Source organism: Paraburkholderia bryophila (assembly GCF_003269035.1).
GTDB lineage: Bacteria > Pseudomonadota > Gammaproteobacteria > Burkholderiales > Burkholderiaceae > Paraburkholderia > Paraburkholderia bryophila.
This window is the reverse complement of sequence record NZ_QLTK01000004.1, coordinates 282,065-339,735: the sequence shown is the minus strand read 5'-3', so window position 1 is coordinate 339,735 and position 57,671 is coordinate 282,065. Positions and strand designations below refer to the sequence as shown.

Annotated in this window: 50 protein-coding genes and 1 tRNA gene (2 of these 51 running past the window's edge); 32 read left to right on the top strand and 19 right to left on the bottom strand. The window is 62.7% G+C overall.

All coding sequences use genetic code 11. The annotated features are described in order from the left end of the window. Window positions 1-164, top strand: the final stretch of a protein-coding gene (locus BX591_RS10250; RefSeq protein WP_111930810.1) for an arginine/lysine/ornithine decarboxylase. 2,122 nt of this gene lie to the left of the window's left edge; only the last 164 of its 2,286 coding nucleotides appear in the window; its start codon lies beyond the left edge, outside the window; the stop codon is at window positions 162-164. A gap of 104 nt (window positions 165-268) precedes the next feature. After that, the gene (locus BX591_RS10245) at window positions 269-985 is read left to right on the top strand and encodes a lysozyme inhibitor LprI family protein (RefSeq protein ID WP_111930927.1); all 717 of its coding nucleotides are present in this window, start codon (window positions 269-271) and stop codon (window positions 983-985) included. Window positions 986-1,057: 72 nt separating this feature from the next. Here the strand turns inward: BX591_RS10245 and BX591_RS10240 are convergent, their stop codons facing one another. Continuing rightward, complete coding sequence (locus tag BX591_RS10240; RefSeq protein WP_111930808.1) at window positions 1,058-1,984, bottom strand: bestrophin family protein; 927 nt, start codon at window positions 1,982-1,984, stop codon at window positions 1,058-1,060. A gap of 853 nt (window positions 1,985-2,837) precedes the next feature. On the opposite strand from BX591_RS10240, the gene BX591_RS10235 reads away from it, so the two are divergent. After that, complete coding sequence (locus tag BX591_RS10235; protein WP_111930806.1) at window positions 2,838-3,290, top strand: hypothetical protein; 453 nt, start codon at window positions 2,838-2,840, stop codon at window positions 3,288-3,290. Between the two features lie 862 nt (window positions 3,291-4,152). On the opposite strand, the gene BX591_RS10230 is transcribed toward BX591_RS10235, so the two are convergent. From BX591_RS10230 to zwf, 3 genes are read right to left on the bottom strand one after another with little or no spacing between them, the layout of a single operon-like run. Beyond that, on the bottom strand, window positions 4,153-6,069 hold the full coding sequence (locus BX591_RS10230; RefSeq protein ID WP_111930804.1) for a bifunctional transcriptional regulator/glucokinase: 1,917 nt from the start codon (window positions 6,067-6,069) through the stop codon (window positions 4,153-4,155). Continuing rightward, window positions 6,047-6,754 (bottom strand): 6-phosphogluconolactonase, encoded by a 708-nt coding sequence (gene pgl / locus BX591_RS10225; protein WP_111930802.1) that lies wholly within the window; start codon window positions 6,752-6,754, stop codon window positions 6,047-6,049. The genes BX591_RS10230 and pgl overlap by 23 nt, the downstream gene beginning before the upstream one ends. Before the next feature lie 54 nt (window positions 6,755-6,808). Further along, a complete protein-coding gene (gene zwf, locus BX591_RS10220; protein WP_111930800.1) occupies window positions 6,809-8,272 on the bottom strand; it encodes a glucose-6-phosphate dehydrogenase in 1,464 nt (487 codons plus the stop codon). A gap of 542 nt (window positions 8,273-8,814) precedes the next feature. Here zwf and BX591_RS10215 point away from each other — a divergent pair. From BX591_RS10215 to BX591_RS10200, 4 genes are all read left to right on the top strand, one after another. Then, window positions 8,815-10,062, top strand: coding sequence for an ABC transporter substrate-binding protein (locus BX591_RS10215; RefSeq protein ID WP_105507539.1), 1,248 nt, complete (start codon window positions 8,815-8,817; stop codon window positions 10,060-10,062). Window positions 10,063-10,257: 195 nt separating this feature from the next. Beyond that, window positions 10,258-11,196, top strand: coding sequence for a carbohydrate ABC transporter permease (locus BX591_RS10210; protein ID WP_111930798.1), 939 nt, complete (start codon window positions 10,258-10,260; stop codon window positions 11,194-11,196). Next, window positions 11,186-12,043: a carbohydrate ABC transporter permease gene (locus BX591_RS10205; protein WP_111930796.1), complete on the top strand. Its 858-nt coding sequence runs from the start codon at window positions 11,186-11,188 to the stop codon at window positions 12,041-12,043. The genes BX591_RS10210 and BX591_RS10205 overlap by 11 nt, the downstream gene beginning before the upstream one ends. Window positions 12,044-12,148: 105 nt before the next feature. Next, window positions 12,149-13,264: an ABC transporter ATP-binding protein gene (locus tag BX591_RS10200; RefSeq protein WP_111930794.1), complete on the top strand. Its 1,116-nt coding sequence runs from the start codon at window positions 12,149-12,151 to the stop codon at window positions 13,262-13,264. 135 nt (window positions 13,265-13,399) lie between these two features. Here BX591_RS10200 and BX591_RS10195 read toward each other — a convergent pair whose 3' ends face one another. Both BX591_RS10195 and BX591_RS10190 read right to left on the bottom strand, forming a co-directional pair. Beyond that, window positions 13,400-14,317 carry a LysR family transcriptional regulator gene (locus tag BX591_RS10195; RefSeq protein WP_111930792.1) on the bottom strand — a complete coding sequence of 306 codons (918 nt, stop codon included), beginning with the start codon at window positions 14,315-14,317 and terminating at the stop codon, window positions 13,400-13,402. 169 nt (window positions 14,318-14,486) lie between these two features. After that, complete coding sequence (locus BX591_RS10190; RefSeq protein ID WP_111930790.1) at window positions 14,487-15,146, bottom strand: glutathione S-transferase family protein; 660 nt, start codon at window positions 15,144-15,146, stop codon at window positions 14,487-14,489. Between the two features lie 331 nt (window positions 15,147-15,477). Here BX591_RS10190 and BX591_RS10185 point away from each other — a divergent pair, with 331 nt between their 5' ends. From BX591_RS10185 to fliD, 4 genes are all read left to right on the top strand, one after another. Beyond that, window positions 15,478-15,720: a hypothetical protein gene (locus tag BX591_RS10185; RefSeq protein WP_111930788.1), complete on the top strand. Its 243-nt coding sequence runs from the start codon at window positions 15,478-15,480 to the stop codon at window positions 15,718-15,720. A gap of 85 nt (window positions 15,721-15,805) precedes the next feature. After that, a complete protein-coding gene (locus BX591_RS10180; RefSeq protein WP_111930786.1) occupies window positions 15,806-17,311 on the top strand; it encodes a flagellar hook protein FlgE in 1,506 nt (501 codons plus the stop codon). Between the two features lie 346 nt (window positions 17,312-17,657). Beyond that, complete coding sequence (locus BX591_RS10175; RefSeq protein ID WP_111930784.1) at window positions 17,658-18,806, top strand: flagellin; 1,149 nt, start codon at window positions 17,658-17,660, stop codon at window positions 18,804-18,806. 353 nt (window positions 18,807-19,159) lie between these two features. Beyond that, window positions 19,160-20,671 carry a flagellar filament capping protein FliD gene (fliD, locus tag BX591_RS10170; protein WP_111930782.1) on the top strand — a complete coding sequence of 504 codons (1,512 nt, stop codon included), beginning with the start codon at window positions 19,160-19,162 and terminating at the stop codon, window positions 20,669-20,671. 81 nt (window positions 20,672-20,752) lie between these two features. Here fliD and BX591_RS10165 read toward each other — a convergent pair whose 3' ends face one another. From BX591_RS10165 to trxB, 3 genes are all read right to left on the bottom strand, one after another. Continuing rightward, window positions 20,753-21,373, bottom strand: coding sequence for a trimeric intracellular cation channel family protein (locus BX591_RS10165; RefSeq protein WP_111930925.1), 621 nt, complete (start codon window positions 21,371-21,373; stop codon window positions 20,753-20,755). Window positions 21,374-21,386: 13 nt separating this feature from the next. After that, window positions 21,387-22,145, bottom strand: coding sequence for a Smr/MutS family protein (locus BX591_RS10160; protein WP_111930781.1), 759 nt, complete (start codon window positions 22,143-22,145; stop codon window positions 21,387-21,389). A 209-nt stretch (window positions 22,146-22,354) separates the two neighbouring features. Next, window positions 22,355-23,356 (bottom strand): thioredoxin-disulfide reductase, encoded by a 1,002-nt coding sequence (trxB, locus tag BX591_RS10155; protein ID WP_111930780.1) that lies wholly within the window; start codon window positions 23,354-23,356, stop codon window positions 22,355-22,357. A 345-nt stretch (window positions 23,357-23,701) separates the two neighbouring features. Between trxB and BX591_RS10150 the strand changes: the two genes are divergently transcribed. From BX591_RS10150 to BX591_RS10140, 3 genes are all read left to right on the top strand, one after another. Next, on the top strand, window positions 23,702-26,017 hold the full coding sequence (locus BX591_RS10150; RefSeq protein WP_111930778.1) for a DNA translocase FtsK: 2,316 nt from the start codon (window positions 23,702-23,704) through the stop codon (window positions 26,015-26,017). Between the two features lie 244 nt (window positions 26,018-26,261). Further along, a complete protein-coding gene (gene lolA, locus BX591_RS10145) occupies window positions 26,262-26,999 on the top strand; it encodes an outer membrane lipoprotein chaperone LolA (RefSeq protein ID WP_111930776.1) in 738 nt (245 codons plus the stop codon). 232 nt (window positions 27,000-27,231) lie between these two features. Continuing rightward, window positions 27,232-28,404, top strand: coding sequence for a Fic family protein (locus BX591_RS10140; RefSeq protein WP_111930774.1), 1,173 nt, complete (start codon window positions 27,232-27,234; stop codon window positions 28,402-28,404). 43 nt (window positions 28,405-28,447) lie between these two features. On the opposite strand, the gene BX591_RS10135 is transcribed toward BX591_RS10140, so the two are convergent. After that, window positions 28,448-29,368: a LysR family transcriptional regulator gene (locus BX591_RS10135; RefSeq protein WP_111930772.1), complete on the bottom strand. Its 921-nt coding sequence runs from the start codon at window positions 29,366-29,368 to the stop codon at window positions 28,448-28,450. A gap of 182 nt (window positions 29,369-29,550) precedes the next feature. Between BX591_RS10135 and speB the strand changes: the two genes are divergently transcribed. After that, complete coding sequence (gene speB / locus BX591_RS10130) at window positions 29,551-30,540, top strand: agmatinase (protein WP_035552395.1); 990 nt, start codon at window positions 29,551-29,553, stop codon at window positions 30,538-30,540. Between the two features lie 98 nt (window positions 30,541-30,638). Here the strand turns inward: speB and cytX are convergent, their stop codons facing one another. Beyond that, window positions 30,639-31,955, bottom strand: a complete 1,317-nt coding sequence (gene cytX / locus BX591_RS10125) for a putative hydroxymethylpyrimidine transporter CytX (RefSeq protein ID WP_111930770.1) — start codon at window positions 31,953-31,955, stop codon at window positions 30,639-30,641. A gap of 465 nt (window positions 31,956-32,420) precedes the next feature. On the opposite strand from cytX, the gene BX591_RS10120 reads away from it, so the two are divergent. The 3 genes from BX591_RS10120 (at window position 32,421) to BX591_RS10110 (ending at window position 35,426) form a co-directional block, all read left to right on the top strand. Continuing rightward, window positions 32,421-33,734, top strand: coding sequence for a replication-associated recombination protein A (locus BX591_RS10120; protein WP_111930768.1), 1,314 nt, complete (start codon window positions 32,421-32,423; stop codon window positions 33,732-33,734). A gap of 111 nt (window positions 33,735-33,845) precedes the next feature. Next, window positions 33,846-35,141, top strand: a complete 1,296-nt coding sequence (gene serS / locus BX591_RS10115; RefSeq protein WP_111930762.1) for a serine--tRNA ligase — start codon at window positions 33,846-33,848, stop codon at window positions 35,139-35,141. Between the two features lie 195 nt (window positions 35,142-35,336). Further along, a tRNA-Ser gene (locus BX591_RS10110) sits at window positions 35,337-35,426 on the top strand. A 108-nt stretch (window positions 35,427-35,534) separates the two neighbouring features. Here the strand turns inward: BX591_RS10110 and BX591_RS10105 are convergent. From BX591_RS10105 to BX591_RS10090, 4 genes are all read right to left on the bottom strand, one after another. Further along, entirely contained in the window at window positions 35,535-36,122 is a 588-nt protein-coding gene (locus BX591_RS10105; protein WP_111930760.1) for a thiamine phosphate synthase, read from the bottom strand. A 19-nt stretch (window positions 36,123-36,141) separates the two neighbouring features. Further along, window positions 36,142-37,470 carry an MFS transporter gene (locus BX591_RS10100; RefSeq protein WP_111930758.1) on the bottom strand — a complete coding sequence of 443 codons (1,329 nt, stop codon included), beginning with the start codon at window positions 37,468-37,470 and terminating at the stop codon, window positions 36,142-36,144. Then, complete coding sequence (locus BX591_RS10095; RefSeq protein ID WP_111930756.1) at window positions 37,431-38,126, bottom strand: helix-turn-helix transcriptional regulator; 696 nt, start codon at window positions 38,124-38,126, stop codon at window positions 37,431-37,433. Before BX591_RS10095 ends, BX591_RS10100 begins: the two co-directional genes overlap by 40 nt. A gap of 146 nt (window positions 38,127-38,272) precedes the next feature. Continuing rightward, window positions 38,273-38,857, bottom strand: a complete 585-nt coding sequence (locus BX591_RS10090; RefSeq protein WP_111930754.1) for a hypothetical protein — start codon at window positions 38,855-38,857, stop codon at window positions 38,273-38,275. 450 nt (window positions 38,858-39,307) lie between these two features. Here BX591_RS10090 and BX591_RS10085 point away from each other — a divergent pair, with 450 nt between their 5' ends. The 7 genes from BX591_RS10085 to BX591_RS10055 all read left to right on the top strand — a co-directional run bounded on the left by BX591_RS10085 (window position 39,308) and on the right by BX591_RS10055 (window position 47,051). Next, the gene (locus BX591_RS10085; RefSeq protein WP_111930923.1) at window positions 39,308-40,561 is read left to right on the top strand and encodes an NAD(P)/FAD-dependent oxidoreductase; all 1,254 of its coding nucleotides are present in this window, start codon (window positions 39,308-39,310) and stop codon (window positions 40,559-40,561) included. Window positions 40,562-40,922: 361 nt separating this feature from the next. Beyond that, a complete protein-coding gene (locus BX591_RS10080; RefSeq protein WP_176343051.1) occupies window positions 40,923-41,681 on the top strand; it encodes a hypothetical protein in 759 nt (252 codons plus the stop codon). Between the two features lie 45 nt (window positions 41,682-41,726). Then, complete coding sequence (locus BX591_RS10075) at window positions 41,727-42,914, top strand: transporter substrate-binding and LysM peptidoglycan-binding domain-containing protein (RefSeq protein ID WP_111930752.1); 1,188 nt, start codon at window positions 41,727-41,729, stop codon at window positions 42,912-42,914. Between the two features lie 246 nt (window positions 42,915-43,160). Next, on the top strand, window positions 43,161-44,462 hold the full coding sequence (locus BX591_RS10070) for an NAD(P)/FAD-dependent oxidoreductase (protein ID WP_111930750.1): 1,302 nt from the start codon (window positions 43,161-43,163) through the stop codon (window positions 44,460-44,462). Then, on the top strand, window positions 44,459-45,304 hold the full coding sequence (locus BX591_RS10065; protein WP_111930921.1) for a DUF1365 domain-containing protein: 846 nt from the start codon (window positions 44,459-44,461) through the stop codon (window positions 45,302-45,304). Before BX591_RS10070 ends, BX591_RS10065 begins: the two co-directional genes overlap by 4 nt. Window positions 45,305-45,316: 12 nt before the next feature. Next, on the top strand, window positions 45,317-46,528 hold the full coding sequence (locus BX591_RS10060; protein WP_111930748.1) for an SAM-dependent methyltransferase: 1,212 nt from the start codon (window positions 45,317-45,319) through the stop codon (window positions 46,526-46,528). 1 nt (window position 46,529) lies between these two features. Beyond that, the gene (locus BX591_RS10055; protein ID WP_111930746.1) at window positions 46,530-47,051 is read left to right on the top strand and encodes a chalcone isomerase family protein; all 522 of its coding nucleotides are present in this window, start codon (window positions 46,530-46,532) and stop codon (window positions 47,049-47,051) included. A 5-nt stretch (window positions 47,052-47,056) separates the two neighbouring features. Here the strand turns inward: BX591_RS10055 and BX591_RS10050 are convergent, their stop codons facing one another. The 3 genes from BX591_RS10050 to BX591_RS10040 all read right to left on the bottom strand — a co-directional run bounded on the left by BX591_RS10050 (window position 47,057) and on the right by BX591_RS10040 (window position 50,654). Then, the gene (locus BX591_RS10050; protein ID WP_111930744.1) at window positions 47,057-48,154 is read right to left on the bottom strand and encodes an alpha/beta hydrolase; all 1,098 of its coding nucleotides are present in this window, start codon (window positions 48,152-48,154) and stop codon (window positions 47,057-47,059) included. A 102-nt stretch (window positions 48,155-48,256) separates the two neighbouring features. Continuing rightward, window positions 48,257-49,564, bottom strand: a complete 1,308-nt coding sequence (locus BX591_RS10045) for an Nramp family divalent metal transporter (protein ID WP_111930742.1) — start codon at window positions 49,562-49,564, stop codon at window positions 48,257-48,259. 112 nt (window positions 49,565-49,676) lie between these two features. Further along, window positions 49,677-50,654 (bottom strand): ferritin-like domain-containing protein, encoded by a 978-nt coding sequence (locus BX591_RS10040; RefSeq protein WP_111930740.1) that lies wholly within the window; start codon window positions 50,652-50,654, stop codon window positions 49,677-49,679. A gap of 489 nt (window positions 50,655-51,143) precedes the next feature. Between BX591_RS10040 and map the strand changes: the two genes are divergently transcribed. The 6 genes from map (at window position 51,144) to BX591_RS10010 (ending at window position 55,526) form a co-directional block, all read left to right on the top strand. Further along, a complete protein-coding gene (map, locus tag BX591_RS10035) occupies window positions 51,144-51,929 on the top strand; it encodes a type I methionyl aminopeptidase (protein WP_111930738.1) in 786 nt (261 codons plus the stop codon). Between the two features lie 196 nt (window positions 51,930-52,125). Beyond that, entirely contained in the window at window positions 52,126-52,659 is a 534-nt protein-coding gene (locus tag BX591_RS10030; protein WP_111930736.1) for a GNAT family N-acetyltransferase, read from the top strand. A gap of 166 nt (window positions 52,660-52,825) precedes the next feature. Beyond that, the gene (gene minC / locus BX591_RS10025) at window positions 52,826-53,674 is read left to right on the top strand and encodes a septum site-determining protein MinC (protein WP_111930734.1); all 849 of its coding nucleotides are present in this window, start codon (window positions 52,826-52,828) and stop codon (window positions 53,672-53,674) included. A gap of 116 nt (window positions 53,675-53,790) precedes the next feature. Further along, window positions 53,791-54,606: a septum site-determining protein MinD gene (minD, locus tag BX591_RS10020; protein WP_035552341.1), complete on the top strand. Its 816-nt coding sequence runs from the start codon at window positions 53,791-53,793 to the stop codon at window positions 54,604-54,606. A gap of 14 nt (window positions 54,607-54,620) precedes the next feature. After that, a complete protein-coding gene (gene minE, locus BX591_RS10015) occupies window positions 54,621-54,890 on the top strand; it encodes a cell division topological specificity factor MinE (protein ID WP_035552338.1) in 270 nt (89 codons plus the stop codon). Between the two features lie 324 nt (window positions 54,891-55,214). Beyond that, window positions 55,215-55,526: a YXWGXW repeat-containing protein gene (locus BX591_RS10010; protein ID WP_111930732.1), complete on the top strand. Its 312-nt coding sequence runs from the start codon at window positions 55,215-55,217 to the stop codon at window positions 55,524-55,526. A 275-nt stretch (window positions 55,527-55,801) separates the two neighbouring features. Here the strand turns inward: BX591_RS10010 and BX591_RS10005 are convergent, their stop codons facing one another. Beyond that, a complete protein-coding gene (locus tag BX591_RS10005) occupies window positions 55,802-57,292 on the bottom strand; it encodes a chloride channel protein (RefSeq protein WP_244146931.1) in 1,491 nt (496 codons plus the stop codon). A gap of 225 nt (window positions 57,293-57,517) precedes the next feature. On the opposite strand from BX591_RS10005, the gene waaC reads away from it, so the two are divergent. Next, a protein-coding gene (gene waaC, locus BX591_RS10000; protein ID WP_111930919.1) for a lipopolysaccharide heptosyltransferase I crosses the window boundary here: on the top strand, window positions 57,518-57,671 show its start. The gene runs 851 nt beyond the window's last position; 154 of the gene's 1,005 nt are visible here — the first part of the coding sequence; the start codon lies at window positions 57,518-57,520; the stop codon falls past the right edge of the window.

Below are 57,671 nucleotides of genomic sequence, written 5' to 3'. Positions count from 1 at the left end.
TGCTGATTCCGGGCGAGCGCTTCAACAAGACCATCGTCAACTATCTGCGCTTCGCGCGTGAGTTCAACGAGCGCTTCCCGGGGTTCCATACGGATATCCATGGGTTGGTGGGCGAAACGATCAACGGGCGCATCGAATACTTCGTCGATTGCGTGCGCGGTTGACGATGCGCAAGACGGTGGTCGGCAAGGGCGCCGCGAGCGGGTTGCTGCGTGGTGCGTGGCAGCGTGCGGTGGCAGCGCTGTCGACGCCTTTGTCGATTGCGTCGATGGCGTCGACTCCGGCGTTGACGTCGCAGTCGACGCTCACCCTTGCTGCGGCCACGTTGTTCGTCGCGTTGCTGGGCGTTGCGCCTTCGCCGGCGCATGCCGAAGTGGCCGCCGCCGATCCGATCGATGCGTCGATGCGTGCCTGTCTGGCGCGCAGCGACATGTCGTCGACGACCGGGCAGGTGCAGTGCATGGACAATGCGCGGATCGGCTGGAAAAGCGCGCTCGACAGCGCGTGGCAGCAGCTTCAGCCGAAGTTGCCCGCCGCGCGTCGCAAGCAGTGGGAAAAGAGCCAGGCAAGCTGGCTGGCTTCACGCGACGCCGAGAAGCAACTGCTGGCCGCTGTTTTCGCGACGACACACGGCTCGATGTACGTGCTGGCCGAAGCCGATATGCAGTTGCAGCCGGTGCGCGATCGCGCGCAGGCGCTACGCAGCGCGGTGGCCAATGCCGGCAGCGCACCGCCGGGCCGTTTGCGGGCGTGCCGCTCGGACGCGCAATGCGAACACGCGACGTTCGATCTGAACCGCTATTACCGTCGTTTGCAGATGAAAATGCCCGCGCGTTCACGGCCGACGCTGGTGCGCGCGCAACGCGCATGGAATGCGTATCTCGATGCCACCACGCCGTTGCTCGATGAGCGTGGGCGGATCGATATCATCGGGGCGCGGGTGGCGACGCTCAAGCGGTTGTCGGAGACGGTGGGGAATAGTTGATCGTGAGTTGAGCACGATTCGGGCGCGATTCGGGCGCGTCACGCGACGCGCACCGTGCTCCGTGCAGTTCGATCAATCGAGTGCGTAGTCTTCGGGTTGCGGCTTGGGCACCGGCAGAGACGCTTCGCCGAGCAGATCGCGCGTGGCGTCTTCGATCGTCGCGGACATCGTGTTGAGTGCGAGGTCGTTGTCGTCGGTGCCGAAGGGTTCTTCGATTTGCGATGCGATGGCTTCATGCGCCATGAAGGTGTACGCGACGAACACCGCAAACACCGGCGTGAAAATGCCGATGCTGTCCACCAGACCGAACGGCAGCGACGCGCAGAAGAAATAGACCGTGCGGTGAATCATCACCGAGTAAGCGAACGGCAGCGGCGTCGAGGCGATGCGCTCGCATCCGCCGATTACATCAGAGAGTCCATTCAGATTTCGATCGAAGGCGATCACGGCCATCGGGTCGATGGCGCCTGCGCGCGCCTGGCGTTGGACCCATTCGCCGAGATACAGCATCAGGGTGGCGGGTTTGTAGCGCGACACCATGACGCGGTTAAGGAGCGCTTGCGGTAGGCGTGCGGCCAGGTCTTCGCTCGGATCGCTCTTGCGGAGCTGGTGGCGCAGGGCGTGCGGTAGGGCACTCAGGGCGGCGAAAAATTCCTGCGCGTCTTCTTTGGGGAGTGGCCGGGTCGGTAGTGTGATGACCTCGCGGGTTAGCGAGCGCGACTCGTTCAGCAGTTGGCCCCAGAGCTTGCGCGCCTCCCACCAGCGGTCGTAGCTGGCGTTGTTGCGGAAGCCGAGGAATACCGCGAGAGCTATGCCTATTAGCGAGAAGGGGGCGGTGGTGTTCAGGTTCAACGACACCGGGATCAGGTGGTCGTGCGCCGCGACCGCGATGATCGAAATGCAGAAGATCAGGAATAAGCGCGGGAGCAGGCGCGGGAGGACCGAGCCTCGCCAGGCTAGCAGCATGCGGAACCAGTGGAGGTGCGGGCGGATGATCATCAGGGGCTCGGGGTTGCCTTCGGCGATGGGGGATTTTATCGCTTTTGGGGTGGGGGGCTGAGGGCTGTGCTCTTATTGGGGGTTGGCCTTTCCTTGCATTCTTAGTGGTCTATTAGCGTTGCCCCTGTGCGGGGCGGCACTAACTTCTCTTTGCCGCGGCAAAGAGAAGTCAGCAAGAGAAAGCCGCTCACACCGCTAATTCTTAAGTGGGGCCCTCGCGCAGTTGCGGTGGTGGTGCATCTGGAATCTGTGCTCTTGCACACTCCGCGTTCGTGACACAGCAGTCATTCTTCCGGCGACGCTTCGCGCGCCGTGGCGGTCGCTCACACACGGCCGCTGCTAAGCGGGTGCCTCGCGCTGCGCGCTCGCCGGACTCGTGCCAGCCCCCGAACGACGAAGATCAACTCGATATCAACGAGTCGCGCCGCCATGGACGAAGCGTATCTCGGCGCGGCATCAAGTAGCCGATGCAGCATGGACAGCAGCAAATCTGCTCCGCATCACTAACTACTTGTGTTTCTGACACACTCGTTGGGAAATTTCAGAAGAGGGGCATTCGCGCGCTATTTAGCCTGCGCGAGTGATCACATGCCGCGCCGCTGGTTCTACACTCGTTTTGTCGTGCACGTCACGACAAACGGGTGTCGCAGCCCGTAAAGCGCGAGCCACCGCACGCACCAGTGTGGTTGCTTGTGAACGTCCATTTTTCTATGGGCGGGCCTTGGCGGGGGAGCCTCACGGCTCTCCGGTTCTTGGTATCGCGCACCGGTCTGCGAACCCCGGCAATGTGCCCGCTCACCCTGCTATTTCAAACGCGTGTCGGGCGATCCGAGTCAGCATCTGGAGATCGCATATGAGTAAATCCCCCAAAAATTCTCGACGCATCGCGCGCCCTTCTGTTGATGCCATTCAGTACGAGAAACTTGCACTTTCCACGTTCGGTCTCATTGAGCGGTACACAGCGCAGTTGGACAAACTGCTGACGCTTGCGACGTCGATTTACCAGAACCCCGCGATAACGCTTGATGAAAGAACGCGTCAGCGAACACTCTTGGGGCTGTGGGTTGAAACCGGCGAAGACTACCGGCTGGAGGCAGAGGCCGACCGGGAGTTGTACGGCATCATTGCGCTGGATGCGAAGGGCGTTCCTCAGTTGCAGCTCACGGCACGTCACGCAGCGGAGCTTTTGACAAAGAAAGCGGAGGAAGCGTCGGAGAACGACGAAACCGGTCGTGCGATCGGGTCGGTGCCGACCAAGCGAGCTCGCTCCAAATCATCCTCACGGCGGCCGGCGGTAACGCACTAACACAAACTCACGGTCGCTTTGCCGCGACGGTCGAGGCGCAATCATGAACCGCACACGAAAGCACGAACGGGCTCCCCTTTGGATGCCCGGTCGCCGGAAGTGTCTTGACTATTTCCGATTGACGTCACGCTCTCCCAACAGCGCCAATTCGTAACCCGCGAACAAATGCGTTTGAAAGCGCGAGGCGGGAGGCATGACCGCTGGGCTACAGGCGCGGAGTGTACGAGAGCCCGATCCCAGATGCGCCACTAGCGCAACTGCGCGATGAACCCGCTTAGCAGGGGGCAGCGCGTGAACGACCGCTGCGGCGCGCGCAGCGCCGCCGGAAGAATGGCTGCTGTGTCACGAACGCGGAGTGTGCGAGAGCACGGATTCCAGATGAGCCAATACCGTGGCTGCGCGAGGAACCGGCTTAGCAGAGGGAGGCATGAACAACCCCCACGGCGCGCGAAGCGCCGCCGGAAGAATGACTGCTGTGCCACAAGCGCGGGATGTGCGAGAGCACGGATTCCAGATGGACCACTACCGTGGCTGCGCGAGGACCCCGCTTAGCAGGGGCGGTGCATGAACAACCGCCACGGCGCGCGCAGCGCCGCCGGAAGAATGACTGCTGTGCCACAAACGCGGAATGTGCGAGAGCACGGATTCCAGATGCACCACTACCAGAACTGCGCGAGGGCCCCGCTTAAAAATTAGCGGTGTGAGCGGCTTTCTCTTGCTGACTTCTCTTTGCCGCGGCAAAGAGAAGTCAGTGCCGCCCCGCACAGGGGCAACGCTAATAGACCACTAACAACGCAAGGAAAGGCCAACACCAAAGGCACCCCACACCCAAAGCCGAAGGCCCAACCCCCAACTCCCACCCTCAATCCCGAGCCGAAGAAGCCGCCCCATGACTCAACCAGTCGAGCACAGCGGAAGCATCATCATCCGCCCCTTGCCGGGCCTTGGCGACAGTCTCAGCCACATCGGCAGAAGGCACAGCCCGCCGAATAGCCACCCCAACGGCAAGAATATCAATCATGACCAGATGCAAAATCCGCGAAATCATCGACAACTGCGACTCACGGATCTCAATATGATCGGTCTCCAAAGCAACCGTAGCCCGCTTAGCCAAAGGCGTATTACTGGAGGTAATGGCAATCACCTTAGCCCCAGCCTGCATCGCAACATCGAGCACGCGCAGCAACTCCGGCGCCCGCCCCGACTTGGACACGGCAACGATCACATCGCCCTTGCCGAGTAAAGCAGCCGAAGCCGCCTGCATATACAGATCGCCATAGGCAATAGTAGGAATGCCAAACCGGAAGAACTTGTAGTGCGCATCCTGCGCGACGATATTCGAATTCCCGAGCCCATAAAACTCGATCCGCCGCGCGCCATTCAACAGATCGATCGCGCGCTCGACATGCTCGAAATTCAAATGCTCGCGCAACTGCAAAATCGCCGACACGGTGTTATCCAGCACTTTCGCGCCGAAGTCCGTCGCCGTATCGCCGAGATGCACCTGGCTATGACTCACCGGAATCGTTCCGGTCAACCCCGTCGCCAGTTTCAGCTTGAAATCCGACAAACCCTGGCACCCCAGCGACCGGCAAAACCGGATCACCGTCGGCTGACTCACATCCGCTTTACGCGCGATATCCACGATCGGATCGTTGATGATCGAGCGCGGATGATTCAACGCCAGATCCGCCACGCGCCGCTCGGCGGGCGTCAGCGCATCGCGCATCTGCCGGATCCGCTCGAACACCGCCGATGAACTCCCGCCCGCGCGATTCGACAACTGCTCGGCCAGAATCGCCGACACGCCGAGAAACGCCGGATACTCCGCGGTAATCACATAGGTCGGCACGTTCTGCAAATACGCCTCGAAGCGACCCTTCGCCTCGAACCGCTTGCGAAACGACGACTTCGCGAAAAACTCGCCCAGCCGCGGCACGACCCCGCCGCCAATGTAAATGCCGCCCAGCGCACCGAGCGTCACTGCGATATTCCCGGCGAACGTGCCGAGAATCCCGCAGAACACGTCGACCGATTCCGCCGCGAGCGGCTCGCCTTCCAGCGCACGCTTGACGATCTCGACCGTGTCGACGTTTGCCGCCACGCGCTTCTTGTCGCGGCCCGCGAGCGCGCGATAGATGACTTCGATGCCGGGACCCGCAGCGACCCGTTCGAACGACACGTGCGGCCATTTCTTGCGCGCGTACTGCAACACGATGTCTTCGCGTTCGTCGGCCGGCGCGAAGGTGGCGTGACCGCCTTCGCTGCCGAGCGCGATCCAGCGGTCGTCGGCGGGAATCAGGCCGGACACGCCCATGCCGGTGCCCGGACCCAGCAAACCGATCACGCTGTTCGGCCGGCGCGCGCCGCCACCCACCTGCACGCGTTGCACGTCGGTGAGGCCAGGCAGGGCCATCGCCAGCGCGGTGAAGTCGTTCACCACCAGCAGCGTGTCGAAGCCGAGCGCGCGGCGCGTGGCTTCGATCGAAAAGCTCCAGTCGTGATTGGTCATGCTCACCTGATCGCCGTCGACCGGGTTCGCAATCGCGATCGCCGCGTGATTCACGCGGCCGATCTTGACGTCCTTCAGATACTTCTTGATGACTTCGGCAACGCCCGGATAGTTCGCACACGGATACACCTGCACCGAGCCGATCTCGCCCGGCGCGATTTCCAGCGCGAAGCGCGCATTGGTGCCGCCGATGTCGGCCAGCAGCCTCGGTCCATCGGCGTGCTGGCCCGCGCCCGGAACAGCCTTAGTTTGCACACCAGTAGACATCGAGTCTCACTCCCTTGTCGTTTGCCAACTGCGAGATGGCATTTTTTTGTAGCGAAGCGGACGCGGCGTTCAGCACGTCCATCTTGCGCGGTCCTGCGATCAGCAAAAACAGATGCTTCACTTCCTTCAAGGCGGACAGCGACCAGCTCACGCGCGCATGCGGCGCGCTGCCGGGATGCACGGCGACGAAGCGTTCGGTGGTGGTGATCGCGTGATCCCATTCGGGCGAGTCGGCGAAGATCGACGCCGTATGGCCGTCTTCACCCATGCCGAGAATCGCGACGTCCGGCACCACGCTGAAGCGCGGGTCGGCGTTCAGCGCGGCCACGTGCGCGTCCAGCGCTTGCGTGGTGTCGACCAGCGGCCAGAACGCGGCGTGTTTCGCGGCGTTCTGCAACAGCGTGTCGTGCGCCAGTTGCGAGTTGCTCGCGCTGTCCGTCTCGGGCACCCAGCGGTCGTCGACCAGCGTCACGGCAATGCGCGCCCAGTCGAAAGATTGCGTGGACAAAGTTTGCAGGAACGGACGCGGACTGCTGCCGCCGGACACTGCAAGCATGGCCGGGCGCACACCGCTTTGGGATGTGGCCGCCTGAGCGGCGAGCGACGCCTGTAATGCGTCGCCGACCGCTTTCGCCAACGCGTCGGATTGGGCGCGTTGATCGTCGAAAGCGTGAAGCTGGATCACTTCTCCTCCGTGCTGCTTTTTTGTTGGATCTGCGGGAACGTCCCGCGTGTCAGTTCAATTCTCTTCTTCGAGCCAGCAGGTGCCGTGCTGCGCGAGCATCGCGCTCGAGGCGGCCGGTCCCCACGTACCCGATGCATATGGTTTGGGCGGCTTGATCGATGCCTTCCATTCGTTCAGGATCGGTTCGACCCAGCGCCATGCGGCTTCCTGTTCGTCGCGCCGCACAAACAACGCGAGGCGGCCGTTGATCACGTCGAGCAACAGGCGCTGATACGCCTCCATTTGCCCTTCGCGGAAGAACTGGTCGAACGCGAGGTCGAGGTGCACGCTGGCGAGGTTCATGCCTTCGCCGGGCTGCTTCGCAAGACAGTAGAGGCGGATGGTTTCGTTCGGCTGCAGGCGGATCACCAGACGGTTCGCGCCGGCGCGCAACGCCGAGGCGCCGAGCGCCGAATGCGGCACCGCACGAAAATTCACCACGATCTCGGCGACGCGATCGGCCAGCCGTTTGCCGGTGCGCAGGAAAAACGGCACGCCGGCCCAACGCCAGTTCTCGATCTCGACCTTCAACGCGACGAAGGTTTCGGTGCTGCTGTCCGGCTTCACGCCGGGTTCGGTGGCGTAGGCCGGCACCGCATTGCCGCGGATCACGCCCGAATGATACTGGCCGCGCACGGCAACCTTGCCGATATCGCGCGGATCGATCGGTTTCAGAGCCCGCAGCACGCGCAGCTTTTCGTCGCGCACCGAGTCCGAATCCATGGAATGCGGCGGTTCCATCGCGACGATGGAAAGCAGTTGCAGCAAGTGGTTCTGCACCATGTCGCGCAACGCGCCGGTGTTGTCGTAGAAGTCGCCGCGCGCTTCCACGCCGAGTTCCTCGGCAATCGTGATCTGGATGCTCTCGACCCACTCGCGGCGCCACAGCGGCTCGAACAGCGCATTGCCGAAGCGCAGCGCCAGCAGATTCTGGACGGGTTCCTTGCCGAGGTAGTGGTCGATCCGGTAGATCTGTTCTTCGTTGAAGATTTCGCCGACCGCATCGTTAATCGCATTCGACGACTTCAGGTCGTAGCCGAGCGGCTTTTCCAGCACGATGCGCGCATTGTCGTTCAGCCCCACCGACGCGAGCGCGCGGCAGATCGGTACGAACAGCGACGGACCCGTTGCCAGATAGAACACGCGGATGCCGGGCAAACCCTCGATCACCTCGCGCAACTGCACGAAGTCTTCGGCTTTGCTGAGGTCGATGTTGATGAACTCGATGCGCGCGAGAAAGCTCGCCCACGCCGTTTCATCCACCCCGTTTTTCGACACATGCGATTTGACGTGTTCGTTCACCCACTGGATGTACTCCGCACGATCCGAAGCATGCCGCGCCACCGCGACGATCTTGCCGCTGTCCGCGAGCATGCCGCCTGCACGGTGTGCTTCAAACAGTGCCGGCAGGATCTTGCGCATCGACAGATCGCCGGTTCCGCCGAAGAGAACGAAGGTGAAGCTTGAGTCGGTTTGCATGAGTCTCCGTCGATGTCCTGGGGCCGCCGGGATGACCGGAAAGGGCGACCGTAGTCCGATAAAATATTTTTTGACACTGAATTGTAGTTTAACTACAATCCAAATCAAGAGGTAGCGCTAATTCGATGAAAAAAGCGTGCGCTGGCAGGCAAGATGCGCGTTTTCCCGAATCGTCAGGCGACCCCTGCATGTTAACGGACAATGCCTTTCGGCACGTGCCAGCGCGGCTCGGCGAGCCCTACGGAAAGCCGGGAAGTAGACCGGCCGGCAAGGCGGTTGCCCAAGTTGACGTGCAAGGTACCTCGAGTCTGCCGCGCTCGACGCGGGCAGGCAAAAATCAAAAGAGGAGACAGTCAGTTGCATCCCGAACCACTCATCTGTTGAGCTTCCAGCGGCCGGACATCGGTCCGCCGGCACATGCCTCGCGCATGCGCCCGACCGTGCTCGATCGCCCAGTGTTTTGCCTGTTTGAACCAACCACAGCACCCTGGCGACATCAGGGGCCATTTGTTTTTTGTTCAGGTGTCTGGAGGAGATAAGCAATGAAATTTCGCGCGATCATGGGCGCTTTGTGCGCCGCGGGTCTGATGTGTGGCGTCTCGGCCGTGCAGGCTGCCGAGTCGATCGAAGTGTTGCACTGGTGGACTTCGGGCGGCGAATCGAAAGCCGTCGGCGTCCTCAAGGACGACATGACGAAGCAGGGTTACACGTGGAAGGACTTCGCGGTTGCGGGTGGCGCGGGCGCGGCTGCCATGACGGCACTGAAGACGCAGGTGATCTCGGGCAACGCACCGAGCGCTGCGCAGATCAAGGGCCCGCTGATTCAGGACTGGGCGTCGCAAGGCGTGCTGGTGCCGATCGACGCAGCCGCCGGCGACTGGAAGAAGAATCTGCCGCCGGAAATCGACAAGATCATGCACGCCGACGGTCACTATGTCGCCGCGCCGTTCTCGGTGCACCGCGTGAACTGGCTGTACATCAACAAGGCAGCGCTGGACAAGGCAGGCGGCAAGGTGCCGACCACGTGGCCTGAGTTCTTCGCGCTGGCCGACAAGATGAAGGCCGACGGCATCCAGCCGATCGCGATGGGCGGTCAGCCGTGGCAAGACCTGACGCTGTGGGAAGACGTCGTGCTGTCGCAAGGCGCGGGCTTCTACAAGAAGGCGCTGGTGGATCTGGACGAGAAGACGCTGACCTCGGATCAGATGGTTCAGGTGTTCGATACGGTCCGCAAGATCCAGGGCTACTTCGACGCGGGCCGTACGGGCCGCGACTGGAACCTGGCCACGGCGATGGTCATCAACGGCAAGGCCGGCATGCAGTTCATGGGCGACTGGGCGAAGGGCGAATTTGCCAACGCCGGCAAGAAGTCGGGCACGGACTACGTCTGCGCCGCGGTGCCGGGCACGGAAAAGGCTTACACGTTCAACGTCGATTCGTTCGTGTTCTTCCAGCAGAAGGGCCAGAAGACCGCAACGCCGGGTCAACTGGCACTGGCCAAGACGATCATGTCGCCGGACTTCCAGGAACAGTTCAGCCTGAACAAGGGTTCGATCCCGGTGCGTCTGGGCGTGTCGATGGCCAAGTTCGACGACTGCGCGAAGAAGTCGTACGCGGATGAACAGGTCGCGATCAAGTCGGGCGGCTATGTGCCGTCGCTGGCTCACGGCATGGCGCAACCGGATGCAGCAGCCGGCGCGATCTCGGACGTGGTCACGAAGTTCATGAACTCGCAGCAGGATTCGAAGAGCGCGGTTGCAGCGCTCGCGAAGGCAGCGAAGACCAAGTAAGTGAAGTAAGCGAAGCGGCGCGCCCGGCGTGACTCCACGCACACCGGGCGCGCCCTTCAGACCGCCGGTTACGCCGACTGGTTTGTCGGCGGGCGGTTTCACCTCTGGATTCATCGAGTCACACCCAGGCCGTTGCCGCCTTGCGTCTGTCGGGCGCGAGTACCGCGGCGGTTCAGTTTCAGCAGGAGTCGAGTAGTGACTGCTTCTATCAGCGGAAACGGGAAAACGGCCACCGCCGCCCGCCGCGCGTCGCCGATGGCGGCGCTTGCCGATCGCTGGATTCCGAAGCTGGTGCTCGCACCCAGCGTCGTGATCAGCCTGATCTTCGTGTATGGCTTTATCGCAATTACCGGCTATCTGTCGCTGTCCAATTCGCGGCTGATGCCTCGCTATGAGTTCGTCGGTCTCGACCGTTATCGCGAGCTCTTCGATAACGACGTGTTCTGGACCTCGGCGGCCAACCTCGGCTGGTTCGGGATTCCGTTCATCGGTATCTGTATCGGTCTCGGTCTGTTCCTCGCGATCCTGCTCGATCAGCAGATCCGCAACGAAGGCGCGCTGCGCGCCGTGTTCCTGTACCCGATGGCGTTGTCGTTCATCGTGACGGGTACGGCGTGGCAATGGATCATGACGCCGAGCGTCGGCCTCGAAAAGGTATTCCATGACTGGGGTTGGACCAGCTTCTCGTTCAGCTGGCTGGGCGACCCGGACAAGGCCATCTTCTGCGTCGTGATCGCGGCCGTCTGGCAATCCACCGGCTTCGTGATGGCGCTGTTCCTCGCGGGTCTGCGCGGTGTCGACGGCGAGATCTTCAAGGCGGCGCAGATGGACGGCGCAGGGCTGCCCACCATCTACCGCAAGATCGTGATTCCGAGCATGCGTCCGGTGTTTTTCTCCGTGCTGCTGATTCTCTGCCACATCACGATCAAGACCTTCGACCTGGTCGTCGCGCTGACCGCGGGCGGTCCGGGCACGTCCTCATCGCTGCCGGCTATTTTCATGTACACGTTTTCGTTCAATCGCGGGCAACTGGGCGTCGGCGCGGCTTCGTCGATGATGATGCTCGCCACCGTCGTCGCCGTGCTCGTGCCGCTGATGTATCTGGAATCGAGGAGCACCCGCAATGCAGCCTAAGATGACGATCAGCCGCGCCGTCATTTATGCGGCCTTGATTCTGTTCGCCCTGTACTTCCTGTTCCCGCTGTACGTGATGCTGTCCACGTCGTTCAAGGACATCGATCAGTTGCGTACCGGCAATCTGTTGACGCCGCCCACGCACTGGACCATCGATCCGTGGATCAAGGCATGGAGCGGCGCCTGTACGGGGGTGCGCTGCGACGGTATGCAGCCGTTCTTCATGAACTCGGTGCGGATGGTGATTCCCGCCGTGCTGATCTCGTCGATCATCGGCGCGTTCAACGGCTATGTGCTGACACACTGGCGTTTCCGCGGCGCGGACCCGATCTTCACGATGATTCTGGTCGGCTGTTTCATTCCGTTCCAGGCGATCCTGCTGCCGATGGCGCGCTTCGAAGGCATGTTGGGCCTGTCGAACACGACGACCGGTCTGGTGGTGGTGCACGTGATCTACGGGATCGCCTTCACGACCATGTTCTTCCGCAACTTCTACGTCAGCATTCCGGCTGAACTCGTGAAAGCCGCGCGGATCGACGGTGCGGGTTTCTTCACGATCTTCACGAAGATTCTGATGCCGGTGTCGCTGCCCATTTTCATGGTCTGCCTGATCTGGCAATTCACGCAGATCTGGAATGACTTCCTGTTCGGGATCGTGTTCTCCGGCGTCGATTCGATGCCGATCACGGTGGCGCTGAACAACCTCGTGAACACCTCGACCGGCGTGAAGGAATACAACGTGGACATGGCCGGCGCGATCATCGCGGCGCTGCCCACCTTGCTGGTCTACATCGTCGCCGGACGCTATTTCGTGCGCGGCCTGACGGCGGGCGCGGTGAAGGGCTGAAGCCGGGCTAAACCATCCGAGGACGACGGCGCTTCATATGAACCGCGCCGCCGTCACCCGACAAGACGTTTTCAAGCAGTACCAGAGACAAAGAGGATTCACAGCATGGCAAGCCTTTCCATCCGTGACGTGTACAAGACCTACCCGAACGGGGTGCCGGTTCTGAAGGGTGTCAACATCGACATCGAAGACGGCCAGTTCCTGATTCTGGTCGGCGGCTCGGGCTGCGGTAAGTCGACGCTGCTCAACATGATCGCCGGCCTCGAAACCGTCACCAAGGGCGAGATCCAGATCGACGGCAAGACGGTGAACAACCTGTCGCCGAAAGATCGCGATATCGCGATGGTGTTTCAGTCGTATGCGCTGTATCCGTCCATGACGGTGCGCGAGAACATCTCGTTCGGCCTGAACATCCGCAAGGTGCCGAAGCAGGAGCAGGCACAGATCGTCGACCGGGTGTCGAACACGCTGCAGATCACGCACCTGCTGGACCGCAAGCCGGGGCAATTGTCCGGCGGCCAGCGTCAGCGCGTGGCGATGGGCCGTGCGCTCGCGCGCGATCCGGTGATGTTCCTGTTCGACGAGCCGCTGTCGAACCTCGACGCGAAGCTGCGCATCGAGATGCGTTCGGAAATCAAGCTGCTGCATCAACGCCTCGGCACGACGATCGTCTACGTGACGCACGATCAGATCGAAGCGATGACGCTCGGCGACCGCATCGCCGTGATGAAAGACGGCATCGTGCAGCAATTCGGCGCGCCGCAGGAAATCTACGATTCGCCGTCGAATCTGTTCGTAGCCGGCTTCATCGGCGCGCCGCCGATGAACTTCATTCAGGGCAAGCTGGTGGAGCAGGGCGCAGGTGTTGCGCTCGAACTGGACACGGGCGTCACGCGTGCCGCGTTGAACCTGCCGTTCGATTCGGCCAAGGTCAAGTCGCACGTGGGCCGCGATGTGATTCTGGGTCTGCGCCCGGAACGCATCACCGACGCGCGCGGCGCGCACGGCGACAACGCGCAGCTGCAGCCGATCGAATTGAAGGTCGACGTGATCGAGCCGACGGGACCGGACACGCTGGTGTTCGCGCAGGTCAACGGCAAGCGTATCGTGAGCCGCGTACACCCGGCGTCGAACCCGCAGCCGCTGACGAACGCCACGCTGTTGTTCGATACGTCGAAGGCGGTGCTGTTCGATCCGTCGAACGAAGAGCGGATTGCCTGATTGATGGTGGGAACCTGACTGCCTCACTGCATAGTCGGGTTCTGCAAAGAAAAACCCCATGCGTTTTTTCAACGCATGGGGTTTTTGCTTTTGTTTTTGGGGCGCGTGATACCTGCCGCCGATCGCGCTTGCCGCTCAGGCGTCCGCTATGCGCAGATCGGGATTGTTGCGCGACAGCTCGCTGACCCAATCGATAAACGCACGTAGCCGCGAACTCAGATTGCGGCGATGCGCGTACAGAATCGACAACGGGGTGCTCGGGCTCGTGTGGTCGGTCAGGATTTCCTTCAGCGCACCTTCCTTGATCAGATCGGCCACCATGAAACGCGACGGTTGAATGATGCCGTGGCCGAGCGCGGCCGCACCGATGTAGACCGAACCGTCGTTCACGGCAAGCACGCTTTTCAGCGTGACCCGGGCGATCTCGCCGGCCACTTCGTATTCGAACGGGAAGGTTCGGCCGGTGCGCGCCGAGACGTAATTGACCGCGCGATGCTCGCTCAATTCCTCCAGCGTGGTGGGCGTGCCGTGCTGCTCCAGATAGGCCGGCGACGCGCACGTCACGATGCGCGCCTGGCCGATGCGCCGCGCCACCAGACTCGACTCTTCGGGCGTGCCCATGCGGATCACGCAATCCACGCCGTCCTGGATCAGATCGATATTGCGATCCGCGAGTCCGAGCCGCACGTCGATCTCGGGGTACTGACGGTAAAAATCGTCGAGCGCGGGCAGCAGCAGCGCCCGCGCGAGCGTGCCGGACGTGTCCACGCGGATCGTGCCAGCCGGATTTTCGCGCTTGTTCGACAGCGACGATTCGGCCTCGGCGACTTCGGCGAGGATGCTCACGCAGCGCTCGTAGAAGGCCGCGCCGTCTTCGGTGACGCTGACCTGGCGCGTCGAACGGTTCAGGAGACGCACGCCGACGTGTTCCTCCAGCGCCTGGATCGTGCGGCTGACTTTGGCGCGGGGCAGGTCGAGCGATTCGGATACTTTGGTGAAGCTGTTGGCCTCCACCACCCGCGTAAATATCTCCATCGCTTCGAAACGGTCCATGTTTTTTGCCTTATGAGTAATGGGCGGAATTGGGTTTCGACGTGAAGTGTATAGGGTGGAAATCCTGTTGTCGCAGTGGGGTTTTGCCGGCAGCGAAGGATGTGCCCGCGCGGCGCTGCGCCGGCCCCGTGGCTGGGGCCGCGCGCGCAGGGCCGACGACCGTGTCCGACTAATCGCGCTCAGGCGCGCCGAGCGGAAAGTACGAGCGATACGGCCGCGCTTCGTCGACCGCGCGCGCGAACGATGGGCGCGCCAGCAGGCGCTTGCGGTATGCCAGCACGTGCGGATACGCCGCGCCGATGCGGTGGGTCCAGTCCGCGTAGAACAGGAACGGCGCGGCGCCGCAATCGGCGAGACTGAAGTGGTCGCCGGCGGCCCACTCGCGTTGCGTCATCACATCGTTCAGCCAGCCGTATGCGGTGTCGAGCATGGCGCGCGCTTCGGCGACGCCGGTCGGATCGCGCTCCGCTTCCGGACGCAGGCTGTCGAACACGATCCGCTGCTGCGGCGTCGAGATGTAATTGTCGAAGAAACGATCCATGCCGCGCACCTCCAGCGCCGCGAGCGGATCAGCCGGCAGCAGCCGCACCGGGCCGGGATGCACGAGACCGAGGTACTCGATGATGACGCTCGCCTCCATCACGGTCCGGTTGCCGTCGACCAGCAGCGGAAAGCGCTTGATCGGCCAGAGCGCGGCGAATTCCGCCATGACCTGCGGGTCGTCGTGCGCGAGCTTGCGCAGTTCGAACGGCGTGCCGTTTTCGTAAAGCGCGATCAGGACCTTCTGGCAGTAAGAAGAGAAGGGATGGGCATAAAGCTTCAGGGTCATCGTGGTCACCGTGGGCGGTTGCTGGGCGCGCTGTCGTGGCGCAACGACGGCCGCAGGGCCGTTTACCCGACGACGAACGATAACAGCGGAAATCGACATGCGCGGATAGCGCGCCGAGGCCGTCGTCGTGATGAGCCCACCCTGCGTAAAAACCGCGCATAGGCTTGCACAGCCGCATTCCTACGACAAATCTTCACAATGTTTTCGAGAAATATCGCGTAACATTTGAAACAATTGTAAGAATGCGGGTGTGGCGGATAGATAGTCCAGATCGACGGGCTCGGGGCGTCGCACCAAAAACAGCGAATAACTCGGCGCACGGAGCCTTTGCATGTCATCGATCACCACCACGTCGGTCAGCGCGTCGACCGCCAGTGCGCAGAACCAGATGCCATCCGCAGCCCAATCGTTTACCGGCGATTCGACTGGTAATGGCGCGATGAACGTGTCGGACCTCGTTTCACACCTCGTTTCACACCTCGTGTCGGCGCTGGCGGATGCGAATACCGCTCCGTTGCAGCGGGCCGTCGCACCGCTTCCCGACAGCTTATCCGGCGACGCGACGAGCGTCTGACATTGCGGGGCGCTGAAATCACGGCGCCGCGTCCCTCTTCAGAACGACACCACCGAAGTTACGATTTTCCAGAACGGAGACCACGATGGGATACCAGCAAGGTTTAAGTGGGGTGACGGCCGCGTCGCAGAATCTCGACGTGATCGGCAATAACGTCGCCAACTCGCATACAGTCGGCTTCAAAAGCGGCTCCGCGCAATTCGCCGACATGTACGCCAATTCGGTGGCGACCGCGGTGGGCAATCAGGTTGGCATCGGCACCCGGCTTGCCGAAGTACAGCAGCAGTTTTCGCAAGGCACGATCAGCAGCACCAACCAGGCGCTCAACGTCGCGATCAACGGTAATGGGTTTTTCCAGTTGTCGAACAACGGGACGGCGGTCTACTCGCGCAACGGCGTGTTCCAGCTCGACAAGAACGGTTTCATCACCAACGCGCAAGGCCTGAAACTGATGGGTTTCGGCGCGAACGGCGCGGGTGTCGTCAATACCGCGCAAACCGTGCCGCTCAGCGTGCCGACCGCGAATATCGCGCCGCAGGCCACCACGAAGATCGTCGCCGGTCTGAACCTGAATGCGCAGGACAAGCTGATGCTCGGCACGCCGACCGTCACGCCCGGCGCGAACACCGGCACGCTCACCACGCCCGGCGCGACCATCACGCACCCGGCTTCGGGCACCAACAACGACAACTACACCGTCAGGTTCACGAGCGCGACCGCCTACACGGTGACCGACAACACACTCGGCACGTCGACCACCGGCACCTACACGGCCGGCACCGCGATCCCGCTCGGCAACGGTCAGACCATCACGTTCAATGGTCTGCCGGCCACGAACGACAGCTACACGATCGCGCCCACGCCGATCGCGTTCAACCAGAACAGCTCGACCACGTACAACTACTCGACCAGCACGACGGTCTACGATTCGCTCGGCGGCTCGCAGACGGTCAACCTGTACTTCGCCAAGACGGCGGCCGGCGCGTGGAATGTCTACGCGGGGCCGTCGAGCGGCGCGGCGCAACTGATCGGCCACGCGAATTTCAATTCGTCGGGCACGCTGCTCGGTACCACGGACAAGACCGGCGTCGCCACCGCCACGCCGTTCGTGTTCAACTTCGGTGTGCCGACCACGGACGGTTCGTCCACGCCGCAGAATCTGACGCTGAACATCGGCGGCACGACGCAGTACGGCGGCAAGAATGGCGTGAACACGCTGCAACCCGACGGCTACGCCGCCGGCACGCTGACGAGCTTCACGATTGCCGCCGACGGCACGCTGACCGGCAACTACTCGAACCAGCAAACCACTGCGCTCGGTCAGATCGCGCTGGCGAACTTTTCGAACCAGAACGGTCTGGTGAACCTCGGCAACAACGAGTTCCAGCAGACGTCGCAATCGGGCGTCGCGCAGATTTCGGCGCCGGGTTCGACGAATCACGGCGTCCTGCAAGGCGGCGCGGTGGAGAACTCGAATGTCGATCTCACCAGCGAACTGGTCAAGCTGATTACCGCGCAACGCAACTATCAGGCGAACGCGCAGACGATCAAGACGCAAAAGACCGTCGACCAGACCTTAATGAATCTTTAAGCCGTCGCAACGTTGCTTAAAAACGCCGATCGATAAACTTTGCGCGATATTCGCGCGAGGCGGTAAGTGTTTATCGTTAAAGGGCTTTTCTTCGCGAGTCGGGGTATCGGCTCGCGAAGCAGGCTGGTAAAGGCCGAGCGGGTAAGACTGTACCAGTTAGTTAGGATCGCAAATGGGATGAGTCGGGCTTGACAAATATCGACAAAACTTATTTGGATAAAATTTTGATAAATCTCTCAAGTTTCGTTGGCGTGGGCCGTCATTGGTGATGCGGTAGACATCTATTGAATGATTCCGCCGTTGCCGATGTCGGTAAAAAATCCAATGCTTATTTGAGAGATCTTCCATGCTCGGAATCAATAGCAATATCAACTCGCTGGTTGCGCAACAGAACCTGAACGGCTCGCAAAGCGCTCTCTCGCAAGCCATCACGCGTCTGTCTTCGGGCAAGCGCATCAACAGCGCGGCCGACGACGCGGCAGGTCTGGCGATCTCGACGCGTATGACGACGCAGATCAACGGCCTGAACCAGGGCGTGTCGAACGCCAACGACGGCGTGTCGATGATTCAAACCGCGTCGAGCGCACTGTCGTCGCTGACCTCCAGCCTGCAACGTATTCGCCAACTGGCTGTGCAGGCATCAACCGGCACGCTGTCGTCGAGCGACCAGGCTGCGCTGCAGAAGGAAGTGTCGGCGCAGATTTCGGAAGTGAACCGTATCGCGTCGCAAACCACGTACAACGGCACGAACATTCTGGACGGCTCGGCAGGTAACGTGACGTTCCAGGTCGGCGCGAACGTTGGCCAGACCATCAGCCTGAACCTGAGCCAGTCGATGTCGGCAGCGAAGGTCGGCGGCGGTCTGGTGCAAACCGGTCAAACCGTCGGCACGGTGTCGGTCAGCGTCGACAACACGGGTACGTACACGTCGGCAGCGAGCCCGGCCATCACGGCCATCAACGTGTTGTCGGACGGCAAGGGCGGTTTCACCTTTACCGACCAGAACAACCAGGCAATCGCGCAAACCGTCGCAGCAGCCGTGTTCGGCTCGGGCGCAACGGCGGGTACGGGTACGCAAGGTACGGCGCTGGCACTGCAGGCCGCAGCAACGACGACGGCAGGCGCAGGTTCGGCAGCTCAGGCTTCGGCCGTGGCGCAGATCAACGCGATCAACACGCCGCCGACGGTGTCGAACCTGAACATCAGCACGGTGACGGGCGCGAATCAGGCCATGGTGTCGATCGACAACGCACTGGCTACGGTCAACAACCTGCAGGCATCGCTGGGCGCCGCGCAAAACCGCTTCACGGCCATCGCCACGTCGCAGCAAGCTGAGTCGACCGACCTGTCGTCGGCACAGTCGCAAATCACGGACGCCAACTTCGCACAGGAAACGGCGAACCTGAGCAAGGCGCAAGTGCTGCAACAAGCGGGTATCTCGGTGTTGGCGCAAGCTAACTCGAACCCGCAGCAAGTTCTGAAGCTCCTCCAGTAAGACGAGCTGACGTAGTCAAGGCGGGGCGCGCTGTCATCGGGCAGTCGCGCCCCGCCGGCTTCAAATACCCGGGACGCGCCAAGCGTCGGGTGTCGCTGTTCCCTCTAAAAGTGATGTTGAAACGCATCACGTCTATTTTTGAGCGCAAAGCGCTCAAATCTCCCATTTTCAAGAATTCAAAACCGATTACGCCGGCCAATCTCCGGAAAATTGTCACGTTTGCTTCAAGAAATATGGTGTAACATTTGAAAAAAATGTAAGCGACGCCGATGTAACCGGATAAAGGGCGCAACTGAACAGGCCCGGGGCGTCACACCAGAGATCACGAACCACTCGACGCACGGAGCCATGGCATGTCTACGATCAACACTACGTCGGTCAATCAGGCGACCTCCAACGCACGCAACCAGGTGCAGCAGGCGGCGCAATCCATCATCAGCGGTTCGACCGGCAATTCGAGCATGGACGTCGCAAGCCTCGTGTCGGCGCTGGTGAATGCGAAGACGGCGGGTCAGTCGGCGGCATTGCAAGCCCGGCAAACCACCGACAACACCACGCTGTCCGCGTACGGCGCACTGACATCGGCGCTGAGCGCGCTGCAGGCGGCGATCAAGAATCTGTCGGACGGCACCACGCTGTCGACCTTCGCGGCCACGGCCAGCGGCAAAGGACTCGACCCGAAGGCGGGCGTCGGCGCCGTGCCTGGCAGCTACACCGTTGAAGTCAAGCAGATCGCCACGTCGCAGAGCCTCGCGTCCGCCGCGTTCGGCGCGACCACGCAACTGGGTACCGGCACGTTGAGCATCGCGGTCGGCGGCAAGTCCATGGACATCACGGTCGACAGCAAGAACAACACGCTCGGCGGCATTGCCGACGCGATCAACAAGGCGAGCAACAACCCCGGCGTCACGGCCACGATCGTGACCGGTACGGGCGGCGCCCACCTCGTGCTGCGCGCGGCCGCCACCGGCGCGGCCAACACGATCGACGTCACCACCAGCAACGTGCAGAACGACGTGGGCCTCGCGGCGCTCGGCGTCAAATCGACGCCCGGTGCGGACGGCGCGGCGTCCACGTTCGTTTCGTCGGACAGCACCAAGGCCTGGCGTCAGAGCGAGGCCGCGCAGGACGCGCTGCTTGCCATCGGCGGGATCGACGCGCGCAGCGCGACCAACGCCGTGACCGACGCGATCTCCGGCGTATCGCTGAATCTGTCGCGCGACGCGGTCGGCACCACGCAGACGCTGACCATCGCGCCGGACACCACCGCACAAAACACCGCGATCACGAATTTCGCGAACCTGTACAACACGGTCGTCACGACGGTCAACAAACTGTCCTCGTACGACAAAACGTCGAAGACGGGCGGCGCGCTGCTCGGCGACTCCACGTTGCAGACCATCAAGAATTCGCTGGCGTCGATTATCGGCGGCGGGGTGGGCAAGGGCACCTCGACGGTGAGCCTCGCGCATATCGGCATCACGCTGAAGGGCGATCCGGCGGACGGCACGCTGGTGATCGACAACGCGAAGCTGAGTTCGGCGCTCGGCACCGCGCCGGCACGCGTGTCGCAGTTGTTCAACACGACCGACGGGCTCGGCGCGAAGCTGAACAGGAGTATTACGGAGTTCACGAGGACCGGCGGCATCATCGACACGCGCAACAGCGCGTTGAACGCCGATCTGAAGAGTGTCACCGCGCAGCAGTCCAAGCTTGCCGACTACGCGACGCAGTTGACCAGGCAGTATCAGAGCCAGTTCACCGCGTTGAACACGCTCATGGCGACGATGAACAACAACTCCGCCTATCTGACGGCGCTGTTCGGCGGCTCTAAGAGCGCGGGCGCGCTGGCCACCAATAAGTAAGCGTGAAGGGCGCTGCATCGTCCAGGTTTGGGGTGATGCAGCGTTCCATATGGCGTGCGCCCGATCGACTCTCTCTCGCCGTCAGTGCGGTAACCGCACGTTGAACCGGAACGTCAGCAGCCGCGCGAGCAGGATAAAAGCCGTCGCGATCAACACGCTATACACGGTATCGACGTTCGCGTAGTCCAGCAGCACATATAGCCAGCAACCCACGAACGCGCAGGTCGCGTAAGGCCGCGAGTCGCGCAGGATCAGCGGCACTTCATTGCACAACACGTCGCGGATCACACCGCCGAATACGCCTGTCAGCACACCCATCATCACCGCAGTGAACCACGGCATCTGCGCGTCATGCGCGATCGACGTGCCCGCGATACTGAACAAACCCAGGCCGATGGCATCCGCGACCAGCAGCACGCGCTCAGACAGCAGGCGCGAGGTCATCTTCAACAGCATGGGCGCGAACAGCGACATCACGAAGATCGCGATCAAATAACCCTGATGCTCGACCCAGTAGAACGGCCGACGCTCCAGCAACACGTCGCGCAACGTGCCGCCGCCGAAAGCCGTGGCGATCGCCACGAGGAAGGTGCCGACAGCGTCGAGCCGGCGCGTCCGCGCTTCGATGAAACCGGAAATCGCGTACGCGAAAATCGCCAGCGCTTCCATGAGGGTCAGCGCCAGCGTCAGTCTCGGATGGATCACCGCGGTGGCCTCAGGATTTGGCGTGCGCCGGCAGCGCGCCCGGCTGCAGCAGCACGACCACCGCGCCGGCGCCGCCGTCGTGCGGACGCGCCTGACAGAATGCGATGACTTCGGACTTCTGCACGAGCCACGCGCGCACTTTGCCCTTCAGCACCGGCTCCTTGCCGATCGACCCCAACCCCTTGCCATGAATCACGCGCAAACAGCGCAAGCCGCGCTTCACCGACTCGCGGATGAATTCGGCCAGCGCCTCGCGCGCTTCTTCCCGCCGCATGCCGTGCAGGTCGATTTGCGCCTGCACGATCCAGTCGCCGCGCCGCAGTTTGCGCACGACTTCCTGACTGACACCGGGGCGGCAATACGACAGCGTCTCGTCGGTGTCGAGCAGTACTTCGGGATCGAACTCGTCGGAGATCGCTTCGTGCAGGACGGCTTCTTCGTCGAGTCGGGTTTGCACCGGCAGCGGCGGCGGAGGATTACGCGGCAGCGTGGCACGTGGCGGCACGGCCAACGGCGCCACTGCGCCGATTTCGCGGCGGAACAGATCCGCGTCGGCCGTTGCTTCGCGCTGCGCTGCCGCGGCGGCGGCACGCGCGCGCTCGCGCCGCTGCGTTTCGCCCTTCAACGCGTCGCGCAGCGCGCCGAGACCGGCAAGACCGGCCGCCGGTTCGAGCTTCGTCTGGGCGACGGGAACAGCGGGTTCCGGCGCCGGCCTGGCGGCGGTGCGGGCGCGCTTCGGTTCGTTGGGGTGGGGCTGGTTTTTCGGCATATCGGGAATACAACGCAGACAAGGAGATCGATCGCGCGACGCTGATCACGAACGGCATGGCGACACTGGACGCCTGAAATAGGACGCATGCCGCAGACGCAAAAAAGGCCGCGGGCTTGTCAGCCGCGGCCTTTTATCAGGCAGGCGACCGGGCCACGCCCAGCCGCCATTTTACCGTTGCGCGAGGCGTTGCCGCCGGGCGCCGTGCATCAACGTTCGGCTTCCTGGCTCATGGCATGCTCGCCCGCCATCTCGTCGATGGTTTCCAGGTAGCGTTGCGCGTCGAGCGCGGCCATACAGCCGGTGCCCGCACTGGTGATCGCCTGACGGTAGACGTGGTCCTGCACGTCGCCGGCCGCGAACACGCCCGGCACGCTGGTGGCGGTCGCGAAACCGTTCAGACCGCCCTTGGTGATGATGTAGCCGTTCTTCATCTCCAGCTGGCCCGCGAAAATGTCCGTGTTCGGCTTGTGGCCGATCGCGACGAACAGGCCTTGCAGCGCGATGTCTTCCGTTGTGCCGGTTTGCGTGTGCTTGATACGCAGGCCGGTCACGCCGGTCTGGTCGCCGGTCACTTCGTCGAGCGTGTGGTTCCACTTGATCTCGACCAGGCCTTCCTTTTCTTTCGCCAGCAGACGGTCGATCAGGATCGGCTCGGCGCGGAACTTGTCACGACGATGAATCACCGTCACTTTCTTCGCGATGCCGGACAGGTAGAGCGCTTCTTCGACCGCGGTATTGCCGCCGCCGATCACGGCCACGTGCTGCTGCTTGTAGAAGAAGCCGTCGCAGGTGGCGCACGCCGACACGCCCTTGCCCATGAACGCTTCTTCCGACGGCAGGCCGAGGTACTGCGCCGACGCGCCCGTCGCGATGATCAGCGAGTCGCAGGTGTATTCGCCCGAATCGCCGATCAGGCGGATCGGTTTTTCGTCGAGTTTGGCCGTGTGAATGTGGTCGAACAGGATCTCGGTGTTGAAGCGCTCCGCGTGCTCCAGGAAGCGCGTCATCAATTCCGGACCTTGCACGCCGTGCGCATCCGCGGGCCAGTTTTCGACGTCGGTCGTGGTCATCAACTGACCGCCCTGGGCGAGACCCGTGACCAGCACCGGCGCCAGGTTGGCGCGCGCCGCGTAGACCGCAGCCGTGTAGCCGGCCGGGCCGGAACCGAGAATCAGAACCTTGGCGTGTTTCGTGGAAGTAGCGGGCATGATCGAATCCTTTTACGGCGCCCGGCTCGCCCATGCGAGGCCGTGCGACTTGAGCTGAAACTACAGATGGGGTGTCAGTCGGGCATTATAAAGGGCGGGGCGCGAGCCTGCTCCATGAAGCTTTCCGATCGCGCCGATAGGGTTGCGGATGGGATTGCCGCGCGCGCCACGGCGCGTTGGCGCAGCCAATCGGCCAAGTTACCGTCATTTACAGCCTTGCGCGGGACACTGCGTTTACAATAGGCCGGATCGAAGTTTCCGGTCGCCGCGAGCGCTTCCGCAGCCGCGCTGGGCGAGGCGCCAGCCGGGAATCGGCCGTACGTGGCCCCACACGCAACAGGATCAATGGCAAAAGCTCCCTATTCCGCGAGCGCGCAGGCATTGCCGCACCGCATGTCGCGCCTTTTCACCGAAATCCGCTGGATCCTGCAGGTGGCGCTCGGCGTGTTCCTGCTCATGGCGCTCGTCAGCTACAGCCGGCGCGACCCGAGCTGGACCCACGCCGCGCAGGTCGACCATATCGGCAACTGGGCGGGCCGTGTCGGCGCCTGGACGTCTGACATCCTGCTGTTGCTGTTCGGCCTGTCCGCCTACTGGTGGATCGTGCTGCTCGGCCGCCATATCTCCGCCAACTACAAGCGCATCACCCGCAACGAAGACGTCCAGGAAGACAAGCCGCGTGACGTCAGCTGGCTCGCGGACGCGTTCGCGTTCATGCTTGTGCTGCTTGCCTGCGACGGTATCGAGGCGCTGCGCATGTGGTCGCTGAAAGTGCAATTGCCGCGCGCGCCCGGTGGCGTGATCGGCGAGGCGGTGGCGCGTGGAGTCTCGCATGCGCTCGGTTTCACCGGCGGCACGCTGGCCTTGCTGATCGCGCTCGCGATCGGTTTGTCGCTGTATTTCCGTTTTTCGTGGCTGTCGGTGTCGGAAAAGGTCGGCGAGTCGATCATTTCCGCCGTCACGTTCGCGAAGCTGCGCCGCGAAGCCGGCCGCGACCGCAAGCTGGGTGAAGCGGCGGCGGTGAAGCGCGAAGGCAAGGTCGAAAAGGGCCGCGTGCGGATCGAGGAACACGAGCCGGTCGTGATCGTGCCGCCGGTCGTCACGCCCGCCAAATCGGAGCGCGTCGAGAAAGAACGCCAGGTGCCGTTGTTCACCGATCTACCGGGCGACTCCACCTTGCCGCCCATCTCGCTGCTCGACGCCGCGCCGGTCGCGCAGGAAACCATTTCCGCCGACACGCTCGAATTCACCTCGCGGCTGATCGAGAAGAAGCTCAAGGACTTCGGCGTCGAAGTGAGCGTGGTCGCCGCATATCCGGGGCCGGTCGTCACGCGTTACGAAATCGAACCGGCCACGGGTGTGAAGGGCAGCCAGATCGTCGGTCTGGCGAAAGACCTGGCGCGTTCGCTGTCGCTGGTGTCGATCCGTGTGGTCGAGACCATTCCGGGCAAGAATTTCATGGCGCTGGAATTGCCGAACCTGCGCCGTCAGACCGTGAGCCTGTCCGAGATTCTCGGCTCGGCGGTCTACGCGGACGCCGCGTCGCCGCTCACCATGGGGCTCGGCAAGGACATCGGCGGCAAGCCGGTGTGCGCCGATCTCGCGAAGATGCCGCACCTGCTGGTGGCGGGCACGACCGGGTCGGGCAAGTCGGTCGGGATCAACGCGATGATTCTGTCGCTGCTCTATAAGGCGAGCGCCGACCAGGTCCGCATGATCCTGATCGATCCGAAGATGCTCGAAATGAGCGTCTATGAAGGCATTCCGCATCTGCTGTGTCCGGTGGTCACGGACATGCGCCAGGCCGGCCACGCGCTCAACTGGGCGGTCGCCGAAATGGAGCGCCGCTACAAGCTGATGAGCAAGCTCGGCGTGCGTAACCTCGCCGGCTACAACAACAAGATCGACGAAGCCGCCAAGCGCGAGGAAAAGCTGCCGAATCCGTTCAGCCTCACGCCGGACGATCCGGAGCCGCTGTCGCGCCTGCCGAATATCGTGGTCGTGATCGACGAACTGGCCGACCTGATGATGGTGGTCGGCAAGAAGGTCGAAGAGCTGATCGCGCGGATCGCACAGAAGGCGCGCGCGGCCGGCATCCATTTGATCCTCGCCACGCAGCGGCCGTCGGTCGACGTGATCACCGGCCTGATCAAGGCCAACGTGCCGACGCGGATGGCCTTCCAGGTGTCGTCGAAGATCGACTCGCGCACCATTCTCGATCAGCAGGGCGCAGAATCGCTGCTCGGCATGGGCGACATGCTGTATCTGCCGCCGGGCAGCGGCTTGCCGGTGCGCGTGCACGGCGCGTTCGTCTCAGACGAGGAAGTGCATCGCGTGGTCGACAAGCTCAAGGAGCAGGGCGAGCCCAACTACATCGAAGGCATTCTCGAAGGCGGCGTGACGGGCGAAGGCGACGAAGGCTCGGCGGGTGCCGGTGGAACCGGAGCGGGCGACGGCGAGTCGGACCCGTTGTACGACCAGGCGGTCGACGTGGTGTTGAAGAACCGCCGTGCTTCGATCTCGCTGGTGCAGCGGCATCTGCGCATCGGTTATAACCGCGCGGCGCGCCTGCTCGAGCAGATGGAAAACTCGGGCGTGGTGTCGGCCATGTCGTCGAACGGCAATCGCGAGATTCTCGCGCCGGCGCGGGAAGCGGAATAAGCGTCGCGGCGTTCATGGCGCCTGCGGCGCGGTGCGGTGCGCAGGTCGCGCCGCACTAAGGCCCGTTTAAGGCTCGCCACCTAAGCTGTGTGGCATTGGGCTGCCGACAAGCCGCTCGAGGCTTGAACCTGGCGCGAGCCATGAGCCACGCGGGCCACGAGCCGCGAGCCACGGCAGCGCGGCCACCTCGTGCAGACCCGCCGCCGCGACCGCTCAACGAATTCAATCAAGGGAGAAAAATACCATGCAGCTATTCGCGCAGCAGCACGCTCGACAGAGTGCTCATCAATCCGTCCGCTTTGGGCGCCTCGCGCGCACCGTTGTGCGTGGCATCGGCAGCGTGGCGATCGGCGCGTCGATGCTGATGGCGTCGCAGGCCTTCGCGAGCGGCACCGAGCAATTGAAGGCGTTCGTCGCGCAAGTCCATTCGGCGCGCGGCACCTTCGTGCAGCAGGAAGTGCGTGCGCCGAGCAAGGCGCAAGGTGCAAGCGGCGTGTTGTCCACCAGCGGCGCCGGCAAGACCGGCACGTCGAGCGGCACGTTCACGTTCGCGCGTCCCGGCAAGTTCATCTGGCAATACGAGAAGCCGTATGCGCAACTGCTCCAGGCGGACGGCGACAAGCTCTACGTGTACGACAAGGATTTGAATCAGGTGACGGTGCGCAGCCTGGGCGGCGCGCTCGGCGCGAGCCCGGCGGCGATCCTGTTCGGCAGCAACGATCTGGACAAGAACTTCACGCTGCGCGATGCGGGCGTGAAGGCCGGCATCGATTGGCTGGAACTAACGCCGAAGGCGAAAGACACGCAATTTCAACGCGTGGGCATCGGCTTCAAGGACGGCAACCTCGAAGCGATGGAGTTGCACGACGTGTTCGGCAACGTGACCCTGCTGACCTTTTCGAACATTCAGAAGAACCCGCCGCTGCCCGCGGATGCGTTCAAGTTCACGGTGCCGAAGGGTGCGGACGTGATCAACGGGTAAGCGTGTGCGGCAGGCGTCAGGCTTGTCGCCAGGCCCGTTGTTGCGTGTGTTGAGTTTGCCAGAAGCCTCTGCCGGTCGATGACCGACAGAGGTTTTTTTGTATCGCCCCGAGTATCGACTCACATTTTGAGTCGATTGAGCGCTCAATCGACTCAGCGTCGACTATACTTAAATTCGACTCACGCTATGAGTCGATTAAAGCCCGCAATCGACTCAAGGCTCATCCACCGCCATGCCTTCGACGCATTCCTTTATCTGGCAAGCCCCCACGTGGCCCGGCATGCACTATGACATCGTTCAGGTGAGCGCCGAACTGGCCCGTGCGCATCGCGCTCAGGGCGTGGTCGAGGGCAAGTTGGCGGGTCTGGGCTTCGAGCAGCGCCTCGAACTCGCCGCCGAAGCCTGGAGTCAGGACGCCGTCGCAACGGCCGCTATCGAAGGTGAACGCATCAACCTTACCGCGGTGCGTTCGTCCGTGGCACGGCGGCTCGGTGTCGGCAATCAGGAGGGCGCCAATGCGCCTCGAAACGTGGAAGGCCTGCTCGACATCATGGACGACGCTGTGCTGCAAAGGGCGGAGCCACTCTCGAATGAGCGTCTGTGCGCCTGGCAGGCGGCGCTTTTCCCGACCGGCTACTCGGGCATGACGAAAATTCTCGTCGGGGCCTACCGCGAGCATGCCGAGCCGATGCAAGTGGTCAGTGGGCGCCTGGGGCGCGAAAGAGTGCACTACGAGGCGCCCTCGTCGGCCCGCGTCCCCGCCGACATGCAGCAATTCCTTGACTGGTTCAACGCCACGACCGAGCACGACAGTCTGGTCAAGGCAGCACTCGCTCACCTGTGGTTCGAGACGATTCATCCCTTCGAGGACGGCAATGGCCGCGTCGGCCGAGTTCTCATCGACCTCGTGCTGGCCCGCGAAAACGGCGAGATCAGCCGGTTGATCCGTATTTCGCAGCGCCTGCTCGACAAACGGCGCGACTACTACGAGCAGCTCGAACGCGCCCAGCATGGCGATCTGGACGTGAGCGCATGGGTTCTATGGTTCGTGGAACAGGTGCGGGTGTCCTGCGAAGAGGCGTCCAGTGTCATGGACGCCGCGCTCGGTAAAGCCCTGTTCTGGATCGACCATCGTGACAAGGTATTGACCACGCGGCAACGCAAAGTCGTCAACCTGCTGCTCGACGCCGGTCCCCGCGGCTTCGAAGGCGGTATGAACACGAGGAAATACGAGAGCGTCGGCGGCACCTCGCGGGCCACCGCGTCGCGCGAGCTGGTCGAACTCGAAAACATGGGCATTCTGGAGAAGGTCGGTGCGGGTCGCTCGACTCGTTACTACCCCAGCATTCCAGGGTGGGGACCGGAAGACACGAGCCTCGTGGAGACGAAATCTCGCGAGGGTTGATCTGCTGCCGTTCGGCGGCTTGAATCCCCTCGCAACGGCCGCGCTACTCCTCCACCTTCAGAACCTGCGCCGGATGCGCGGCCTTCATATCGTCGATAAACGCCTCGACGATATCCGTGCGATGCTGCCGCCCCCGCGTCACCATGTGAAACGCGACGCGGTAGCGCATCAGCTCCGGATTCAACGCCGCGAGCAGGCCCTGCCTGACGAACGGCGCCGCGAAATGTCCGGGCAAATAGCCGAGGTGATGCCCGGACAGGACGAGCATGGCGACCGCTTCCATATTGTCCGCCACGGCGGTCACGTTCTGCGGCGTGGTCGAACTCTCGGCCTCGGGCAGCGGATAACTGCGCCACGCCCATTCATGCTGCGCGGCCTCGGCGGGCGGCACCGCGCCCGCTTGCGCGAACAGCGGATGCCCCTTCGCGCAGTACGCGAGCTGATCTTCGGCGAACACCTCGGTGTAGTCGAGCGACGGCACGCGATGCCAGAAATAGCCGATGCCAACCTGAATCCGCCCATTGAGCAGCAACTCTTCCAGCTCACCCGGCGAGCGCACCAGAATCGAAAACCGCACCGATTGATCGCGCGCCCGGAAACGGCCGATCGCCTCGCTGATACGGGCGCTGGCCGACACCGGCGTATGGCCGATCATGCCGATGTCCAGCGTGCCGACCAGCTTGCGGCCGACGTTGCGGGCCTGCATGCCGAACGTATCCACCGCAGCCAGCAGCGCGCGCGCCGCGTCGATGAATTGCTCGCCGCGCGCGGTCAGGCTGAAGCCGCCGCGGCCGCGTTCGCACAGCCGGTAGCCGAGGCGGGTTTCGAGCGTGGCGAGTTGCGTGCTGATAGTCGACTGGCCGACGTTGAGGGTTGCCTGGGCAGGCGACACACCGCCCGCGTCGACAATGGCGAGAAACACGCGGATCAGCCGCAGGTCGAGATCGGTGAGTTGAGAGAACATGCGTCAGGATACATCGCTGAAAATCGATGTGAAGTTTATTCCGTTCGTATTTTAACTTCAGGGAAACTGCTTAAGAATCCAGATTCGCCCGGCAAGGTGCGCTTCTCATGCTTTCTCCTCGGCCGGTTCGCACGTTTTTCGCTTGCAGCCCCTTTGCAGCGCCTTTTCATTGCCGAGCCACGATGAAACCTTCTTCCTTCATTTCCCCCGACGCCGGCGAACGGCCGCAGCCGCTCTCCGGCAACGCCATGCCCCGCTGCGGCGGCATCGCGACGATGATGCGCCTGCCGAACGTCGGCTCGGCCGAAGGGTTCGACGCCTGCTTCGTCGGCGTGCCGTTCGATCTGGGCACCTCGAACCGTACCGGCGCGCGTTTCGGGCCGCGCCAGATTCGCAGCGAGTCGGTGCTGCTGCGCCCATACAACATGGCGACGCGCGCCGCGCCGTTCGATTCGCTGCGGGTGGCCGATCTCGGCGACGTCGCGATCAATCCGTACAACCTGCACGACTCGATCGCGCGCATCGAAGCCGCCTACGACGAAATTCTCCAGCACGATTGCAAGCCGATCACGCTGGGTGGCGACCACACCATCGCGCTGCCGATCCTGCGCGCGATTCATCGCAAGCACGGCAAGGTCGGCCTGATTCACGTCGACGCGCACGCCGACGTCAACGACACGATGATGGGCGAGAAGATCGCGCACGGCACGCCGTTTCGCCGCGCGGTCGAGGAAGGTCTGCTGGATTGCGAGCGCGTCGTGCAGATCGGTTTGCGTGGCACGGGTTACGCGGCGGAAGACTTCGACTGGTGTCGCGATCAGGGCTTCGAGGTCGTGCAGGCCGAGGCGTGCTGGAACCAGTCGCTGGCGCCGCTAATGGCGCGCGTGCGCGAACGGATGGGCGACGGCCCGGTGTACATCACGTTCGACATCGACGGGATCGATCCGGCTTTTGCGCCGGGTACGGGCACGCCGGAAATCGCCGGGCTGACGGTGCCGCAAGCGCTCGAAATCATTCGCGGCTCGCATGGGCTGAATATCGTCGGCTGCGATCTGGTGGAAGTCGCGCCGCCGTACGATCCGTTCGGCACCACCGCGCTGCTGGGCGCGAATCTGGCGTTCGAATTGTTGTGCGTGCTGCCGGGCGTCGAGTATCGGGCTTCCACGCGCTAAGCCGCGAACCGCATCGCTCAAGTAGCAACTAGAAAAGGCCTGCATTGTGTGCAGGCCTTTTCGCATTTTCAGCCGACGCTACCGCGTGACTTCAGACTTCATGCATACGCAGTCTTGCGCACCGACACCAGCGCGAAGTAACACAGCGCGCCGATCGCCAGCGCGGGCAGCGTCGCGCCGAGATTCGGCAGCCATTGATTGATCGCCTGATACGACACGATACCGATCGCCCACGCGGCGAACGCGCTCAGATGCCAGCCGCCGGAGAAACCGTAACGGCCGTGCAGATCAGCGAGCACGGCGGCCTCGATCCGTCGTTTGCGAACGATGAAGTGATCCACCAGCACCACGCCGAACAGCGGCGCGAACACCGAGCCGATCAGCAGCAGGAAGTTCTGATACTTCGCCATCGGCACCAGCAGCGCGACCAGCGTGCAGAGCGCGCCGAATGCGGCCGACAGGATCGGCACGCTGCCGCGCGTCCAGAACGTGCCGGTCGAGACGGCGGCCGAGTGAATGTCGGCGAACGCGTTGTCGACTTCGTCGATCAGGATCAGCAGCAGCGCGAGGCCGCCGCCGGCTTGAGCCAGCGCGCCGGTCAGCAAGGCATCGCCGCCGCCGGCCGCGAGGCCGTAGATCGCGCCGAGCGCGTAGAACCACAGGTTCGCAATGCCGTAGCCGAGCAACGTGCCGCGGAACGTCTCGCCGGGTTTGCGGCCGAAGCGCGTGTAATCGGCGATCAGCGGCAGCCACGACAACGGCATGGCCACCACCAGATCGATCGCGCCGCCGAACGACATTTCGCCCGTGCCCGGACGGCGCATCAGCGCGGCCAGATCGTGTTTGGCCAGCAGGTTGTACGTGAGCCACGCCGCGCCCGCGAGCAGCAGCCAGATGCCCCACGTGCGCAGGAATTTACGCACGAACGAGAGCGGGCCGCTGATCGCCAGCAGCGTCGCCAGCAAGCCGAAGACCACGGTCCAGATCAGCGGCATCGAGAGGCCGAACGACTGTTTGGCGAGCGCGTCGGCGGAATCGCGCATCACGATCACTTCGAACGAACCCCAGCCGACCAGTTGCACCGCGTTCAACACGGCGGGCACCGAGGCGCCGCGCACGCCGAGCGTCGGCCGCAGCGACGACATCGCCGCGAGGCCGGTGTCGGTGCCGATCACGCCGGCGAGCGCGAGCAGCACCACGCCGATCGCACTGCCGATCACGATGGCCAGCAACGCGTGCGGCAGCGACAAGCCGGGCACCAGCAGCGCGCCTGCTTGCGCGACCAGCAGGCCAATGCCGAGTGAGAACCAGAGCGCGAAGGCGTCGCCGGTGCGGAACGCGCGACGCGCGTCGGGCACCGGCGTGAGCGGTGCGTAGGTGGAACCGGCGGCGCCGGCGAGTGGATCTTGAGCCATCTGTTCTTGTCCCTGTTCGTGTTGCTTGATCTATTGCTGAAATGACTGCTATCGGCCCGTTCGAATTTATGTGAGGGGGGCGTGGCCGCCGGTCGGCGTCGTCGCCGCCGCGGCGTCGGGCAGCGGCCGACCAACCCGTGATTATCGCTAAATCAGCTTACGGCTTGGGGTAGCGATGCTTCGGGTGCGATTCGGGCATGCTTCGGGCGTGAGTCGGGCGCGTTCGAGGCTGATTCGGCCGGTGCGCCGGCGCTGTTCTTCGAGGACCGCGTTCGAACGGGCGGCGTTCGCTACGCCGCCCGAATCCGCGTGGTCTTGCTGCGGCCGCCGTCACCGTCAGTCACTGTCATAATGCAGGACCTTGCCCGCACCTTTGCACGCTGAAGTGCCGGCCTGATTCATCCGGCAACCCGCCGCCTTCATACGGACCGCGTCCGGAAAAGCCGAGATCATCCCCAATACGTCATGTTTGAAGAAACCCGCGCCAATGTGCCGCTTGCCGAACGCCTGCGGCCCCGCAATATCGACGAAGTGATCGGCCAGAAGCATCTGCTCGGCGCGAACAAGCCGCTGCGGGTCGCGTTCGAATCCGGCGAAGCCCATTCGATGATTCTCTGGGGGCCGCCCGGCGTCGGCAAAACCACGCTCGCGCGGCTCATGGCCGATGCGTTTCATGCCGAGTTCATCGCGCTGTCGGCGGTGCTCTCGGGCGTGAAGGATATCCGCGAGGCTGTCGAGACCGCGCAGATTCATCGCGCGAACGGACACCAGACGCTGGTGTTCGTCGACGAGGTGCATCGTTTCAACAAGAGCCAGCAGGACGCGTTTTTACCGCACGTCGAGTCGGGGCTGTTCGTGTTCGTCGGCGCGACGACGGAGAATCCGTCGTTCGAAGTGAACAGCGCGTTGCTCTCGCGTGCCGCCGTCTACGTGCTGAAAAGCCTCACCGACGAGGAGCAGCGCGAGTTGCTCGAACGTGCGCAGCAGGAGCTCGGCGGCCTCACGTTCACCGACGAAGCGCGCGACGCCTTGATCGGCTCCGCCGACGGCGACGGCCGCAAGCTGCTGAACAACCTCGAAATCGTCGCCCGCGCGGCCGCGCAGCAGAAAACCACCGGGATCGACGGCGCGTTGCTCGGCAGTGCGCTCGCCGAGAATCTGCGCCGCTTCGACAAGGGCGGCGACGCGTTCTACGACCAGATCAGCGCGCTGCACAAGTCGGTGCGCGGCAGCAGCCCGGACGGCGCGCTGTACTGGTTCTGCCGCATGCTGGACGGCGGCGCGGACCCGCGTTATCTCGCGCGCCGTATCGTGCGGATGGCGTGGGAGGACATTGGTCTCGCCGACCCGCGCGCGGCCCGCATCGCGCTCGACGCCGCCGAAACCTACGAGCGCCTCGGCACGCCCGAAGGCGAACTGGCGCTGGCGCAGGCGATCATTTATCTGGCGGTCGCGCCGAAGTCGAATGCCGGCTACAACGCGTACAACGAGGCGCGCCGGTTCGTCGGCAAGGATCAGTCGCGCGGTGTACCGGTGCATTTGCGCAATGCGCCGACCAGGCTGATGAAGGAGCTCGGCTACGGTCACGAATACCGCTACGCGCACGACGAACCCGACGCGTACGCGGCCGGCGAGACATATCTGCCCGACAACATGCGTGATCCGCATTGGTACGAGCCGACGCCGCGCGGTCTGGAAGGCAAGATCGGCGACAAGATGGCGCGCCTGGCCGAACTGGATGCGCAGTGGCGCAGCGAGAACAAGCCTAAGAAGGACTGAGCTTTTGCGCGCGCTGCCGGCGTTCCGTGCGCGCTCGCCATCTAACGCACTGGCCGGCCACGCCGGTGCGTTAAAATCCCAGCTTCATACAACGAACACCCGCCCCATCCCATGCTCGACATTCAGCTGCTGCGCAAAGACCTCGACGGCGTCGCCAAACGCCTCGCCGACCGCGGCTATACCCTCGACGCGGCGGCTTTCACCGCGCTCGAAGCGGAACGCCGCGATACCCAGACCCGTACCGAAGAGATGCAGGCGCGCCGCAACAGCCTGTCGAAGCAGATCGGCGCGATGAAAGGCAAGGGCGAAGACACTTCGGCGCTGATGGCCGAAGTGGGGGGTATCGGCGACGAGATGAAGGCGTCGGCGGCCCGCCTCGAAGAAATTCAGAAGGGCCTGCAGGACCTGCTGCTCGGCGTGCCGAACCTCGCGCACGAAAGCGTGCCGCACGGCGTCGACGAAGCCGGCAATGTGGAAGTGCGCCGCTGGGGCACGCCGCGCCAGTTCGATTTCGAGGTGAAGGATCACGTCGACGTCGGCACGCCGCTCGGCCTCGACTTCGAGACCGGCGCGAAGCTGTCGGGCGCGCGCTTCACGATGCTGCGCGGCCAGATTGCGCGGCTGCATCGCGCGCTGGCGCAGTTCATGATCGACACGCATACGCAGCAGCACGGTTATACGGAGGTTTACACGCCGTACATCGTGAATCCGGAAATTCTGTACGGCACCGGCCAATTGCCGAAGTTCGCCGACGACATGTTCCGCGTCGAGAAGGGCGGTGAAGAGAATACGGTCACGCAGTATCTGATTTCCACGTCGGAGATTTCGCTGACCAACACGGTACGCGACAGCATCGTCGAAGCCGACGCGCTGCCGATCAAGCTGACCGCGCATTCGCCGTGCTTCCGCTCGGAAGCGGGCTCGTATGGCCGCGACACGCGTGGCCTGATTCGCCAACATCAGTTCGACAAGGTCGAGATGGTGCAGATCGTCGCGCCGGAGACGTCGTATGAAGCGCTCGAGCAGATGGTCGGCCATGCGGAAGCGATTCTGCAGAAACTGGAGTTGCCGTATCGCGTGATCACGCTGTGTACGGGCGACATGGGCTTCTCGGCCGCGAAGACCTATGACCTCGAAGTGTGGGTGCCGGCGCAGAACACGTATCGCGAGATTTCGAGCTGCTCGAATACCGAGTCGTTCCAGGCTCGCCGGATGCAGGCGCGTTTCCGCAATGCGCAGGGCAAGCCGGAGCTGCTGCATACGTTGAACGGTTCGGGGCTGGCGGTGGGGCGTACGCTCGTCGCCGTGCTGGAGAATTTCCAGAATGCCGATGGGTCGGTGACGGTGCCGACGGCGCTGCGTCCTTACCTTGGTGGAACGGAGCGGTTGGAAGTGGCGGCCGCTTGATGGTTTTCGGCGCGGCAGCGGCGGTCTGATGACGCTGCCCTTGCTGCTGCCGCGATCGCATGACCCGGCCTCTTTGAAGTTTTTTTGACGAGGGGCTTGGAAATCGGATTAAGCTGTTCTATAATCTTTCTCTCCCAAGCAACGACCCGCTTGGATCTGACGAATCAGTCTTATCGCTGGTGAGTTGGAAGACCCGGAAAGGTGGCAGAGTGGTCGAATGCGCTGGACTCGAAATCCAGTGTACCTTTAGGGGTACCGTGAGTTCGAATCTCACCCTTTCCGCCAAGATTCTTCAGAAAACCCCGCAAGTTTTTGACTTGCGGGGTTTTTTGTTTGGTGGCTGTCGAATCTCAATTCGACCTCTCACTTCGAGTTGCCGAAGACTCGCCACCTCTATTCGCTCACCCAAAGCGACCGAATCGCCGCAATCCCCTGAGCCCCCGACTCACGAGCCTCATCCAGGCTATCCAGGCTCATCCCACCCAACGCATAAACCGGAATCCTGGTGAGCGCGACCAGCTCACGAAAACGCGGCCACCCCAAAGGCGTGGCCGTAGTATGAGTCGCAGTCGGCATAACAGGCGAGATGGTCAGCAAATCGGCACCGATCCGATTCGCATGCAGCACCTGATGTTCGTCATGGCACGCCGCCGAAACCAGCAGCCCAGACGGCAACGGCCTACTGCTACAAGCCATCAGCCGGGTACTCGTGAGGTGAACCCCATCGGCCCGCACCGCCAGCGCCACTTCAGCCGACGCATTCAGCAGCAGGCGCGCATCGTAGCGCCGGCAGCACGCCAGCGCCTGTTCGGCCAACTCGACATACTGCGGCGCAGTCAGTGTCTTGGCGCGCAACTGCACCAGACGAACACCCGCTTCGAGGCTACGCGCGAGGCACGCAATAAAGTCGCCAAACGGTTTGCCACTCTGCGGCTCAGGCGTGACCAGAAACGTCGGCGGTAACTGCAGTAGATGATTCATTCAAGCTCAGCGAAAAGCGTTAAACAATCGATGACGACGCATGTCGTTGTTCGGACTCCGCAGCCGGATCGACGGCGCCCTGAATCGGGTTCCGTTGCCTCCGGCCCATGCTGTACGCGACCGGCGCGGCCAGCACACCCAACGCCGTGATATAGAGCGCGGGTGCCGTCAGCAGATGCGTCGCCTTGATCAGATACGCACCTACAACAGGTGCTGTCCCGCCAAAAACCGCGGTGGCGAGCGAATAGGTGGTCACCATACCAAAACTGCGCCAATTGTCTTTAAACAGGTCGGGGAGGACGACGAAAATCACGCCGACCAGACAACCCGCCATGACGGCAAATGCCGCCTGCACCAGCAATAGCGTCAGGAAGTCGCCGCGCTGCAGAAACGCGAACAGCGGGTAACTGCTGCAGACCAGAGACACGATACCGACGAGCGCGAGCCTCGACGCATCGACCCAGCGCGTGGCAACACCCGCCATGACCATCGATAGCGAAAAGATCACCAGCGTGATCACGTTGGTTGAATGAGCGTCGAAGCTGGACACGCCGAGATAGGTACGCAGATAGCCCGGCAGCCAGACAAACACCGTATAAAGATGCGCCTCCATGAACGCCACCAGAACAATGGCTTGTATCAGCGGCAGCAAGGGCCGTGCATGCCACACACCATGTGCCTGATTGCCCGGCGTCGTCGAAATCGAAGACCTGAGCGAATAAATCCACACCGACAGGGGAATGCACAGCAGAAACGGCCAGCGCCATACCTCGGTGAGGAAGCCGCCGCGAGCCGCCGCCGGTAAGCGTTGCAGCATCGCGCTGCAATACGGCAGAGCAAGAACGATCCCCGACGCCAGCAACATACCGACGAAGCCGCTCGCCACGACCACGGCGCAGTAAAGGCCGCGATTTTTATCCGTTACGTTGAGCGACACGAAATAACCGCTCAACGGCAACTCACCGCCGGCCGCGAAGCCCTGCATTATTTTCAGGGCGATCAGGAGTGCCGGCGCGAGATAGCCCGCCGTCTGATAAGTCGGTAGAAACGCAATCAGCGACGCTGGAATCGCCATACCGATCATGCTCGCTCGGAGTGCCGCCCCAGCGCCGAACCGATTACCCAGAACGCCGAAAACGACGCTGCCGAAAGGCCGCGCCAGGTAACTGCTTGCAAACACCGAAAAACTCAGCATGAGCGCCGTCTTGTCGTTGGCGGCGGGGAAAAAAAGCCGGCCGATTTCAAGGGCCATGAAAGCAGTCAGCGAGAATTCGTACCACTCGAACAGATTGGCAGTGAGCGCGATTCTCAGGAGGGGGTTGAATCGGAAGCGTAGGGGGTATGCCATTTGACGAGAGCCAGGACGTGGGGCAGATTGCCGTCGACTACCTTGTTGCGCAGGGCGTCCAGATGGGTTTCCACGGTCCGGTCCGACGTGCCGAGAAACTTTGCGATTTCCTTGTTGGCAAGGCGCTCCGTCTTTAAGAGGAAAACCCGGAACTGGGCGTCGGTAGGTAGCGTGACGAAGTATTGAACGATCTCGAGACACGCCAGCACACGTTTGATCGCGCTCGTGACGTCATAGAAGTTCAGGTAGAGCTGGTAGAGGCTGTTGGGCGGCAGCGTGGGCGTAATGTCGTTCCGATAAGTGACGATGCCCAGAATGTTCTTTCGGGAACCCAGCACGGGAAATTTCACCATTTCTTCGAGCTGGGCTTCACCGCTGTCGTCGAGAAATCGATGTCTGCCGAGTACATGGGTTTTCTTTTCGCGTGCGCGAAAATCAAGCTTCTGAATCGCGGCTGCGTATTGCGTGCCCCATTCCGGCTGACAGAATTTCAGGTCATTGATCGTCAGGCCCACCAGCTCGGCCGGATTCTCGACGCCGAATTGCCGCGAATTGTATCTATTATTAATAATGTATTTTCCGGTGTCCGCTTCCTTGAGACTGGCGGAGACCGGAAAATTCTCTATGAAGCTGATAATTGCGCTATCGGATTTCATGATCGGGCTACGCAAGAAATCATGGGGAGTCAGCGGTGCTCCGAGTCTGGCTCAATCGGGCGGACGCATTGCAGATTACATGGTCTTGCTACCCGCGATCAACTAAAGATGCCTGATGGATTAAATCCGTATTATTTCGACGATTTTTAGTGTTCCGTCGTATCAGGTGTTCTCACGCACTGTTCAAAACACGGCGACCAGCTGGACTCGGCAACGATGGGTACGCGCACCGACGGCAGGCTGCCATCCATGTCCGCTGCGACGAGCATTAGATAAAGGCGGGTGGCGGTCTCGTCGTCGCATTGCTCCAGCACGCTTTGCGCGGCGCGCAGGATCGGCATGCGTTTGCGCAGGCGCTTCGCGCTCTGCGACACGTCGCGCGCGAAATCGACCGGCTCCCCGTGCGGTAAGCTTTCGATGAGCTCAACGTCCATTGCATCGAGGTCGTCGAGCAAGCTCGGTGAGGGGGCATCGCCGGGCGTCAGTTGACTATCCGGCGCCGGTGTTTCCGGCGTCATGCGACCTGCCAGATCGAGTAAGCGCAGACCGAGTGCGAGGATCGCGTTGCGCCGCACGCGCGAGGTCATTTCAATACGTTCACCAGGCTGCCCGTTCGGTTGATCCTTCCGCAGAACGACCGATACCGAATCCGGATACTCCGGCGCGGATTCGTCGCTATTCTCCATGCACAGCCAGTTGGAGCCGATGCGGAATCTGAGATTCTTTTTCATATGGCGCTCGTGTTGCGCAGATAGATGCGTGGGGCATATACAGTCCGCGCGCTCCCGCGTCTGGCGGCAATTCGGCCGTTTGGTACTGAATCGAAAGCAATGCGCGATGTCTTGATAATTATCGCGTTAAAGAGATGCAAGGGTATCCGTGGAAACTACGTAAGTGATACGTATTCGGCATAAGTTATTCGAAGAGTGAATTATTGTGGTATTTGACGTGCACCTTAATGCGAAATTAATATTGATGGTAAAATTTTTATGGTTTTAATGTGACCGTGGAGGGGCGAGGGTAAAAGCGTTTTGTCCGCTTTAATTTGAAAATAAAAATGCGTCATGGCTATATATAAATTATTAAATGGATAGCGGGGCCGTTGTTGCAAATTCAATGCGCTAGAATGCCGAAGTCGACATATAAATTGCATTGAATAACACTTAATGGTTGGTATCGCAATGAGTACAACTGCATCAGCTTCCGAGAGCACGGAAACTTTCGAGGTAGTGGTGATCGGCGGCGGCGCTGCGGGTATCGGCGTGACGGCAAGCTTGCTGCGGCGCCGTCCCGGCTTGCGCATCGCGATCGTCGAACCGGCGAAGCGTCATTTCTATCAGCCGGCGTGGACGCTGGTCGGCGGCGGCGCGTTCAATATCAACGACACCGTGCGGCCCATGTCGTCTGTCATGCCCGAGCGCGCGCATTGGATAAAGGCGAGCGCCAACGCGATCGAACCCGAACAGCGTCTCGTTCGGCTGGACGACGGCCGCGCGCTGGGATACCAGCGTTTGATCGTGTGTCCGGGCTTGCGGCTCGCGTGGGAAAAGATCGAAGGGCTGGAAGAAACACTGGGCAAAAACGGCGTGACGTCGAACTACCGGTTCGATCTCGCGCCGTACACCTGGCAACTGGTCCATGAACTGAAGGGCGGCAAGGCGCTTTTCACGCAACCGGGCATGCCGATCAAATGCGCGGGCGCGCCGCAAAAGGCGCTCTATCTGTCGTGCGACTACTGGCGCAAGCAGCGTGTGCTCGACAAGGTCGAGGTCGAATTCAATCTGGCCGGCGACGTGCTGTTCGGCGTGGCGGCATTCGTGCCGTCGCTAATGAAGTACGTCGAGCGCTATCAGGCGTCGCTGGCGTTCGGCTCGGATCTGATCGGCGTCGACGGCGCTCGCAAGATCGCAACGTTCGCCGTGAAAGACGCGGGCGGTGGCGTCGTTCGTGTCGAGAAACCGTTCGACATGCTGCATGTGGTGCCGCCGCAGCTTCCGCCGGCCGTGGTCAGCAACAGCGTGCTCGCCGACCAGGCTGGCTGGTGCGAAGTCGATCACGCCACGCTGAGGCATCCGCGCTACCCGGAGGTGTTTGCGCTCGGCGATGCATGTTCCGCGCCCAACGCCAAAACGGCCGCGGCCGTTCGCAAACAGATCGTGGTCGTCGCGGAGAATCTGTTGGCATCGATCGACGCTAAACCACTGCCTGCACGCTACGACGGCTACGGCGCGTGTCCGCTGACGGTCGAGCGGGGCAAGGTCGTGCTGGCGGAGTTCGGCTACGGCGGCAAATTGCTGCCCACGTTCCCGCTCGACCCAACGGTGCCGCGCGCGCTCGCCTGGCATCTGAAGTCCGGTTTTCTTCCGTGGTTGTACTGGAACGGCCTGCTGAAGGGCCGCGAATGGCTCGCCGCGCCGGCCAAAGCGTCGGCGTGAACGAAGTGCCGCCCGGCGGCGAATGCAGAAGGTACTCGGCATAGACGTGACGTATCAGAAGATGACGTCACGCTTCATAACCTCAATGAAAGCATTATGAAATTATCGCTACTTGACTTCGTCAGAATCAACTCACGTTCAAATTCCTGAAAACTCTTTCTGATCACGCGTCAAAACCACCCCCACTTCCCCCGTCGCCTTAGTGGTTGTAAAGTCATACCGCGTTTGCCCGCTGCAGTCCAAAAACCCAGCGCGCAACCGCAAGGTAATAACGCCACACAAGGTTCATAAGCCACGAAGACGTCCCGTAAGTTTTTTTGCAAACGCAGTTTTGTAAAAGAGGCTTCAAAAGGGGATTCACATGTCAGTCGGCAATACGGTCGTTGACGCGACCAAAAGCAGCACGAAGTACAAGCTCATCAAGTGGTCGATTATCGGGTTGTGCATTGCCATCGGCGCGCCGCTCGCCATCCTGCTGGTCAAAGGCCTCGTCGGCCTGATTCTCGCTGCCGTCATCGGTCTTGCCGCGATCAACTTCGGTCCTGTGCTCGCCATGAAGTTCGCGAACCAGAAGGTCAAGATGTTCGTGAACGAAGCGAAATCCAATCCGATCGAAACGCTTTACAACGAACTGGCCGAGAAGCAGGAAGGCGCCGAGCGTTTCAAGAAAAGCATCACCGATTTCCGCACCGAAGTAAAAAACTTCGAAGACAAAACCGCGCAATTCAAAAAGCAATATCCGGAAGACGCCGCGCGCTTCGAAAACCAGCTGGCGACCATGAAAAAGCTGCTCGCGTTTCGCGAGGGCCGCTATAAGCAGGTACAGGATGAACTCAAGCGTTTCGCCGACGCGATCGACCGCGCCAAGGCGCTGTGGGATATGTCGCAGTCCGCGCAACGCATGAACAAGATCGCCGGCATGCAAACCAGCGACACCTTCGCGCAAATCAAAACCGACGCCGCGCTCGATTCGGTCATGAACTCGGTCAATAAAGCGTTTTCCGAAATGGAAACGTCGCTGATGGAAAGCGCCGAAGTGCAGCAGGCCAAGGCCGCCACCGAACTGGGCACGCTCACGCCGCCCGCGCCGCAAATCGGCCCGCCGACCGCGCCGCATTAATTGCGGCGCAGGGCTGCACTCTCCGATAACTCGATTCGACAAAAAATGAAGAAAATTCTGGGTTCGGTTCTTTTCCTGATCTTGCTGGCGGCTGGTTGGTACATCCACGAAGGCGGCCTGAAAAACCTCAACTACGGGCAGGGCGGCAACAAAGATTCCGCCACGGTGAACGGCATCGACACCGGCAATAGCGGTAGCGCCGGCAACAACAGCAGCAACGGCGGCGCCAGCCCGGCTGCGACCCCGCCCGTGGCCAACAATCCGAGCGGCTTCGTGCCCAACAAGGACACGCTGAAGTCGATCCTGAGCAACGGCGTCGTGCGCGTCAGCGTCGAAAATCCGTCGCGGCCGTTCTACTCGGAAGACAACGGCAAGCCGCAAGGCTTCAACGTCGACTTCGCCAATCTGCTGTTCGCGCAGAAAGAGTTCACCTCGGGCGATCATTCCACCATCACCGTCGACACACACCACGGCGTGGACACCTACCCCGCGGTCCCCGATCAGCTCACGAAAACCGACCAGCAAGGCAACGCGGTCGTCGACGTCGCGATGGACGGCCTGACCTTCCCCGACAACACGCCGAGCGGCGTCGTGTATTCGATTCCGTATGTCGAGGACTTCGGCTATTCGCTGATCGTCGCGCAGGGTTCGCCGGTGCGTTCGGCGGCAGATCTGGCGGGCAAGACGGTCGGCGTGTTGCAGGGCGACCCGGACGTGAAGGCGTTCGTGCAGAAAGCCTTCCCGGACAGCAAGATCGTCGAGTTGTCGGATGCGAGCATAGAAGGGCAGCGCTCGTGGATGGCGCACTTCCTCGACGGCCATCAGGTCGACGCGATCGTCTACGACTATCCCTTCGGCGTCGCGGAGATCAAGGGCACCGATCTGAAGTTCGCGCTTACCAAGCTCGACGGCTCGAACCTGTCGTACAAGGTCGGCGTGCGCAAGGAAGACAGCGCGCTGCTGATCTACCTGAACTCGGCCATCGCCAAGGTCAAGCAGTCGCCGGCGTATCTCGACCTGCTGCGTAAATATTTCATCAGCGACCAGGTGCTGACCACCGCGGCAAGCGGCGGCGAGAAGACCTACGTGGTGCGCTCGGGCGACACGCTGAACGCCATCGCGCTCAGCCAGATGGGCAGCGGCGCCCGCTATGTGGACCTGCAGAAGCGCAATAACCTGCCGAACCCCAATCTGATCCTGATCGGCCAGCATCTGATCATCCCGCTGCACTAAAACGCGGAGGCGGAGCGTCGTTCCGCCACCCGTCTTGCGCCGCCTGGCGCGAGACGGGCCGGGCAGCGTGAAGCAGGGCGAACAAGGGTCACCCCGCCGCGCCCATTTCACATCATAGAATCAGCCCCTTAATTCCGCCACGTCTGCATCCATTCCGGTCCGCGTTGCGTAAATCCCCTCAAGGACGCGCAACCCCCATTCAATCCCAATCACCGACCGCGCGCCCCCCGATCAGGAGACGCGCCCATGACCCACCCGGCACCGACCACCCCACTACCGCGCGGTTCGCGGGTCGCGGTTATCGGCGGCGGCATTTCGGGCCTCGCCAGCGCTTATCTGCTGGCGCGCAACCATCAGGTCACGCTGTTCGAATCGGCCGGCTACATCGGCGGTCACACCAATACCGTCGACGTCACCCTCGAAGGCCACACGCATCCCGTCGACACCGGTTTCCTGGTGTTCAACGACCGCACCTACCCGAATCTGATCGCGCTGTTCGCCGAACTGGGCGTGCAGTCGCACCCGAGCGAAATGACCTTCTCGGTCTCGCTCGACGAAGGCCGCCTCGAATGGGCCGGCACCAATCTGAACACCGTGTTCGCGCAGCGCCGCAACCTGTTCTCGCCGACGTTCATCGGCATGCTGCGCGACATCATGCGTTTTAACGGCAGCGCCCAGCAAAACCTCGAACTCGCGACGCAAACGCGCGCCTCGATGGGCGAACTGCTGACGGCCGGCGGCTACGGCGGCGCGTTCCAGCGCCACTATCTGCTGCCGATGGCCGCCGCGATCTGGTCGAGCGCGACCTCTGACATTCTGGCGTTCCCGGCCACCACGTTTTTGCGCTTCTGCCTGAATCACGCGTTGCTGCAGGTGAACCGGCGTCCGCAGTGGCGGACGGTGGTCGGCGGCGGCCGTGAATATGTACGCCGCATCGTCGACACGCTCACCGACGTGCGCATCGACACCGCCGTGCGCGGCGTGCGGCGTGACGCGCAAGGCGTCGACATTTTTACCGACGACGGCACGCAGCGCTTCGACGCGCTGGTGCTCGCCACCCACGCGCCGACCACGCTGCGTCTGCTGGAAGATGCCGATCAGGACGAACGCAGCGTGTTGAGCGCGGTGCGCTATCAACCGAACGTCGCGGTGCTGCATACCGATACGAATTTGCTGCCGCGCCGCCAACGCGTCTGGTCGGCGTGGAATTACCTGGGCAGCCGCCGGGTCGACGGTACGCATCCGGTGTGCGTCAGCTATCTGGTGAACCAGTTGCAACCGCTGCCGTTCAGGACGCCGCTGGTCGTCACGCTCAATCCGGTGACGCAGCCCGCGCCGGGTACCGAATTGCGCCGCTTCGTCTACGACCATCCGCTGTTCGATCTGGCCGCGATCGATGCGCAGCACCGTCTGCCGCAGTTGCAAGGCAAGCGCCGCACGTGGTTCGCAGGCGCGTGGACGGGCTACGGTTTTCACGAGGACGGTCTGAAATCGGCGTTGCGCGTTGCCGCCGATTTCGACGCGTCACCCGCATGGGCGAAGCTATGAATCCCGACCGCGCCAGCCTTGATCCGCCTGCCTGGCTCCTGACCGGGCAGGTGATGCACGAGCGTCTGCGGCCACGGCCGCATCGCTTCACGTATCCGGTGTTCTACGTGCGCTGCGATCTGGACCGGCTCGCCTCGCTCGCGAGCGGCTGGTTCGGCGTCGACCGCTGGCGGCCGCTCAGCTTGCATGCCCGCGACCATGGTCCGCGCGACGGCAGCGATCTGGCCGTGTGGATGCGCGCGCAACTATCGGCGGCGGGTATCGACGAAGCGGACGGCAAGATCTGGCTGCAAGCGTTTCCGCGCGTGTTCGGCTACGCGTTCAATCCGGTGAGCTTCTGGTTCTGTCACGACCGCGACGGCCATCTGCGCGCGTTGCTGGCCGAAGTCCGTAATACGTTCGGCGCGCGGCACAGCTATCTGCTGAGCGCCGAAGGCAATGCGCCGATCACGTCGGAGACGCCGCTCCTGTGCAAAAAAGTGCTGCACGTGTCGCCGTTTTGCCGCGTGGAAGGCGGCTATACGTTTCGCGTCAGAGAGACGGCGCATCACGCGTCGGTCGCGATCGACTACCGCGACGCCGACGGCCTGCTGATCCGCACCGCGCTGGGTGGCCATCTGCAACCGCTGACACGCGCCAGCGCGCTCGGCGCCTTGTTGCGCCAGCCGCTCTTGACGCTCGGCGTGGTCGCCCGGATTCACTGGCAGGCCGTGCGTCTCGCGCTTAAGAAAGCGCCGTTCTACGGCAAACATCCTGCGCCGGGGCGCCATGCCGACGCAACCACCCATCAAGGCGCAGCGGCCCAACCGTCCACCGCTGCGCGCTCTATTTCGTCCGATTGAGGAGATTCCGTCATGGCGCTTTCCAGAACCCTGAGCGGGCACCAGTCCGCCCCCGCGTCTGGCCGTCTGTTTCTGTCCTTGCTCGAGCGGATTCAGGTCGGGCATCTGGTGCTGGTGACGCCCGACGGTCAGCCGCGCGTGTTCGGCGATCCGCACGCGGCGCCGGGCGCGCGCCTGGAGTTGCGTGACTGGCGCGCGTGCGGCGCGATTCTGCGCAAGGGCGACATCGGTTTCGCCGACGCGTGGCGTTCGTTCTGGGTCGACACGCCGGATCTCGCCGCGCTGCTGCGAGTCGCGATCCGCAACGAACGCGCGCTGCAACGCACGGTGTACGGCGGCTGGCTCGCGCAACTCTGGTACGGCTTGCGTCACAAGCTGCGGCCGAATACGCGCTCGGGCAGCCGCCGCAATATCCACGCGCATTACGACATCGGCAACGCGTTTTACGCCCAGTGGCTCGATCCGACCTTCACGTATTCGAGCGCGGTATTCGACGGCGATTTCCATCGATCGCTCGAAGACGCGCAGCACGCGAAATATCAACGCATCATCGATACGCTCGGTTTGCGTGCCGGCATGCGGGTTCTCGAAATCGGCTGCGGCTGGGGCGGTTTCGCGATGCATGCGGCGCGTCGGGGCATTCAGGTGCATGGCGTGACGATCTCGCCCGCGCAGCTCGAATTCGGCCGCATGCGCGTGAAAGAGGCCGGCCTCGACGAGCATGTGCAACTCGAACTGCGTGACTACCGGACGCTGACCGGTCAATACGACGGCATTGTCTCGATCGAAATGTTCGAGGCGGTCGGCGAGAAATTCTGGCCGACGTACTTCGGAATTCTGCGTGAGCGTCTGCTGCCCGGCGCGCGCGCGGTGGTGCAAACCATCACGATCGACGACTCGCATTTCGCCCAGTATCGTGCCACCAGCGACTTCATCCGCGAATTCATTTTTCCGGGCGGCATGTTGCCGAGCCCGCAGCGTTTCATCGACGCGGCACAGCGCGGCAAGCTGGTGGCGTCGACCTCGCTGGCCTTCGGCCGCGATTATGCCGAGACCTTGCGCCGCTGGCGCGGCGCGTTCGAAGCACAACTCGATACGATCCGCACGCAAGGCTTCGACGAGATTTTCGTGCGGACCTGGCGGCTGTATCTGGCCTATTGCGAAGCCGGTTTCGACGAAGGGCGCACGGACGTGATGCAGTTCGTGCTCGCCCGGGCGGACTGACATGCGCAAGCTCGCCGCGGCGTTGCCGATGCTGCTCATGCTGTGGGCCGGCGCCGCCTGCGCCGATTGGCGCGGCGACGTGCAGTCGGCGAAACTCGTCGGCGAGGGGGATTTCACCGTGTTCGGCTTCCGGCTGTATCGCGCGCAATTGTGGAGCGAACGCACGCCGGTCGATTACGACGAGCGCTTTGCGCTGCACATCGTCTACACGCGCGGCATCAAGCGTGAGCGGCTGGCGGAGACGGGCATCGGCGAGATCAAACGTCTGGCCGATGCGCCGATTCCGGCCGAGACACTCGCGCGCTGGCGCGCGGACATGATGCAGGCTTTCGTGGATGTCGCGCCCGGCGATCAGTTGAGTGCGGTTAATCTACCGGATAAGGGTGTGCGCTTTTATGCCGGCGATCGCATGACCGGCGAGTTCGACGATCCCGCGTTCGCGCGTGCGTTCTTCGGCATCTGGCTCGATCCGTCGACGCGTGCGCCGACCTTGCGCAAACATTTGCTGGGCATCGGGGAGTGAGTGGTTCAGTCGCCGTGAGCGGGCGTGGCCTGCTTCGGGCAAGTCGCTTCGGCGATCGAAGTTGACGCTGACGCTGACGCTGACGTTGACGCCGTATTGCAAGGCACCGTTTCTGCCTTCGTACGCCGACGCATTTGAACCACATTGCCGGACGATCCGGACGGCAGCAAACCCGGTGCTGTCCGTGACGAGACATCGGGCGCCTGCGCGGCACTTTCCCGCTGCGCCGCGATCGTCGTCTGGGCGTTGATAAACGCCGCACTATCGTCAAGCACCGGCGCAAAGCCCCGCAACGGTCCGGCGATCGCCCCCACCAGCAGCGCGTGGCCGACGCGCGGATAGTGCTTCACCTCCACCTCTTTATCTCCCGCCAGACGCAGCTTCGCCGCCAACCGATCCGTGTTGCCAGGGTCGACGGTCGTGTCGCGCTCGCCGGCAGCAAGGAACATCGGCGGTTCGTCGCCCTGCACGAAGTTGATCGGCTGACTCGCGGCGCGTAACGCACGCGGGAAAATGTCTTCGAGCGTCGCGTCGTGCAGCGGTAGGAAATCGTACGGACCTGCCAGGCCGATCACGCCGCTGAGGTCGCTTTTGCTCATCTGCTGCGCGGCGAGATAGCGGCCGTCGGTGGCGAGCAGCATCACGATATGCGCGCCGGCCGAATGTCCCATCAGAAAGATCCGCGACGGGTCGCCGCCGAACTCCGCCGCGTGATCGCGCGCCCAGCGCACGGCGCGGGCGGCGTCGTCGACGAAACCGGGGAAGGCCGTTTCCGGCCATGTCCGATAGTCGGGCAGCACGGCGACAAAACCGCGCGCCGCAAGCGCCGCACCGACGAACAGATAGCTGCTGCGCGAGCCGTTTTGCCAACTACCGCCATAGAAAAACACCACGACCGGACGGCCGTGCGGGCCGGTTTGCGGCGCGGAGGCGGTGGGCGTGTAGACGTCGAGTTTCTGACGCGGATTGGCGCCGTAGGCGAGACCGTCGTCGGCGTGGAAACGCTTGGCTGAGACGGCGGCGTTGAGCACGCCGGTGGCGCTGCAACCGCCCAGGGCGGCGAGTGCCAGCGCGGCGGTCAGGGTGAGCAGGCGTCGAGGCATGACAGGCGATCCGTTCGAGATGATTCGTTCGAACAATGTACGTGTCTTTCCGCCAACTGGATGCAGCGGCGGAAAGACACAGACGGTCGGCGCCTCAGACCCTCACCACGGTGAAATCCCCGCCACCTGCACCAGCAGCACCCCATTCAGCGCCAGCACCGCGACCGTACCGACCACGGCGGCGAGGGTCGTCGAGCGGCGGTTCCGGTAGCGGCCCATCAAGTCGGCGCGCGACGTGAACCACACCAGCGCGATCATCGGCACCGGCAGCGCGATACTCAGCACGACCTGGCTCAGCACCAGCGCGCGCGTCGCGTCGACGCCCCACGCCACCACCACGAACGCCGGCGCCATCGTGATCAGGCGGCGAGCCCACACGGGAATATGAAAACCGACAAACCCCTGCATGATCATCTGCCCGGCCATCGTGCCGACCACCGAACTCGATACGCCCGACGCGATCAACGCCGCAAGAAACAATCCCGCCGCCGCGCCGCCGAGCAGCGGCGTGAGCGTGCGCCACGCGGTTTCGATGCTGGCGATATCCGCATGCCCCGCATGAAACGCGCTCGACGCCATGATCACCATCGCCATGTTGATGAGTCCCGCGACGCCGAGCGCGACCACCACTTCGATGTTCGAAAAGCGCAGCAGTTTGCCGCGCTCGTTTTCATTGCGCGGCGCGACGCGATTCTGCGTGAGTCCCGAATGCAGGAACAGTACGTGCGGCATGACCGTGGCGCCGATAATGCCGACCGAGATCGTCAACGCATTGCTGTCGGGCATGGCCGGCGTGAACGTATGCTTGACGACCGACGGCCAATGCACCGGCGCGATCAGCAATTCCGCGAGATACGACAGTCCGATCACGCCGACGAGCGCGGCGATCGCCAGTTCGAGCGGGCGAAAGCCACGCTTTTCGAACTGCAGCAGCGCGTAGGTGACGGCGGCGGTGATCAGCATGCTCGGGATCATCGGTAGATGCGTGAGCAACGACACGCCGATCGCGCCGCCGACGAACTCGGCAAGATCTGTCGCCATTGCCGCGATTTCGCTGATGCCCCACATGGCCAGCACGTAGCGTCGCGGCAGGGCGGCGCGGCATAACTCGGCGAGATTGTTGCCGGTCACGAGCCCCAGTTTGGCGGACAACGACTGGAACAGCATCGCGACGATATTCGCCACCGCCACCACCCACAACAGCGTATAGCCGTAACCGGCGCCCGCCTGAATATTGGTCGCGAAGTTGCCCGGGTCCATGTAGGCGATCGAAGCGACCACCGCCGGTCCGGCAAACGGCAGCATCGCGCGCAAGCCGCGACGGCGTCCCGCGAGCGTTTCGCGAATGTCGAAACAGGCCTGCTCGGTGAGGGTCTGCGGCACGGCGGCCTGACTCATCGCTTCGTTCATGACTGCTCCTGTCCGTCGTCAAGCGTTCAAGGCAATACGGAGAAAGGCCGGCCAACGGGTGAGCGCGATCGTCATCGCGGCAACCCGTTGCCGGTGCAGCAGACGGCTTGCGTCAGGCGCTCATGTTGAGCACACCGTTCACGCCATTCGGGAAGAAGCCGCCCTTGGTCGCGACCGAACTCGTCAGATAGACGATGTTGAGCACGTTGCTGTAGTTGCGGCTGAATGCGAGACCGTTGCTGTCGAGCGGCACGATATTGGAGGTGCCGGCGGTGGCGCCGGTGATTCCCTGATCGTCGTTGCCGACACCGTCGAGGCTGGCGCGCGCGGCCGAGATCGCGTTGGCGGCCGTGACGAGGCTCGTCATGTCGATCCCTTTCGAATACAGCACCGTGCGCACCAGACTCGCGTGATACGCCTCGGCGGCGAGAATGCCGGCGGCGGCCGACAGGAAGGTCTTGTTGGTGATCAGCGGCGCGGCGCCTTTATAAGCGGTCACACCGACGTCTTCGAAGATGAATGCGCCGAGCAGGAAGTTGTTGTCGCTCGCGTACGGGTTGAAGGCGACGCCCGCGCCGACCAAACCCGCCGCACGCGCCGCGTTCGAAAACGCGCCGTTCGGATTGGTGCCGCCGATGTCGATGGAAGGCATCGCCACCGCCGCCGAACCCAGTGCGCTGCGCAGGAACGCGACGTGCTCGCGTTCGTCGTTGGCGATCTCGTTGGCGTACGCCTGCACAACAGGATCCTGGAACGGCACCTGCTGGCCGGGGATCACCGTGCCCATCGTGCCGACGCCGGCCGTCATGCTGGCGGCCAACCCGGCACCTGTCGTCGCGTACGTATAGAACTGCGATTCGAGATATTCCAGGTTCAGCGCGAAGTTGAGAATCTCCGGATCGGTCGGCGCGCTTTGGGCCGACACGCTCGACCCTGATCCGCCACCGCACGCGCTGATCAGCGTGCCGCCGACCAGACCCAGACCCAGGCCCCCGGCGTTGCGGAAAAACTGTCTGCGTTGCAGGCGCCGTTCGACCCGGCGATCGAGTACATCGATAAGCTCTGCTGATTTGCTGCTGGACTCCGACATGGCCATGCTCCTCAATGGGTTCGCTGCCTATGCCGCGCACTCGCGATGCAACCACGCGCTCGACTGCTGTTCACGCGTTGCAAGACGCAAAAACGCGGACGCAAAGAGGCCTCCGTTCTTCTGAGAAGAACTAAACGATGCAGGCAGAAGAAGCGAGTCCTCACCCGCCTTTACGGAGCGAAACTGCGAGTAGATGCAAACCTCACAAAAGATTTCCGTGTGCGTTTGCAGCATCGCGCGACGCGTATCGGCCGATGGATTTTTCGCGGCGTGTCGCGTTCGGCGCGAAGGCGTGCAACCGGCAAGTTCGACCCGGTTCGCGGAGGTCTGCGCGCGATCCTCTGTACAATTGGCCGATCGATCGCCGGCGTCGACCGGTTCGCCGGGTTGCTTCGTGCAGCAGGGCGGCCACGCCGGTCGTGCAGAGCGGGACGCGGGCAGGTGAATGCGCGGCGTCCTTTGAACCATCGAACCCCATCGACTGAATTCATGGCCATTACCTACAAGACTCCCGACGACATTGCCAGGTTACGCATTTCGGGCCGCCTCGCGGCCGACGTGCTGGCAATGATTGGCGAGCACGTCAAGGCCGGCGTCTCCACCGAGGAGCTCGACGCGCTGTGCAACGACTACATTGTCAATACGCAAAAGTCGATTCCGGCGAATGTCGGCTATCTGGGTTTTCCGAAGACGGTGTGCACCTCGGTCAACCAGGTGGTGTGCCACGGCATCCCGAATCGCGGCGAAGTGCTGAAAGACGGCGACATCGTTAACATCGACGTCGCGATCATCAAAGACGGCTACTTCGGCGACACCAGCCGCATGTATTGCGTCGGCCAGCCGAGCACGGTAGGGCGGCAACTGATCGACACGACCTATGAAGCGATGCTCGCCGGCATCCGCGAAGTGAAACCGGGCGCCACGCTCGGCGACGTCGGTCATGCGATCCAGAAAGTGGCGCAGCGCGACGGCTTTTCGATCGTGCGCGACTACTGCGGGCATGGCATCGGCAAGGTGTATCACGAAGACCCGCAGGTGCTGCACTACGGCCAGCCGGGGCAGGGCGTGCGCCTGAAGCCCGGCATGGTCTTCACGATCGAACCCATGATCAACGCGGGCCGTGCCGGCACCACGGTGTTGCGCGACGGCTGGACCGTGGTTACCAAAGACCGCTCGCTCTCCGCGCAGTGGGAGCACATGATCGCCGTCACCGAGGAGGGCTACGAGCTCCTCACCCCCTGGCCGGATGGCACCGGCAGTTACGAAGCGCCTTGAGCGCGACCTGAACGTGAGTTGCGCGCCGCATCGATCACTCGCCGGCTCCGCATGCCGGACGCCTGAATTGCATGCTCGATGTGCGCACGTCTCGGTCCAAACCTCGCGTGCGGGTCAAATCCGGTCAATAATGATTTGACTCGCGCGCCTGTTCGGTTAAAGCTACGCCTTAGGGTTTCAAGGGGTTTTCGTCTGCATGAGTCCGTCATTGACCGTTCGCCGTATCGCCGCTGATCAGGGCGCCGTTTTTCGCGAACTCCGTACCGCGTCGCTGCGGGAGGCGCCGTACGCCTTCGGCGCCACGCTAGAGGACGCGTTGTCGGCCGATGCTGCCAGTTTCGACGCCGCCGCCGTTGACCGCGCGGTGTCGTTGACCGTCGCCACTTTTATTCTTTACACCGAGGGCCATCCCGCCGGGCTGATCGAAGCGCATTTCGACGACAGCGCGGCGCGCCGCGCGTTCGTCTGCGAACTGTGGGTGGCGCCGGCCGTGCGTCATCTGCGTGGCGGCGAACTGCTGGTCGACACGGCCGGCAGTTGGCTCGCCAGCGAAGGCGCCATGGAAGTCTACGCGTGGGTCGCCGACGCCAACCGCAATGCCATGCGCTTTTACGAAGCGCTCGGTTTCGGTCCGACCGGCGAACACCGGCGCGTTCAGCGTGCGCCGGAACAAGCCGAAAGTCTGCTGGTGCGGCACGTGCCGACCACGTCCCAGGTATTTCAGCAGTGATCTCGCGAGCGGCGCAGCAGCCTGCCGCTCGATTCCCCTCCGCGTCTGTGCAGCGTTCGTGGCGATGTCGTCGGCACCGTCGTCGGTTGCTCCTCGTTGCCACGGCAAAAAAACTGGCCGCGCGCGTGGACGCCTGTAAAATACGCAAAATTTTTTGCCGAACGCTATGTCGCCCAAGAAATCACCCTTTTTCGAACTCCGCAGCGGCTCGGTCGATACGCTCCTGTTCGTGGTCAAGACAACCGACCTCGACGCGATGCGTGCCGAACTGACCCGGCGCTTCGAGGCGACCCCCGAATTCTTTGCCAACGACGTCGTCGCGATCGACGTGCGCCGTCTCGCCGACACTGAACGCGTGCCGCTCGCCGATATCGCGCAGTTGCTCGACAGCGTGCGGATGCGGCCGGTCGGTGTGGTCGCCAATCCGCATCAGACGTGGGCCGCGGAGTCCGCGCTGCCGTTGCTGGAGGCGCGCGACCGTCGTGGCAGCACCGCTAAATCCTCCGAAGAAGAGGCTGCGCAAGCCGCAGCGGCCGCCGCTACACCGAATGCGGGCAATGGCAACGGCAGCGCCCAGGCAAGCCTGCTTCCGCCCGACGGTCCCGCCGACGGCACGCCGGCCAGCGCCGCCGCGGTCGAACCCGTGCCCGCCGCCGAGCCGGTGCGCCTTGCCACGTCGTCGCAAACCACGGTGGTCGACAAGCCGTTGCGCTCCGGCCAGCGGATCTACGCGAAGGGCGATCTGGTCGTGCTCGGCCTCGTGAGCTACGGCGCGGAAGTGATCGCGGAAGGCAATATCCATATTTACGCGCCGCTGCGCGGCCGGGCTCTGGCCGGCGTGCAGGGCAATCACGACGCGCGCATTTTCTGCACGTGTCTCGAACCGGAACTCATCTCGATCGCGGGTATCTATCGAACGACCGAGAACCCGCTGCCGGCCGACGTGCACGGCAAGCCGGTGCAGATCTGGCTCGAAGAAGAGAAATTGATGATCGAACCGCTGCGGCTCACGTAACCGGCGCGACGCGCGCGTTGCCCTGAGCGAATCAACGGCACGCGGCGCAGCACGGCACGGTAGGGCAAATAGGGCCGCACATAATTGACGAATTTGACGAACACAAGGTAAGGGTAATGGCAAAAATCATTGTGGTGACTTCGGGCAAGGGTGGCGTGGGCAAGACGACCACGAGCGCGAGTTTTGCATCGGCCCTCGCATTGCGTGGCAGCAAAACCGCCGTGATCGACTTCGACGTCGGCCTGCGCAACCTCGACCTCATCATGGGCTGTGAGCGTCGTGTGGTGTACGACCTGATCAACGTCATCCAGGGCGAAGCCAATCTGAACCAGGCGCTGATCAAGGACAAGAAGTGCGAGAACCTGTTCATCCTGCCGGCCTCGCAAACGCGTGACAAAGACGCGCTGACGCTGGAAGGCGTCGAGAAGATCATCAACGACCTGATCGCGATGGACTTCGAATACATCGTCTGCGATTCGCCGGCCGGCATCGAATCGGGCGCGCTGCTCGCCATGCACTTCGCCGACGAAGCGCTGATCGTGACGAACCCGGAAGTGTCGTCGGTACGCGACTCGGACCGCATTCTCGGCATCCTGTCGTCGAAGACCAAGCGCGCGATCGAAGGCAAGGATCCGATCAAGGAACACCTGCTGATCACCCGCTACAACCCGAAGCGCGTCAGCGAAGGCGAGATGCTGTCGCTGACCGATATCCAGGAAATTCTGCGTATCGATCTGATCGGCGTGATTCCCGAATCCGAAGCGGTGCTGCACGCATCGAACCAGGGTCTGCCGGCCGTGCACCTCGACGGCACCGATGTGGCCGAAGCCTATAAAGACGTGGTGTCGCGTTTCCTCGGCGAGCAGAAGTCGCTTCGCTTTACCGATTACCAGAAGCCCGGGCTGCTGCAGCGCCTCTTCGGCACCAAGTAAGGGGAGCGCACGTCATGTCGATTCTTTCGTTTTTGCTGGGCGAGAAGAAGAAGTCCGCGTCGGTAGCGAAGGAACGCCTGCAGTTGATCATCGCGCACGAGCGCGCCGGCGGCCACGCGCCCGCCGATTACCTGCCTGCGTTGCAACGCGAACTGGTGGCCGTGATTTCGAAGTACGTGAAGATCTCCGACGACGATATTCGGGTGAGCCTCGAACGCCAGGACGACCTCGAAGTGCTCGAGGTCAAGATCGAGATACCGCAAGCCGGAGCACCGGCGGCCTAACCGGTTGAACGGTTGGTGGTTCAGTTCGTTTCAGTCGACGCGCCGCGTCCGTGATGCACAGGCATCATGTGACGCGGCGCGCGAACGCAGGCTTTGCCGCGCGCCGTTGTTACTTCACGCCGTTCATTCCACGCTTCTCATTCCCAGTCATTCACCTCGCGCTTGCCTCGCAGCGTGTTCTCTGCATTTCCGCTTCGTTTCCGCTCCGCGAAATAATCCGTAGCATTTCCGTGTGGACCGTTACACGGCCGCCGTCAGCCAGTTCGACCCCTCGCGCATTAAACGGATAACGCCGTATCCGGTGTCCAATTAGAGAGGGAAAAAATGAACAAGACCTTGCGTGTGCTGCTTGCCAATACCGTTCTGATCGCTGCCGGCGTCGCCGCCGTGGGATCGGCCTCGGCCGAGGAAGTCGTGATCATCGCGCCGAACGCGCCGCCGCCCGTGCGTTATGAAGCCGTGCCTGCCGCGCGTGTCGGCTATGTGTGGGATCACGGTCACTGGCGTTGGGATCACGGCCGCTATGTGTGGGTCGCGGGTCACTGGCAAGCCGAGCGCGTCGGCTTTCATTGGGTGCCGGGCCACTGGGACGCATTTGGTCCGCATTATCACTGGGTACCGGGCCACTGGGCTTAAGCAGCCCTCTTCAGCGTGACTGGCGCGGCGCGGCTCCAGCCGATTGAGCGAATCGAGCCGCTCGCGCCGCCTTTCCCCGATTGAACATAAGAGCACGCAGGCGCCGCATGAGCGCCTCGCGCGGATACGCGCGCCTGTGTGTCGTGTCCCCAGACTTTCAGGACTCGAGTGATGAAAAAGAATCTGCTTCTGATCGCCATGCTGGCGGTGATGCTGGCCGGTTGTGTCGTCGTACCGGCGCGCCCGTTGGTGGTGCGCGCGCCGGGTGTCGTGGTTTATTGACGCGGCGTGTCGGTGCTGTTTGCGGTGCTGTTTCCAGCGTGGTTTGCGGTTTCGTCCTGAGCGCTGTGCGGGGCTCGATGGTCCGCCGCACCGTCTGCTTCGTCTGCTTCGTCCGCTTCGTCGACGACGGGTTGCGGCGCTTCGACCTCGGGGACTTCCGGCACGGGCGCGGGCGCCGGTTGCGGCAGCGGCTTCATATAGCGCTCCGCCAGCGACTCGTACAACGGCGGCGAGAAAAGACGCGAGACGCGGCTGGCAATCAACGCGGTTGCCATCAGCGAAATCACCAGGGCGTGACCGTCGATCATTTCCATGACGATCACGAACGATGTGATCGGCGACTGCGTGACGGCCGCCAGATAGCCGACCATCGCAAGCGCGATCAGCATGGGCAATTGCATCGAGCCGAACACCATGTGCAGCAGATTGCCGAAGCCGGCTCCGATCGACAGCGACGGTGCGAAGATGCCGCCCGGTATGCCCGGCAGATAAGAGCCGACCATCGAGATCATTTTCAGAAACGGATAGAACACCGACAGATGCTCATGTCCGTCCAGCAGTCCGCGCGCTTCCGCATAGCCGCTGCCGAAGGTCGTGCCGCCCGAGATCAGGCCGACCACCGCGATCGTGAAGCCGCACAGCGCGGCGAACGCGACCGGCCGCTCGCCATGCAATTGACGCAGCGGCGCCGGGATCCAGCGCGCGGTGTTCAGCAGCAGCCAGCCGAACACGCCGCCCGCGATACCGGTGACGATCGCGGTGAGCAGCACCGCGAGCGCCAGCAGATCGGGGAAATGCGCGCCGATCTGGATGGTGCCGAAATAGGTGTAGTTGCCGTTCAGTCCGAGCGCGATCACGCCGGCGATGATGATCGCGGTAATCAGCACGCCGCTCGCGCGGGCTTCGAAGCTGCGCGTGAGTTCCTCGATCGCGAAGACGATCCCGGCGAGCGGCGTGTTGAACGCCGCCGACAGACCCGCCGCCGCGCCGGCCAGCACCAGTTGCCGCTCGATCAGCGCGTTCGAGCGGGGATAGAGCCGCCGCAGATTGAACATCAGCGCGGCGCCCACCTGCACGGTGGGGCCTTCGCGGCCAATCGTGAAGCCGCCGAGAATCGCCAGGAACGACACGGCGATCTTGCCGAACAGAATCCGGAACGACAGCAGGCGCGCGCCGTACTCGCCGGGTTTCGAATGCAGGGTGGCGATGACTTGCGGAATCCCGCTGCCTTCGGCGCCCCGAAAGAACTTGCGCGTCAGCCAGACCGCGAGTGCGGCGACCGCCGGGGTCACGATCAGCGGCGCCCACACGTGCTGTTGCTGCATCGCGCGAAATTCGCCGTAGCCAAAGTCGATCAATCTCGCATACAGGACGGCAATGAGGCCGACGGCGATCGCGCCGAGCCAGAAGACGCCGTATTGCCGCCACAGGCGTCTTGCGCGACGCACGATGCCGGAAGAAAGAAGAGGGTAAGCCCGGGACATGAGGAGGGTGCCGTCGCTGGCGCAAAAGCTGAATTATAGGGGCCGGCGCCGCTTCAAAACCGGAAGAAAGTATTTTGACAGATACGAAAACGGTCTATTGTAAGATTGGCGATGTAATGCATTGTATTAATGACATGTTTGCGTGCTGCTGGCTTCGGTCAAGATTAATCCATTCGTCGGCTAAAATAGTTTGACGTTCGAACAACTAACAGGTCCTCAATGAAGCTGAAGCGAGTCCTTATCGTTAAGGTCACCTCACTCGGCGATATCGTACAGGCGTTGCCCGTGGTCGCCGATATCAAGCGCGCGTTCCCCGGCGTTCAGGTGGACTGGGCCTCAGACGAATCCTTCTCCGAGATGGTGCACTGGAGCGAGAGCG

Coding starts and splice junctions, on each gene's coding strand:
- BX591_RS10100 (WP_111930758.1), bottom strand. CDS start 37,470: ATGGCATACCCCCTACGCTTCCGATTCAACCCCCTCCTGAGAATCGCG.
- BX591_RS10050 (WP_111930744.1), bottom strand. CDS start 48,154: ATGCCTCGACGCCTGCTCACCCTGACCGCCGCGCTGGCACTCGCCGCC.
- BX591_RS10235 (WP_111930806.1), top strand. CDS start 2,838: ATGAGTAAATCCCCCAAAAATTCTCGACGCATCGCGCGCCCTTCTGTT.
- BX591_RS10105 (WP_111930760.1), bottom strand. CDS start 36,122: ATGAATCATCTACTGCAGTTACCGCCGACGTTTCTGGTCACGCCTGAG.
- BX591_RS10240 (WP_111930808.1), bottom strand. CDS start 1,984: ATGATCATCCGCCCGCACCTCCACTGGTTCCGCATGCTGCTAGCCTGG.
- BX591_RS10150 (WP_111930778.1), top strand. CDS start 23,702: ATGGCAAAAGCTCCCTATTCCGCGAGCGCGCAGGCATTGCCGCACCGC.
- BX591_RS10120 (WP_111930768.1), top strand. CDS start 32,421: ATGTTTGAAGAAACCCGCGCCAATGTGCCGCTTGCCGAACGCCTGCGG.
- BX591_RS10065 (WP_111930921.1), top strand. CDS start 44,459: ATGAATCCCGACCGCGCCAGCCTTGATCCGCCTGCCTGGCTCCTGACC.
- BX591_RS10175 (WP_111930784.1), top strand. CDS start 17,658: ATGCTCGGAATCAATAGCAATATCAACTCGCTGGTTGCGCAACAGAAC.
- BX591_RS10245 (WP_111930927.1), top strand. CDS start 269: ATGGCGTCGACTCCGGCGTTGACGTCGCAGTCGACGCTCACCCTTGCT.
- serS (WP_111930762.1), top strand. CDS start 33,846: ATGCTCGACATTCAGCTGCTGCGCAAAGACCTCGACGGCGTCGCCAAA.
- BX591_RS10090 (WP_111930754.1), bottom strand. CDS start 38,857: ATGAAAAAGAATCTCAGATTCCGCATCGGCTCCAACTGGCTGTGCATG.
- speB (WP_035552395.1), top strand. CDS start 29,551: ATGAAACCTTCTTCCTTCATTTCCCCCGACGCCGGCGAACGGCCGCAG.
- fliD (WP_111930782.1), top strand. CDS start 19,160: ATGTCTACGATCAACACTACGTCGGTCAATCAGGCGACCTCCAACGCA.
- map (WP_111930738.1), top strand. CDS start 51,144: ATGGCCATTACCTACAAGACTCCCGACGACATTGCCAGGTTACGCATT.
- BX591_RS10005 (WP_244146931.1), bottom strand. CDS start 57,292: ATGTCCCGGGCTTACCCTCTTCTTTCTTCCGGCATCGTGCGTCGCGCA.
- BX591_RS10190 (WP_111930790.1), bottom strand. CDS start 15,146: ATGACCCTGAAGCTTTATGCCCATCCCTTCTCTTCTTACTGCCAGAAG.
- BX591_RS10085 (WP_111930923.1), top strand. CDS start 39,308: ATGAGTACAACTGCATCAGCTTCCGAGAGCACGGAAACTTTCGAGGTA.
- BX591_RS10230 (WP_111930804.1), bottom strand. CDS start 6,069: ATGTCTACTGGTGTGCAAACTAAGGCTGTTCCGGGCGCGGGCCAGCAC.
- cytX (WP_111930770.1), bottom strand. CDS start 31,955: ATGGCTCAAGATCCACTCGCCGGCGCCGCCGGTTCCACCTACGCACCG.
- BX591_RS10180 (WP_111930786.1), top strand. CDS start 15,806: ATGGGATACCAGCAAGGTTTAAGTGGGGTGACGGCCGCGTCGCAGAAT.
- BX591_RS10075 (WP_111930752.1), top strand. CDS start 41,727: ATGAAGAAAATTCTGGGTTCGGTTCTTTTCCTGATCTTGCTGGCGGCT.
- minE (WP_035552338.1), top strand. CDS start 54,621: ATGTCGATTCTTTCGTTTTTGCTGGGCGAGAAGAAGAAGTCCGCGTCG.
- BX591_RS10040 (WP_111930740.1), bottom strand. CDS start 50,654: ATGTCGGAGTCCAGCAGCAAATCAGCAGAGCTTATCGATGTACTCGAT.
- BX591_RS10060 (WP_111930748.1), top strand. CDS start 45,317: ATGGCGCTTTCCAGAACCCTGAGCGGGCACCAGTCCGCCCCCGCGTCT.
- minD (WP_035552341.1), top strand. CDS start 53,791: ATGGCAAAAATCATTGTGGTGACTTCGGGCAAGGGTGGCGTGGGCAAG.
- BX591_RS10030 (WP_111930736.1), top strand. CDS start 52,126: ATGAGTCCGTCATTGACCGTTCGCCGTATCGCCGCTGATCAGGGCGCC.
- BX591_RS10140 (WP_111930774.1), top strand. CDS start 27,232: ATGCCTTCGACGCATTCCTTTATCTGGCAAGCCCCCACGTGGCCCGGC.
- lolA (WP_111930776.1), top strand. CDS start 26,262: ATGCAGCTATTCGCGCAGCAGCACGCTCGACAGAGTGCTCATCAATCC.
- BX591_RS10055 (WP_111930746.1), top strand. CDS start 46,530: ATGCGCAAGCTCGCCGCGGCGTTGCCGATGCTGCTCATGCTGTGGGCC.
- BX591_RS10200 (WP_111930794.1), top strand. CDS start 12,149: ATGGCAAGCCTTTCCATCCGTGACGTGTACAAGACCTACCCGAACGGG.
- BX591_RS10195 (WP_111930792.1), bottom strand. CDS start 14,317: ATGGACCGTTTCGAAGCGATGGAGATATTTACGCGGGTGGTGGAGGCC.
- BX591_RS10095 (WP_111930756.1), bottom strand. CDS start 38,126: ATGAAATCCGATAGCGCAATTATCAGCTTCATAGAGAATTTTCCGGTC.
- BX591_RS10070 (WP_111930750.1), top strand. CDS start 43,161: ATGACCCACCCGGCACCGACCACCCCACTACCGCGCGGTTCGCGGGTC.
- BX591_RS10185 (WP_111930788.1), top strand. CDS start 15,478: ATGTCATCGATCACCACCACGTCGGTCAGCGCGTCGACCGCCAGTGCG.
- BX591_RS10215 (WP_105507539.1), top strand. CDS start 8,815: ATGAAATTTCGCGCGATCATGGGCGCTTTGTGCGCCGCGGGTCTGATG.
- BX591_RS10135 (WP_111930772.1), bottom strand. CDS start 29,368: ATGTTCTCTCAACTCACCGATCTCGACCTGCGGCTGATCCGCGTGTTT.
- BX591_RS10205 (WP_111930796.1), top strand. CDS start 11,186: ATGCAGCCTAAGATGACGATCAGCCGCGCCGTCATTTATGCGGCCTTG.
- BX591_RS10010 (WP_111930732.1), top strand. CDS start 55,215: ATGAACAAGACCTTGCGTGTGCTGCTTGCCAATACCGTTCTGATCGCT.
- BX591_RS10045 (WP_111930742.1), bottom strand. CDS start 49,564: ATGAACGAAGCGATGAGTCAGGCCGCCGTGCCGCAGACCCTCACCGAG.
- minC (WP_111930734.1), top strand. CDS start 52,826: ATGTCGCCCAAGAAATCACCCTTTTTCGAACTCCGCAGCGGCTCGGTC.
- BX591_RS10080 (WP_176343051.1), top strand. CDS start 40,923: ATGTCAGTCGGCAATACGGTCGTTGACGCGACCAAAAGCAGCACGAAG.
- trxB (WP_111930780.1), bottom strand. CDS start 23,356: ATGCCCGCTACTTCCACGAAACACGCCAAGGTTCTGATTCTCGGTTCC.
- zwf (WP_111930800.1), bottom strand. CDS start 8,272: ATGCAAACCGACTCAAGCTTCACCTTCGTTCTCTTCGGCGGAACCGGC.
- BX591_RS10160 (WP_111930781.1), bottom strand. CDS start 22,145: ATGCCGAAAAACCAGCCCCACCCCAACGAACCGAAGCGCGCCCGCACC.